38 protein-coding genes are annotated in these 46,715 nt (G+C 60.6%); 15 read left to right on the top strand and 23 right to left on the bottom strand.

Annotated features, from left to right (window positions below; translation table 11 throughout):
• The 3 genes from ahpF to UF78_RS16595 form a co-directional block, all read left to right on the top strand.
• Positions 1-1,533 (top strand): alkyl hydroperoxide reductase subunit F (gene ahpF / locus UF78_RS16605; protein WP_080890648.1); only part of this gene is annotated, 1,533 nt, incomplete at its 5' end.
• Positions 1,534-1,759: 226 nt separating this feature from the next.
• Complete coding sequence (locus UF78_RS16600) at positions 1,760-2,887, top strand: DUF3182 family protein (RefSeq protein WP_045163332.1); 1,128 nt, start codon at positions 1,760-1,762, stop codon at positions 2,885-2,887.
• Positions 2,871-3,644, top strand: a complete 774-nt coding sequence (locus UF78_RS16595; protein ID WP_045163331.1) for an alpha/beta hydrolase family protein — start codon at positions 2,871-2,873, stop codon at positions 3,642-3,644. The genes UF78_RS16600 and UF78_RS16595 overlap by 17 nt, the downstream gene beginning before the upstream one ends.
• A 43-nt stretch (positions 3,645-3,687) precedes the next feature.
• On the opposite strand, the gene UF78_RS16590 is transcribed toward UF78_RS16595, so the two are convergent.
• From UF78_RS16590 to UF78_RS16570, 5 genes are read right to left on the bottom strand one after another with little or no spacing between them, the layout of a single operon-like run.
• Positions 3,688-4,716 (bottom strand): ion transporter, encoded by a 1,029-nt coding sequence (locus UF78_RS16590; RefSeq protein WP_045163330.1) that lies wholly within the window; start codon positions 4,714-4,716, stop codon positions 3,688-3,690.
• Entirely contained in the window at positions 4,709-5,299 is a 591-nt protein-coding gene (locus UF78_RS16585) for a cob(I)yrinic acid a,c-diamide adenosyltransferase (protein ID WP_045163329.1), read from the bottom strand. Before UF78_RS16585 ends, UF78_RS16590 begins: the two co-directional genes overlap by 8 nt.
• A gap of 21 nt (positions 5,300-5,320) precedes the next feature.
• The gene (locus UF78_RS16580) at positions 5,321-7,330 is read right to left on the bottom strand and encodes an ATP-binding protein (RefSeq protein WP_045163328.1); all 2,010 of its coding nucleotides are present in this window, start codon (positions 7,328-7,330) and stop codon (positions 5,321-5,323) included.
• A 42-nt stretch (positions 7,331-7,372) separates the two neighbouring features.
• On the bottom strand, positions 7,373-8,290 hold the full coding sequence (locus tag UF78_RS16575) for a putative 2-dehydropantoate 2-reductase (protein WP_045163327.1): 918 nt from the start codon (positions 8,288-8,290) through the stop codon (positions 7,373-7,375).
• Positions 8,290-9,255 (bottom strand): GGDEF domain-containing response regulator, encoded by a 966-nt coding sequence (locus tag UF78_RS16570; protein ID WP_045163326.1) that lies wholly within the window; start codon positions 9,253-9,255, stop codon positions 8,290-8,292. Before UF78_RS16570 ends, UF78_RS16575 begins: the two co-directional genes overlap by 1 nt.
• A 141-nt stretch (positions 9,256-9,396) precedes the next feature.
• On the opposite strand from UF78_RS16570, the gene UF78_RS16565 reads away from it, so the two are divergent.
• Together UF78_RS16565 and UF78_RS16560 are read left to right on the top strand one after the other, a co-directional pair.
• Entirely contained in the window at positions 9,397-9,876 is a 480-nt protein-coding gene (locus UF78_RS16565; protein WP_045163325.1) for a YajQ family cyclic di-GMP-binding protein, read from the top strand.
• An 84-nt stretch (positions 9,877-9,960) separates the two neighbouring features.
• A complete protein-coding gene (locus tag UF78_RS16560) occupies positions 9,961-10,785 on the top strand; it encodes a mechanosensitive ion channel family protein (protein WP_045163324.1) in 825 nt (274 codons plus the stop codon).
• A 42-nt stretch (positions 10,786-10,827) separates the two neighbouring features.
• Here the strand turns inward: UF78_RS16560 and UF78_RS16555 are convergent, their stop codons facing one another.
• Positions 10,828-12,528, bottom strand: coding sequence for an AmpG family muropeptide MFS transporter (locus UF78_RS16555; RefSeq protein WP_045163323.1), 1,701 nt, complete (start codon positions 12,526-12,528; stop codon positions 10,828-10,830).
• A gap of 34 nt (positions 12,529-12,562) precedes the next feature.
• A complete protein-coding gene (locus UF78_RS16550) occupies positions 12,563-12,922 on the bottom strand; it encodes an MGMT family protein (RefSeq protein WP_045163322.1) in 360 nt (119 codons plus the stop codon).
• A 139-nt stretch (positions 12,923-13,061) separates the two neighbouring features.
• Between UF78_RS16550 and UF78_RS16545 the strand changes: the two genes are divergently transcribed.
• Positions 13,062-14,066, top strand: a complete 1,005-nt coding sequence (locus tag UF78_RS16545; protein ID WP_045163321.1) for a DUF481 domain-containing protein — start codon at positions 13,062-13,064, stop codon at positions 14,064-14,066.
• 59 nt (positions 14,067-14,125) lie between these two features.
• Here the strand turns inward: UF78_RS16545 and UF78_RS16540 are convergent, their stop codons facing one another.
• Entirely contained in the window at positions 14,126-14,884 is a 759-nt protein-coding gene (locus UF78_RS16540) for an SDR family oxidoreductase (protein ID WP_045163320.1), read from the bottom strand.
• Between the two features lie 99 nt (positions 14,885-14,983).
• Between UF78_RS16540 and UF78_RS16535 the strand changes: the two genes are divergently transcribed.
• The 5 genes from UF78_RS16535 (at position 14,984) to UF78_RS16515 (ending at position 18,998) form a co-directional block, all read left to right on the top strand.
• Complete coding sequence (locus tag UF78_RS16535) at positions 14,984-15,688, top strand: HugZ family protein (protein WP_045163319.1); 705 nt, start codon at positions 14,984-14,986, stop codon at positions 15,686-15,688.
• A gap of 126 nt (positions 15,689-15,814) precedes the next feature.
• Complete coding sequence (locus tag UF78_RS16530) at positions 15,815-16,279, top strand: FxsA family protein (protein WP_045163318.1); 465 nt, start codon at positions 15,815-15,817, stop codon at positions 16,277-16,279.
• A gap of 250 nt (positions 16,280-16,529) precedes the next feature.
• Entirely contained in the window at positions 16,530-16,823 is a 294-nt protein-coding gene (locus UF78_RS16525; RefSeq protein ID WP_003294630.1) for a co-chaperone GroES, read from the top strand.
• A gap of 57 nt (positions 16,824-16,880) precedes the next feature.
• Complete coding sequence (gene groL / locus UF78_RS16520) at positions 16,881-18,533, top strand: chaperonin GroEL (RefSeq protein WP_045163317.1); 1,653 nt, start codon at positions 16,881-16,883, stop codon at positions 18,531-18,533.
• Positions 18,534-18,767: 234 nt separating this feature from the next.
• A complete protein-coding gene (locus UF78_RS16515; RefSeq protein ID WP_025242763.1) occupies positions 18,768-18,998 on the top strand; it encodes a hypothetical protein in 231 nt (76 codons plus the stop codon).
• Between the two features lie 56 nt (positions 18,999-19,054).
• Here the strand turns inward: UF78_RS16515 and UF78_RS16510 are convergent, their stop codons facing one another.
• The 7 genes from UF78_RS16510 to UF78_RS16480 all read right to left on the bottom strand — a co-directional run bounded on the left by UF78_RS16510 (position 19,055) and on the right by UF78_RS16480 (position 30,482).
• A complete protein-coding gene (locus tag UF78_RS16510; protein WP_045163316.1) occupies positions 19,055-22,105 on the bottom strand; it encodes a multidrug efflux RND transporter permease subunit in 3,051 nt (1,016 codons plus the stop codon).
• 28 nt (positions 22,106-22,133) lie between these two features.
• Positions 22,134-23,288, bottom strand: coding sequence for an efflux RND transporter periplasmic adaptor subunit (locus tag UF78_RS16505; RefSeq protein ID WP_045163315.1), 1,155 nt, complete (start codon positions 23,286-23,288; stop codon positions 22,134-22,136).
• A 302-nt stretch (positions 23,289-23,590) separates the two neighbouring features.
• Complete coding sequence (locus tag UF78_RS16500; RefSeq protein ID WP_045163314.1) at positions 23,591-25,216, bottom strand: methyl-accepting chemotaxis protein; 1,626 nt, start codon at positions 25,214-25,216, stop codon at positions 23,591-23,593.
• Between the two features lie 122 nt (positions 25,217-25,338).
• Positions 25,339-26,433 carry a DUF1513 domain-containing protein gene (locus UF78_RS16495; RefSeq protein WP_045163313.1) on the bottom strand — a complete coding sequence of 365 codons (1,095 nt, stop codon included), beginning with the start codon at positions 26,431-26,433 and terminating at the stop codon, positions 25,339-25,341.
• 2 nt (positions 26,434-26,435) lie between these two features.
• Positions 26,436-27,509 carry an imelysin family protein gene (locus tag UF78_RS16490; RefSeq protein ID WP_080890647.1) on the bottom strand — a complete coding sequence of 358 codons (1,074 nt, stop codon included), beginning with the start codon at positions 27,507-27,509 and terminating at the stop codon, positions 26,436-26,438.
• 42 nt (positions 27,510-27,551) lie between these two features.
• Entirely contained in the window at positions 27,552-28,967 is a 1,416-nt protein-coding gene (locus UF78_RS16485; RefSeq protein WP_045163311.1) for a di-heme oxidoredictase family protein, read from the bottom strand.
• A 171-nt stretch (positions 28,968-29,138) separates the two neighbouring features.
• Complete coding sequence (locus UF78_RS16480) at positions 29,139-30,482, bottom strand: imelysin family protein (protein WP_045163310.1); 1,344 nt, start codon at positions 30,480-30,482, stop codon at positions 29,139-29,141.
• Between the two features lie 184 nt (positions 30,483-30,666).
• On the opposite strand from UF78_RS16480, the gene UF78_RS16475 reads away from it, so the two are divergent.
• Entirely contained in the window at positions 30,667-31,239 is a 573-nt protein-coding gene (locus tag UF78_RS16475; protein WP_045163309.1) for a LemA family protein, read from the top strand.
• Between the two features lie 14 nt (positions 31,240-31,253).
• Entirely contained in the window at positions 31,254-32,126 is an 873-nt protein-coding gene (locus UF78_RS16470; protein WP_045163308.1) for a GIDE domain-containing protein, read from the top strand.
• Between the two features lie 45 nt (positions 32,127-32,171).
• Here UF78_RS16470 and UF78_RS16465 read toward each other — a convergent pair whose 3' ends face one another.
• The 4 genes from UF78_RS16465 to UF78_RS16450 form a co-directional block, all read right to left on the bottom strand.
• Positions 32,172-33,575 (bottom strand): diguanylate cyclase domain-containing protein, encoded by a 1,404-nt coding sequence (locus UF78_RS16465; protein ID WP_080890646.1) that lies wholly within the window; start codon positions 33,573-33,575, stop codon positions 32,172-32,174.
• A 124-nt stretch (positions 33,576-33,699) separates the two neighbouring features.
• Positions 33,700-34,383 carry a spermidine synthase gene (locus UF78_RS16460; RefSeq protein WP_045163307.1) on the bottom strand — a complete coding sequence of 228 codons (684 nt, stop codon included), beginning with the start codon at positions 34,381-34,383 and terminating at the stop codon, positions 33,700-33,702.
• A 65-nt stretch (positions 34,384-34,448) separates the two neighbouring features.
• A complete protein-coding gene (locus UF78_RS16455; protein ID WP_045163306.1) occupies positions 34,449-36,509 on the bottom strand; it encodes a putative bifunctional diguanylate cyclase/phosphodiesterase in 2,061 nt (686 codons plus the stop codon).
• Positions 36,510-36,709: 200 nt separating this feature from the next.
• A complete protein-coding gene (locus tag UF78_RS16450) occupies positions 36,710-37,333 on the bottom strand; it encodes a TetR/AcrR family transcriptional regulator (RefSeq protein WP_045163305.1) in 624 nt (207 codons plus the stop codon).
• 250 nt (positions 37,334-37,583) lie between these two features.
• Between UF78_RS16450 and UF78_RS16445 the strand changes: the two genes are divergently transcribed.
• Together UF78_RS16445 and UF78_RS16440 are read left to right on the top strand one after the other, a co-directional pair.
• Positions 37,584-38,402 carry a substrate-binding periplasmic protein gene (locus tag UF78_RS16445; protein WP_045163304.1) on the top strand — a complete coding sequence of 273 codons (819 nt, stop codon included), beginning with the start codon at positions 37,584-37,586 and terminating at the stop codon, positions 38,400-38,402.
• A gap of 277 nt (positions 38,403-38,679) precedes the next feature.
• Positions 38,680-40,611: a methyl-accepting chemotaxis protein gene (locus UF78_RS16440; protein ID WP_045163303.1), complete on the top strand. Its 1,932-nt coding sequence runs from the start codon at positions 38,680-38,682 to the stop codon at positions 40,609-40,611.
• Positions 40,612-40,886: 275 nt separating this feature from the next.
• Here UF78_RS16440 and UF78_RS16435 read toward each other — a convergent pair whose 3' ends face one another.
• From UF78_RS16435 to UF78_RS16420, 4 genes are all read right to left on the bottom strand, one after another.
• A complete protein-coding gene (locus UF78_RS16435; protein ID WP_045163302.1) occupies positions 40,887-41,711 on the bottom strand; it encodes a DUF5020 family protein in 825 nt (274 codons plus the stop codon).
• A 78-nt stretch (positions 41,712-41,789) separates the two neighbouring features.
• Complete coding sequence (locus tag UF78_RS16430) at positions 41,790-43,289, bottom strand: uracil-xanthine permease family protein (protein WP_155397663.1); 1,500 nt, start codon at positions 43,287-43,289, stop codon at positions 41,790-41,792.
• A gap of 237 nt (positions 43,290-43,526) precedes the next feature.
• A complete protein-coding gene (locus UF78_RS16425) occupies positions 43,527-45,077 on the bottom strand; it encodes a cation:proton antiporter family protein (RefSeq protein WP_045163300.1) in 1,551 nt (516 codons plus the stop codon).
• A 167-nt stretch (positions 45,078-45,244) separates the two neighbouring features.
• Positions 45,245-46,591: a nucleobase:cation symporter-2 family protein gene (locus UF78_RS16420; protein WP_045163299.1), complete on the bottom strand. Its 1,347-nt coding sequence runs from the start codon at positions 46,589-46,591 to the stop codon at positions 45,245-45,247.
• Positions 46,592-46,715: the final 124 nt, after the last annotated feature.

Here is a 46,715-nt window from a genome sequence, read left to right as displayed (position 1 = left end):
ACCTATCTGGAAAAGGTCACCCAGCCGTTCGAGATCGTCGCGTCCCTCGGTGACGGCGAGAAGTCCCAGGAAATGCTCGAGCTGCTGGAAGAGATCACCAGCCTGAGCGACAAGATCACCCTGCGTACTGACGGCGATGACGTGCGTCGCCCCTCGTTCGCGCTCAACCGTATCGGCGGCAATATCAGCCTGCGCTTCGCTGGCATCCCGATGGGACATGAATTCACCTCCTTGGTCCTCGCCCTGCTGCAAGTCGGCGGTCATCCGTCCAAGACTGCGCCGGAGATCATCGAACAGATCAAGAACCTCGACGGCGAGTACCGTTTCGAAACCTACTTCTCGCTGTCCTGCCAGAACTGCCCGGACGTGGTCCAGGCGCTGAACCTGATGGCGGTGCTCAACCCCAACATCCATCATGTCGCCATTGATGGTGCACTGTTCCAGGAAGAGGTCACGGTGCGCCAGGTCATGTCCGTGCCGAGCATCTATCTCAACGGTGAGCTGTTCGGCCAGGGGCGCATGGGTGAGGAAGAAATCCTCGCCAAGCTCGACACCGGCGCTTCGGCGCGTGATGCCGAGAAGCTCAGCGCCAAGGAACCGTTTGACGTACTCGTCGTTGGTGGTGGACCAGCCGGTGCCGCAGCGGCCATATATGCCGCGCGCAAGGGCATCCGTACCGGTGTCGCGGCCGAGCGTTTCGGTGGTCAGGTGCTCGATACCATGGCCATCGAGAACTTCATCTCGGTGAACGAGACCGAAGGCCCGAAACTGGCCCGTGCGCTGGAAAACCATGTGCGCGAATACGACGTCGACATCATGAACCTGCAGCGCGCAGCCCAGCTGATCCCGGCCTCGAACCAAGGCGGCCTGCATGAGATCAAACTGGAGAATGGCGGCTCGCTGAAGGCCAAGACCCTGATCCTGGCCACCGGTGCGCGGTGGCGCGAGATGAACGTGCCCGGTGAACAGGAATACCGTGGGCGCGGTGTCGCCTACTGTCCGCACTGCGACGGCCCGCTGTTCAAGGGCAAGCGCGTGGCGGTGATCGGTGGCGGCAACTCGGGTGTCGAAGCGGCCATCGACCTGGCCGGCATCGTCGCTCAGGTGACCCTGCTCGAGTTCGACAGCCAACTGCGCGCCGATGCCGTGCTGCAGAAGAAGCTCTACAGCCTGCCGAACGTCAGCGTGATCACCAGCGCGCTGACCAGCGAAGTCACCGGCGACGGCCAGAAGGTCAACGGGTTGATCTACAAGGACCGCAACTCCAGCGAGTTTCATGAGCTGGAGCTGGAAGGCATCTTCGTACAGATCGGCCTGTTGCCCAACTCCGACTGGCTGAAAGGCACCGTGGAGCTGACTTCACGTGGCGAGATCATCGTCGATGCGCGTGGCGAGACCTCCTTGCCGGGCATCTTTGCCGCCGGCGACGTCACCACCGTGCCGTACAAGCAGATCGTCATCGCCGTCGGCGAAGGCGCCAAGGCCTCGCTGAGTGCCTTCGACCACCTGATCCGCAGCTCCGTCGACGACTGAGCACAGCGCTAACGAAAAAGGGGAAGCAGACGTCCGTCTACTTCCCCTTTTTTATTTTTGCGGACTGGAGGCCGGTCGCGGCTGGCTGGGCTGCAGGATAGATAGCGTAAAACAGGGGTCTACTCGATACACCGGATCCGCTTTGGTCGGGTGGAAACGAGCGAAGGAAGCGGCGATCGGTCGCTTCGTCGCGCATGTACCTGTAGTCCATGGAGCGAATCCACCTATGAAGAGTGCGGATACCCCGCAAGACACTCGAGGGGCTGTCGTAACCCTGACCAATCGACCCAACGAACCCGAGCACGAAAAGGTCGTGCACGAGCAGCTCGCCAAGCGCCTGGCAGCGCTGCAAGGGCTTGCCTTTCTCGGTGAGTACGACGCAGAGGCCAGCTATCCGTGTCCGCTCTATTTCGTGCCTTCTTCCACTGTGGTCGGTACGGATCTGGCGCGCAAACTGGGACTGGAGGGCGAGCGGGATCTGTTTGGTGGTGTCGTACCGCATGCCTTTATCGAGACCAAGGCGATCACCCATCCTCTGGTACGCCCGGATGCCGACTCCCCCCTTGGCTGGTCGCGAGAGTTCTCCCGTCGTGTCACGGGCGGCGTTTTGCCCGGCTACAGTGTGTTTTCCCTGCACGATGCGCGTGAGGCTGGGCGGCGTCTGCTGAACGAAGGGGCGTTGAGAATCAAGCCAGTACGGGCCACCGGTGGCCGAGGACAGGAACGGGTGAGCACTGTTCAGGCACTCGATCACGCCCTGGAAAACGTGGATGAAGCCGAATTGGCCCAATTCGGGCTGGTTCTTGAGGCGAATCTGGAGCACGTGACCACGTTCAGCGTGGGGCAGATACGCGTTGCGGGACGAATTCTGAGCTATTACGGGACCCAGCGCCTGACTCCCGACAACGCGGGTGACACCGTGTATGGCGGCTCGGATCTGCTGGTCGTCGATGGCGACTTCGATACGTTATTGGACTTGGATCTGCCGGAAAGGACTCGTCTTGCCATCTCTCAGGCTCAGGTCTATGACGCGGCCGCGTCGGATTGCTTTCGTAACTTCTATGCCTCTCGACGCAACTACGATATCGCCCAGGGCATCGATGACCGAGGGCGGGCCTGTTCCGGTGTGCTGGAGCAGTCCTGGCGAATCGGCGGTGCCAGCAGTGCGGAGGTCGCGGCGCTGGAGGCATTCGCGCAGGGCCGGGGCGGCAAGGTCGTTCATGCCTCATCGGTCGAGCTGTACGGCGAATCGACCGTGCCTGAAGGTGCGACCGTGCTGTTTCGTGGTGACGACGCCGAAGTCGGATTCATAACCAAATACGCATTGGTGGAGGACTATGGCAACCCAGAGTGAATGCGTGGATATCCTTGTGGATGACGAACACATTGCCGGCACTTTCCTGTCGCCGCCGACAAAATTACCGGGCGTGCTTTTCGTGCATGGCTGGGGCGGCAGTCAGGAACGCGATTTGACACGCGCGCGCGGTATCGCTGGGCTAGGCTGCATATGCCTGTCGTTCGATTTGCGGGGGCATGCCCTGACCTTGGCTCAACAGCAGACCGTTACGCGCGAGCAGAATCTGCGCGACCTGCTGGCGGCTTACGATTTGCTGGCGCAGCACCCGAACATCGATCCTGCCGCGATCGCTGTGGTGGGTACCAGTTATGGCGGCTACCTGGCCGCCTTGCTCACATCCTTGCGGCCGGTCAGGTGGCTGGCGATGCGTGTGCCGGCCCTATACGGTGATGATGACTGGGCCATGCCCAAGCGACAGCTGGATCGCGATACGCTCAATCAGCTGCGTGGCCGCCGGGTTGCTCCAGAGGAAAATCGGGCACTGGCCGCTTGCGCCGAGTTTCGCGGCGATGTGCTGATTGTCGAGTCGGAACACGATCATCTGGTTCCGCACAGCACGATCATGAGTTATCGCGCGGCCTTTCAGCAGACGCACTCGCTGACGCACCGCATCATTCTCGGTGCCGATCATGCTCTGGCCAATGAGAGCTGCCAAAAGGCCTACACGGATATTTTGGTCAACTGGGCCACCGAGATGGTCGTCGGTTCGCGTATCGATCAACAGCACGGCGCCGCCGCCGCGAGATCATATTAGGCCGCGTTGATGTTTCGCTGCGACTCGCAGCCGGTAACAGGCCCTAGCTCGGTGGGGTTGGCGGCTCGATAGGTCCGACAAAGCGGCTCCAGCGCCGGTCGAGCACCTGCTGCTTGAGCACTTCTATGACATCGACCAGCAGTTCTTCCAGGGCGAGATCCGTGTTCTCGTCCTGGTAAACCCAGGCCTCGAAACATTCGTCAGCCAGGTTGCGGGCCAAACGTTGAAACTGAGCGCCCTGCAGACCGTCGACCGCGCCTTGTAGCAACCGTGCGGCGATGTCGGTGAGGGCTTCGTCCAGCGTCTCGGCGACTCGGTCACCCAACGGTAGGCGGCGCAGGCGGCTCACCTCGGGATTATTTGCCAGCGCCTGGTGGATCAGGCCGCCGACGTAGCCTTCGATGGCGCCACGGTTGTCTCGATAGCCGCTCTCCAACATGCTGTGCAGGCGTCGCGACAGGTCATCGAGCAGCCGCTCTTTGCGCGGCTTCACCACTTCCTCCAGCAGCCTTCGGGATAGGTCGTCGCTGGCGCCTATTTCTTGTTGCATGCGGCTGAACAGCCGGACCATGACGCGATCGGACAGCTCTTCGAGCAGAAGTGAATAGTAGCGATAGACCAGGCCGAAAATCGCCCATTGGCGGACATCGATCAGGCCCAGGCGTTGCAGTCGAAGTAGCAGGCTGCCGACTCGCAGCACGCGTAGCCAGCGGAAACCGCTCAGCGGGATACAGCCGAGCACGTCGTACCAGTGGGCGAAGGGGTAGTAGTACCAGCGTGCGTACCGTCGTTCGAACAACGCAACGGTCCAACCGAGGAGCACGTCGAGAACGAATATGGCGACGAAACCGAGATCGATCAGTTGGAAGTTGCGGTGAATCAACGCGTCGTAACGCTGATGCAGCGTAGGCAACCATTCGGCGAATGCCTGATTGAGCGGTGCTACGGTGAACAGGCTGTCGAACAGGATCAACCCGAGGTTGATGCATACCAGCAGAACGATGAATGCTTCCCAGGCTGCGTGCAGCCCGTTACGGAAGCGTTCGTGTCGGTCTGCGCTTTGCTCAGGCATCGGCGTTGGCGGGTGCGCTGGCGGCATGCCAGAGGATTTCGGCGCAGCCTTGGCGACGCGCGATCAGCCGAGCAACGACGAAGAACAGGTCCGAGAGGCGATTGAGATAGGCCAGGCCGACTGGGCGCAGCGGCTCGAGAGCGTTGAGCTGCTGACAGCGCCGTTCGCTCGTTCGCGCCATGCTGCGGCACAGGTGAGCGAGCGCGATCAATCGTGTGCCACCCGGCATGATGAAATCCTCGAGCGGCCCGAGTTCGACGTTCCAGTGATCGATTGCGGCCTCGAGGCGAGCCACCTCTGCGTCGTTCAACGCTTGATAATCCGGCATCGCCAACTCACCGCCCAGGTCGAACAGGCGGTGCTGACAGGGGCTCAGGACTTCGATCAGTTCAGCCAGATCCGGCCAGCGTGCCTGGGCTTCGGCCAGTTCGGCGAGCAGCAGGCCCAACTGGCTATTGAGTGTATCGATCTCACCCATGGCTTCGATTCGCGGATGATTCTTGGGGACCCGGCGACCATCGGCCAGGCCGGTTTCCCCGGCATCGCCGGTACGGGTGTAGATCTTGGAGAGTCGGTTGCCCATCGGTAAGTCCCAGGTTCAGCTTCAGTTGGTATCTGAGGGCGATGTCAGTGGCAGGCGCAGGGTGAAAACGGTGCCCTGATCCGGCCTGCTCTGCACTTCCATCTGACCCTTGTGATTGTTGGTGATGATGAAATACGAAACGGAAAGACCCAGCCCGGTTCCCTGGCCCACCTCTTTGGTGGTGAAAAAAGGCTCGAAGATTCGTTTGCGAATATGCTCGGGAATGCCGACACCGTTGTCTTCCACCTGGATCTCGGCCCACGGCGGATTCAGGCGTGTGCGCAGCGTGATCTGCCCGCGGCGTCGGTCTGGTTTCTGATGGATGGCTTGCGCGGCGTTTTTCAGCAGGTTCAGTAACACCTGTTCGAGTTCGTTGCCAATGCAGGGCACACGGTCTACTTGCGGATCGAAATCGCGAATGATCTCGATGGAACGGAAATCGAAGCCGTCCAGCAGCGCGAAGTCACCGCCCGCGATCTCCAGCGCCTGATCGATCAGCACGGTCAGCTGGCAATCGGCCAGCTGCCGGTTGCTCAGGCGACTGAAGCTCAGCATATGGCTGACGATCTTGGCTGCCCGGGAGCCTGCCTGCTGTATCCCGTCGAGCAGTTGCGGGATTTCCCGCCGCTGCAGGTACTGATTCACCGCCTCCAGCAGTACGCCGGTTTCGGCGGCAGCCTCACGATTGCGTTCCAGATCTGGCGACAGGCGTCGGCGAATGTTTTGCGCGTTATGCAGAATGGCGCCCAGGGGATTGTTGATTTCATGCGCCATGCCTGCGGCGAGGCCGCCCACCGACAGCATCTTTTCCGATTGCACCATGATTTCCTCCATGTTGATGCGCTCGGTGATGTCGTCGATACGAATTACCACCCCGCGACCACCGCCGCCCATCAATGGATAAAACGTCAGCGCGTAGTGGCGGGGCTCGTCGTTGAACATCCAGGTGACTCGCTCGATCTTTTCCACCTGGTGACGTTCGGAAGTTCGGCGGATCTGGGTCAGGAAGGGTTTCAGCGGCTCGAAGGCGATGAATACCGGCTGATTCAGTGCGTCATCGATAGAGGTACCGGAAAGCGCGCTGGCCTGCTGATTCCACTGGGTCACATAAAGTTGTTCGTCCAGTGCAATGAGCACCGAGGGCATCGAATCGATGATGCTGTTCAGGTAGTTCTGAAAGCCGGTGAGCTTTTTCTCGATCTTGCTGCGAACCTGAACTTCCAGCTCTAGCTTGCGGTTGGAATGACGGGTTTCCTCCGCTAGGCCCTGGGCGTGGTCGAATGCGTCCTGGGCATCGTCGCGGGCACGCTTGAGCTGCTGTTCGCGTGCTTCCATGCGCGACAGCATCGTATTGAAGGCGTCGGCCAGATGGCCAATTTCATCCTGGTTTTTCGCCGTCGCCCGCAGGGAATAGTTTTCTTCGCGCGTGACCTGGCGGGATAGCGCCTCGAGGTCGCGGATCGGACGGGTAATCGCCTGGCGGATCTGCCGGGCCACCAACGCCCAGAGCAGCAGACTGGCCAGCAGAATGACGAGACTGGCAGTCAGGGTGCCGGTATAGAAGGCTCCGGGCAGTTCGCTGCTGGCAATGATCAGCAGATAACCCGGAGGCCCTGCGGTTTGCGGCAGCTCCACCAGCAGGTTGGCCCGCATCTCGGTCTTTTGCCAGGTCGGCAGTTCGCTGATCTGCTGCGGCAGGTCGAGCGGATCGCCGCGATACAACTGTGCCAGGCGCCGACCAGCGCTGTCGTAGACCACTGCTGCACGTAGCGGGGCGTAGTCGTTCAGCTTCTGCAGTAACTCGTCGGCAGCTGTTGCGGATTCCAGCGCGCGATCGCTCAATTCGGGTGTCGCGAGCAGCGCGCCAAGCGTGTGCATCGCCTGAGGCGCGACGCTCTGGCGGGAAATCCAATAGGCCGCACTGATGAACGCCAGGTTGGACACCAGCAGCACTGCGGCAAGCAGTACGAGCAGGGCGACCAGCAACTTGCGGCCGACCGGGAGATTTTCAAGGCGCTGGCGCAGGGTCATGGTAAGGACAGCTGAAGGGTGTTTCAGCAGGGTAGCGGTGCCTCAGTCCGCGGGCAATCCGTGATGACGTAGGAAGGTCTGGAGCCGCTCGAGCAACGTGCACAGCTCTGGCGTCTTCAAACCGTGCTGCTGCGCGGTGTGGCAGGCGTGACCGAGCAAGAAGCTGACTTCGGTCCGGCGTCCGCTTCGTACGTCCTGCTGCATCGATGAGAAGTTGTTGGCTGTCGCTTCTATGACGCGCAGCACGTCGTCTTCGAGCCCATCGGCGGCGTCAGGCTGGTTGCACGTCCGAAGCAATTCACCGAGCTCGGTGCAGAGTCCATGCAGCGGTATGCGGTGGGTCAGCAACTCGCCGTTGCGACAATCATGCAGCACGGTCAGCGGGTTGATCGCGCAGTTGATCGCCAGTTTGCGCCATAGCTTGCCCAGAATATCGTCGGCCCAGGCATAGGGGATGCCGGCGGCGTCCAGATCGGCCAGCCATGACGGAGGGGAGCAAGGGTCAGGTTCGCCCAGCCAGTTCTGGCCGTGGCCGGCATAGACGATGCGGAAATCAGCCTGTCGATAAGCCCCTTCGGTGCTGGAGACGAATACGCAGCGGCTTTCCGGCCAGCGCTCGGCAATGGCTTGCTGGCTTCCCAGGCCATTCTGTAGCAGGAGGATCTCCGCGCCCTTGATCAGTCGCGGCGCCACTGCGGCGATGGCGGCTTCGGCATCGTAGGCCTTGCAGGCGACCAGCAGTCGGCCTATCGGTGCGCTCGCATCAGGCAGTTCCGCCGGCACGGGATAGACATGCAGACTCTCATCTTCGATCAGACCCAAGCCACCCGCGGCTTGGTAGTCGGCGAGTCGTTCCGGCGAGCGCAGGATAATCCGCAGTGGTATGCCAGCGCGAAACAGGCGCGTTGCCCAGAGCCCCCCGAGGCTGCCGGCACCAAGCACATGCCAGGAGCTGCTCATCAGGCAGGCTGCGTATAACGCAGGGGCACGATACGTCCCGTGGCGTATGCGTTGGGTAACAGGGCCTCGGCGCGCGAGGTGATCGTCTGGGGCTCGGCGGGCAGCGTGCTCGCATCAAGGCTGACCAGACCGATGCCGGCCCTGATGGAAATAAAGCCCTCGCTGGTCTTGAACGCCTTGAGGTTAAGACCATCGTGCAATCGTTTGAAACTGCTCGGTGAGCAGCCGCGCAGATCGTCGACCAGAGTGAGCAGGCCGAAATGTCCCTCATCCAGGCAGCTGAGCACATCCAGTGGGCGTACCAATTGCTGTAAGCGCCTGGCCACACCTCGAAGCAGCTCCTGATGAAAATGCTCGCCGTAGCGTTCCCGTTGGCTATGAATCTCCGGCAGGCCGATTACCAGATAACACAGCGCGCCGCCGCGGCTTTCGATCTGGCGCAGGCTGTCGCCGAGCCGCTGATGAAGGTAGCGGGCATTCCCAAGGCCGGTAACTGGATCGATCAGGTTGCGCTGTTCCAGCCTGGCGATATTTTCGGTCAGCAAACGGTTTTCCCGTATCAGGCGTTGCAGCGAGCCACAGAGGCGATCGGCGGCGTATACCCGAGGTACCAGTTGATCGTTCATAGCCGATTTGCCGATGAAATCATCCACACCGTGATCGAAGGCCTTGCTCAGCACGTCCTGACCGTCGCGCCCGGTCAGCAGGATGATGTAGGTGTAATGATCGGACATTTCATCCTGCTGACGTACCTGTGCGGTCAGCTCCAGCCCGTCCATTTCTGGCATCAGCCAGTCGGCTAGCAGAACGTTCGCAGGGCGCTGCTCGATCAATTCCAGTGCAGCGCTGGCGCTATTGGCGAAGCGAACGTCTTCGTAACCGGCCTTGGACAGGACACGACCGATCATCACGCTGGAGAATTTGGCGTCGTCCACCACCAGGATGCTGAGTTGAGGGTTGGGCATGCATGGGCTCGGAGAAAGGGGAAGTGCCGTAACACCGGTAGCGGGGCCATTGGCCTGAACAGTTATAATGATGGCCCATTTGAACCGTCAAGCTAAGCGCGCTGGGTCACACCCTTGCGCCGTTCTTAAAGGAGGAAGCCCATGCCCTCGTTCGACGTGGTGTCCGAATTGGACAAGCACGAAGTTACCAACGCCATCGACAATGCCCTCAAAGAGCTGGACCGGCGTTACGATTTGCGCGGTAAAGGCACTTTTGAGCTGAAGGACCTGACGGTCCACTTGACCGCAGATGCCGATTTCCAGCTGGAACAGATGCTTGAAATTTTGAAGCTGAGCCTGGTCAAGCGCAAGATCGACATCCAATGCCTGGAATTCAAAGATCCCTACCCATCGGGCAAATCGGTCAAGCAGGAAGTCGTGCTGCGCGAAGGCATCGACAAAGAGCTGGCCAAGAAAATCGTTGCCCATATCAAGGACGCCAAACTCAAGGTGCAGGCGGCGATCCTGGGCGAGCAGGTTCGGGTGACTGGCAAGAAGCGCGATGATCTGCAGGAAGCCATTGCTTTACTGCGGGCCAAGGATTTCGGTATGCCGTTACAGTTCAATAACTTCCGCGATTGATCCGCTGGGCGCGCAGGCGCGCCCTTTTCACTGCCGAGCGGCCTGTCGGCCGACTCGCTCCGCACCCCAAGGAGACTTTTACTGATGGATTTCAGTGTCGATTATCTGGTTGATCTATCCGAGGCATGGTTGCCGATCGTTCTGCAGTACGGCGCCCAGGTGCTACTGGCGTTGGCAACCTTCCTGGTTGGCTGGTGGCTGATCAACAAGCTCGTCAGCAAAATCGGCGGTTTGCTGCAGCGCCGTCAAGTGGATCCTTCGCTGCACGGTTTCATCGAAAGCCTGTCGAGCGTCATCCTGAAGGTGCTGTTGCTGGTCAGCGTGGCGTCGATGATCGGGGTGGAAACGACATCGTTCATCGCTGTGATCGGTGCTGCCGGTCTGGCCATTGGCCTGGCGTTGCAGGGCAGTCTGGCCAATTTTGCCGGCGGCGTCTTGATCCTGCTGTTCCGACCGATTCGCGTTGGCGAGTGGATCGAGGCACAGGGTGTTGCCGGTACCGTGCATGCGATTCAGATTTTCCACACGGTGCTCAAGTCTGCCGATAACAAGACCATCGTCGTGCCCAACGGAAGCTTGTCCAACGGGCATATCACCAACTATTCGCGCGAGCCGCGTCGTCGCGCCGACATCAACGTTGGCATCGACTACGGTGCGGATATCAAGTTGGCGCGCCAGATTCTGCTGGAAATCGCGCAGGATGAGCGGGTACTACGTGATCCCGAGCCGGTGGTCTTCGTGACAGGACTGGGCGATAGTTCGGTCAATCTGTCGTTGCGGGTTTGGGTGGCGACCGGTGATTTCTGGCCGGTGACCTTCGATTTCACCGAGCGGTTGAAAGAGCGCTTCGACGAGGCGGGCATCGGCATTCCGTTTCCCCAGCGTGTGGTGCATCTGGTTCAGAGCTGAGGTTCAGCATGGAAAAGGAAAGCCGGCGATTGCCGGCTTTTTTTAGCTCCGCTCAGTGCTGGCCAACGGATCGGCCGGCTCCGGTTGCCTGCGGCTGCGTGACCACTGCCAGGCGATCAGTACCAGGGTCGGTACACCGAGCAGTGCGGTGGCCAGGAAGAAATCGCTGTAACCGAGATGTTCGACCATGACACCGGAGTAGCCGCCCAGTAGCCGCGGCAGCAGCAGCATCAACGAGCTCAGCAGCGCGTACTGTGTGGCGGAGAATTTCAGGTTGGTGAGGCTCGACAAGTAGGCAACGAAGGCGGTGGAAGCCAGGCCTCCGCTGAAATTGTCGCAGGAAATGGTGACGATCAGCATGTTCAGATTGGCGCCCATTTCCACCAACAGCATGAACAAGAGATTGGTCGCGGCGGATGCAAGGCCGCCGATGAACAGGATCGGCAAGATGCTGAAGCGCACGATCAAGAGGCCACCGAAAGCAGCGCCGAGCAGGGTCATGATCAGCCCGAACAGCTTGCTGACACTTGCAATCTGGTCCTTGCTGAAACCCTGGTCGATGTAGAAGACATTGGCCATGACGCCCATCACGGTGTCGGACATCCGGTACGTGGCGATTAGCCCCAGCAGCAGCAGCGCCTGCCAGCGATAGCGCAGGATGAAATCGGTGATGGGTGTCAGGACCGGTCCCATCAGTATCCGTCCGGGGCCGGAGAGACAACCCCAGCAGATCAACAGATACATGGTGCCACGCGGCCAGTAACCGCCCCAGTAGGACTGGAACATGCCGGTGGTCGACACCATCAGGATGATCAGCACGATCACCGAGACCGCCTGGTGGACGAAATCGAACCGTGCCGGACGCTGGCGCTGGCCGGCCTGGTGCAGCATCTGGCGAACCGGCACCAGCAGCGCGCGCCCCCAGGGCGACAGCGAACCGATGATGAACAAGAGATACAAGATCGCCCGTGGCCAGGCCTGTGCGATCAGCGCGTTGATCATCGCCGGCAGGGATACCAGCAGCACCAGCAGCAAGCCGACACCCGCCAACTGATGATTGAAACTGTACTTCGAGGGCTCGTTGGGAAGCGGCGCGGCACCCTCTGGCTCAGGGATCAGCAGGCTAGTGACCAGACCCGGCAGAATCAGCAGCGCAAAGGCAACGTAGGTGGTAGCCCATGCGCTCTGGCTGTATTCGACATTGGTGGAGCCCAGCCATTCGGCAAGAAACAGCGCGCCGGCGCTCGCCAACAGCATGGCGATCCGGTAGCCCGTCATATAGCTAGCCGCCAGCGTGGCCTGCAGTTTGTCCTCGGCAATCTCCAAGCGATAGGCGTCGATGGCGATGTCCTGGGTCGCCGAGGCGAAGGCCACCGCGACGGCGAGTGCAATCAGCATGGTCAAGTTGTATTGCGGGTTGCACAGCGCCATGCCAACCAAACCAATGGCAATCACCGACTGCGACAGCACCAACCAGGAACGGCGCCGGCCCAGCGCGCCTATCCACGGCAGACGCCATTGGTCGAGCATTGGCGACCAGACCCATTTAAAGGCATAAGCCAGGCTGATCCAGCTGGCGAAGCCAATCGTTTCGCGCGAGACGCCCGCTTCGCGGAGCCATACCGAAAGTGTGGAAAACACCAGAATAGCGGGTAGGCCTGCGGCGAAGCCGAGCACCAGCAGCGTCAGCGAGGCGGGGCTGGCATAGGCGGCGAGGGCGGCACGCCAGGTTTCACGGGACATATGACAAGACGGTTATAAACATGAAGCGCGCACTCTACCCGCTGTGCTCCGCCGAATGCCAGCCATGTCGACGTATGTCCACGCGGTCATTGACGATGGTTATCCCCTCGGCACGCAGGCGCATGCGCTGCTCATGTCCGGCGGCGCTTCCCGCGGGTAGGCTGAGTCGTCCGCCGGCTGCGATTACCCTATGCCAAGGTAGGCGGGTGCCCTCGGGCAATTGCGACATCAGCCGACCAACCCAACGCGCCGCGCGACCCAGCCCGGCCATGCTGGCCAGTTCGCCATAGCTCACCACTTTGCCCTCAGGGATTTGCGCCATGACCAGATAAACAGCCGCGCGGCGCGATTCGGCGTCGGCCGCAGGCGGTAGCAGAGGGGGTTGTTCGATCATGGAATGTCCTGTGCGTATGGGGCTTGGAGCTCTCTTGGCTGAACTCGGTTGCTATTCGGCGGTCAGTGCTTGCTGTGATTCAACGCATAAGGATAATGCCAGCCTTTCTATCCCCATCTGTCCAGAAATTCAGCCTTCTATGTTTTCCAGAACCTTGCTTTGCGTATCACTTTCGCTCTTCTCCTTGCCATCGCTCGCCGATACCGTCTGGCTTAAGAATGGCGATCGCCTGACCGGCAAGATCAGCGTGCTCGATGGTGGAAAATTGCTGATCGAAACCGACTATGGCGGCTCGATTCCGGTGAAATGGAGCCAGGTCGCGACACTGGAAAGCAACCAGCAACTGCTGGTCAAACAGGACGATGTGACCGGGGAACTAGCCAAGTCGCTCCAGGCCGCCGACGATGGCAAGGTCACACTTAGCAACGGCGGGGTACCGCGTACGGTCCCGCTTTCCAGCATCACCCAGATCATTCATCCGAAACCGCTGATCCAGGATCTGACCTGGAAGGGCAACATCGATGTGGCGATGGATTACAAGCGCGCCGAAACCGATACCGACGACTACGACGTCTCCTTCGATACTTCCGCACGCCATGGCCTCTGGCGGCACAACGCGACGGCCAATTACAACCGCGAATATCGCGACGGCGTTACTGCGACGGACAATTGGGACGCCGAATATGCGCTCGATCGATTCCTCGATGAGCACTGGTTCTGGCAGGGGCGTCTGGAGTACAAGCGCGACAAGGTGGAAGACGTCCGTCGCCAGCGCACACTGGGTACCGGCCCGGGTTATCAATTCTGGGATAACGATCTGGGCGCCTTCTCCCTGGCCTCGCTGATCAACCGCAGTGATTATGAATTCGCCGATGGTGGCACGGAAAATTTCTACTCGCTGGCAATGAAGTGGAAGTACAACCGTTATCTGGTGGGTAAGACGTTTGAGCTGTTCAGCAACGGGGAGATTGGCAAACCGCTGGAAAACGTCGCCGATTACGAACTCGATGCAGAGGTGGGATTGCGTTACAAGGTCACCGACTGGGCCTCGTTGAACATGAAAGCCGAAAAGGACATCGTCAGCGGTGCTGAAAGCGACATGGATGAAACGCGTTACAGCATCGGCTTTGGGGTGGGCTGGTAAATCAGCTGCAAGAAGAGCGACGAGCGCTTCGACTTGCAGCTTGGCCTGGTGTCGCCGCGTTACATCCGCAAGCCGCCGTCCAGCTCAAGAATGCGTCCGGTGTAATAGTCGTTCTCGAAGATGTAGGCGACCGAATGAGCGATCTCCATCGGTTTGCCGAGTCGCTTGAGCGGAATACCGGCAGTCATCTTTTCGAGTGCTTCGGGCTTCATACTGGCGACCATCTCAGTCTCGATGAATCCGGGTGCGACGCCAGCCACCCGTATGCCATAGCGCGCCAGTTCCTTGGCCCAGACAACCGTATCCGCTGCAACGCCAGCCTTGGCGGCCGAATAGTTCGCCTGGCCCATGTTGCCGGCGCGTGAGATCGAAGAGATGTTGACGATCGCACCTTGGCGCTTCAGTTCGATCATTTTCGCGGCCACTTCGCGGGTGCAGAGGAACACGCCGGTCAGGTTGACGTCGATTACCGCCTGCCACTGTGCCAGGCTCATCTTCGACAGTTCGCCATCCTTGAGTTTGATGGTCAGGGCGTCGCGCAGGATGCCGGCATTGTTGACCAAGCCATCCAGTCCGCCGAAATCTTCGCTGACTTGGGCAACCATATGGCTGACCTGTTCTTCGTTGGCGACGTTGCATAGATAGGCCCGCGCATCGCCGCCGGCGCTCTTGCACGCTGCCACGGCCTCATCCAGACGCTCCTGGTTGAGGTCCACCAGCGCAAGGCGGGCGCCCTTGCCGGCGAGGTATTCACCCATCGCACGTCCCAGCCCCTGACCGCCGCCCGTGATGATGATGATCTTGTCTTTTAACTGCATGGACCATTCCTTCTTGATGAGGATGCCGGTAAACGACGCCCGCCGACGAAACCGTTATGCTGGTGGCCCGTTGAATCAGATAAGCCTTCGAGGAACACCGTGAGCGCTGAAGCCGCCAAGCATGCCCGACAACTCCTGCTCAAGGAATACCGCGGCGTGCTCTCGACGCACTCCAAGAGCATGCCCGGATTTCCTTTCGGCTCCGCAGTCCCCTACTGCCTGAGCGAGCAAGGCTGGCCGCTGATCCTGATCAGTCGAATCGCTCAGCACACCAAGAACCTCCAGGCTGACCCGCGCTGCTCGTTGTTGATCGCCGAGCGCGGTGTAGAAGATGTGCAGGCCAACGGTCGTCTTACCGTACTGGCGGAGGCTAGGGTGCTCACCGGGGCACAGGCCGTAGACGCTGCGGCGCAGCGCTACTACCGCTATTTCCCGGAGTCGCGTGACTACCATCGCGCGCATGATTTCGACTTCTGGGTGCTGCAACCGGTGCGCTGGCGCTACATCGGGGGCTTCGGCGCGATTCACTGGTTGGACGACGTGGCGCAGGCCAATCCATTTGCGCAGACGGACGGTGGCGAGGGCGAGATGCTCGATCACATGAACAGCGACCATGCCGCGGCGATAGCCCATTACGTCGTACGGGCAGGCCTGCCATCAGCGCCTGAAGCCAGCATGGTCGGTATCGACAGCGAAGGCTTTCACCTGCGCATCGGTCAGGCCATACACTGGCTGGCATTTCCAGATCCGTGCCACAACGCGGGCGCGGTGCGGCAGGCGTTAGTCGCGATGGCGCGGCGCTGATTCAGCCTGGCGTAAGCGCAGGGGTGAATAATCCGGTTACAGCCTGTTCTCTCGATGGGTTGAATTCGGTTCAGGCTGCCGTCATCTACACGAAATCGGAAGCCGTTCTTCCGTCAAGGACTATCGATGCGTATTTTCTTACTGCTGTTTCTTCTGTTTCCGCTGGCTGAGTTGGCGTTGTTGATCAAGGTCGGCAGCTCGATTGGCGTATTGCCGACCATACTGTTGCTGATTATCAGCGGCATGGCCGGCATCCTGCTTTTGCGTCTGGCAGGCTTTGCCACCGCCTGGCGTGCACGTGAGCGGTTGGCTCGTGGCGAGCTGCCGGAGCAGGAGATGCTTCAGGGACTGATGATGGCCGTCGCTGGCGGCTTGTTGTTCCTGCCGGGCTTTCTCAGCGACATCGTCGCGCTGCTGGTGCTGTTTCCGCCGTCGCGCAAGCTGTTTCTCCGTTTCGTCGGCCGTCGTGTCGAGGCTCAGGCCCAACGCCGTCGTGCTTTTGCCGATGATCTGCGTCAGCAACAGGAGCGTCACGCCGGACCCCAGCGACCGAATGTGATCGAGGGCGAGTGGGAGCGTCGCGACAAGTGATGCTGACCGTTCGAGAAAAGGCATGCACAGGCATGCCTTTTTCATTTCTCAATTCAAAAAAAATCAGCCATGCGCCCTTGAAATCATTTTTCCGCGCCCGCATGTAGCGGTCACCGCAAGGTCGCTGTCGTGTTCGACAGTCCGTCTTCTGCGGCTCGCATTGCGGGCCGCAACCGGCACCGCCGGATTTGCCCAACCCGCCGATGAGTATGCATCGGCATGGAAACCACTGTACTAGGAGAGATCGACAATGAAGCTTCGTCCTCTGCATGACCGCGTCGTGATTCGCCGCAGCGAAGAAGAAACCAAAACCGCAGGCGGTATCGTTCTGCCGGGCTCCGCTGCCGAGAAGCCGAACCGTGGCGAAGTCGTCGCCGTCGGCACTGGCCGCGTTCTGGACAACGGCGAAGTACGCGCCCTGGCCGTCAAGGTCGGTGACAAGGTCGTCTTCGGCCCTTACTCCGGCAGCAACACCGTCAAGGTCGACGGTGAAGACCTGCTGGTGATGAGCGAGAACGAGATTCTCGCCGTCGTCGAAGCCTGATCAGCGCTCGCTTTAAGCGAACTGCGTTCCATCAACAGAATTTGAGGAAGAATCAACATGGCTGCTAAAGAAGTTAAGTTCGGCGACTCCGCTCGCAAGAAAATGTTGGTAGGCGTTAACGTCCTGGCTGACGCGGTGAAAGCGACCCTCGGCCCGAAAGGCCGTAACGTCGTCATCGAGAAAAGCTTCGGCGCTCCGACCATCACCAAGGATGGCGTTTCCGTTGCCAAGGAAATCGAGCTGAAGGACCGTTTCGAGAACATGGGTGCGCAGCTGGTCAAGGACGTTGCTTCCCGTGCCAACGATGACGCGGGCGACGGCACCACCACTGCCACCGTTCTGGCTCAGTCGATCGTCAACGAAGGCCTGAAGGCCGTCGCTGCTGGCATGAACCCGATGGATCTGAAGCGCGGCATCGACAAGGCGACCATCGCCATCGTCGCTGAGCTGAAGAATCAGTCCAAGCCATGTGCCGATTTCAAGGCCATCGCTCAGGTCGGCACCATTTCCGCCAACTCCGACAGCTCCATCGGCGCCATCATCGCCGAAGCCATGGAAAAAGTTGGTAAAGAAGGCGTGATCACCGTTGAAGAAGGCTCGGGCCTGGAAAACGAACTGTCCGTCGTGGAAGGCATGCAGTTCGACCGTGGTTACCTGTCCCCTTACTTCATCAACAAGCCGGACACCATGGTGGCCGAGCTCGACAGCCCGATGCTGCTGCTGGTCGACAAGAAGATCTCCAACATCCGCGAACTGCTGCCGGTGCTGGAAGGTGTTGCCAAGGCCGGTCGTCCGCTGCTGATCGTTGCTGAAGACGTTGAAGGCGAAGCCCTGGCTACCCTCGTCGTCAACAACATGCGTGGCATCGTCAAGGTTGCTGCCGTCAAGGCGCCTGGCTTCGGCGATCGTCGTAAGGCCATGCTGCAGGATATCGCCATCCTGACTGGCGGTACCGTGATTTCCGAAGAAGTCGGCCTGAGCCTGGAAACCGCTACCCTGGAGCACCTGGGTAACGCCAAGCGCGTCGTGCTGAACAAGGAAAACACCACCATCATCGACGGTGCTGGTCAGCAGGGCGACATCGAAGCCCGCGTTGCGCAGATTCGCAAGCAGGTCGAAGACACCACTTCCGACTACGACAAAGAGAAGCTGCAAGAGCGTCTGGCCAAGCTGGCTGGCGGTGTTGCCGTAATCAAGGTTGGCGCCGGTACCGAAGTCGAGATGAAAGAGAAGAAGGCCCGCGTTGAAGACGCCCTGCATGCTACTCGTGCAGCCGTCGAAGAAGGCGTGGTTCCCGGCGGTGGCGTTGCCCTGGTGCGCGCTCTGCAGGCCATCTCCGAGCTCAAGGGCGACAACGAAGACCAGAACGTCGGTATCACCTTGCTGCGCCGCGCCGTTGAAGCGCCGCTGCGTCAGATCGTATCCAACGCCGGTGGCGAGCCGAGCGTTGTGGTCGACAAAGTCAAGCAGGGTTCGGGCAACTACGGCTTCAACGCTGCGACTGACGAGTACGGCGACATGATCGAGATGGGTATTCTCGACCCGGCCAAGGTTACCCGCTCTGCTCTGCAGGCCGCGGCTTCCATCGCCAGCCTGATGATCACCACCGAAGCGATGATCGCTGAAGTGGTTGAAGACAAGGCTGCTGGCGGCGGCATGCCGGACATGGGCGGCATGGGCGGTATGGGTGGCATGGGCGGCATGATGTAAGCCAGCCGGTCCCGCTACATGAAGAGCCCCGCCTAGTGCGGGGCTTTTTTATGCGTGGTTTTCCGCGCAGAAGGTTCTAGCGGTTACTGCCTGTGAGCGTCCTGTCTCGCCAATTGATACGGCGTTAGCGGAGCGCTCTGCTCAAAAATTGACCATTTATCATTTTCTTCAACGCACAGCTCGATTGTGGACTATGGTGAGCATTCGAATCACCTAATAACAAAGGCTTGCGCGATGAAGCTTGAATTTGCACGAGGATTGTTTCTAGCCGGCTCACTGGGTGTCGCCTCCCTGTGTGCCGCCGCATGGAGCGAACCGGACGCCAGGGTAGTGGCGCGTAGCGAAGTCAGTGATCACTGCCCGATTCCGCGCATGGCCCAAACCTCGATTTGGGAAGCGCGTCCCGATAAGGATCTATTGTTATTCATGTACGGCATGTCGCAAAGCTTGGTGGGCCGAGGCTAGCCGCGCCTGATACAAGCCATCCGCCCGGCGCGAGCGGATGGGATATCCGATTTGCCTCAGGCTGCTGTTTGAGCTGCCGTCGTGGCGCGCTCGGGGCTTGCCAGCATCGTATAAACGGCAGGCAGGACGAACAGCGTGAACACCGTGCCGACCGTCATGCCGGTTGCGATTACCATTCCGATATCGAAGCGACTGACCGCGCCCGCACCGCTGGCTAGAATCAATGGCACCATGCCGAATACCGTCGCCGCCGTCGTCATCAATACCGGGCGCAAGCGGATCGCCGCCGCTTCTTCCACGGCCTCGCGACGGCTCAATCCGCGTTCCTGGCGCAGCTGGTTGGCGAACTCGACGATCATGATGCCGTGCTTGCTGATCAGACCGATCAGCGTCACCAGCCCGACCTGGGTGTAGATGTTCATACTCGACAGGCCCAGGAACAATGGCACCAGCGCGCCACAGATGGACAGCGGTACGGTGACAAGAATCACCAGCGGATCGCGGAAGCTCTCGAACTGCGCCGCCAGCACCAGGAAGATGACAGCCAGGGCGAGGGCGAAGGTCGTGTACAGGGCGGTACCTTCCTGGATGTACTGGCGCGATGCGCCGGCATAGTCGAACGTGAAGCCCTGTGGTGCTTCTTCTTGAGCGATGCTGCGCAGCGTGTCGATGGCTTCGCCCATGCTGACGATCGGGAAGCCCTGAATCGTCGCCGCGTTGAGTTGTTGGAACTGTGCCAACTGGGTCGGCCGTGCGCGGTCATGAACCGTGATCAGGGTGGACAGCGGTAACATCTCGTCCCGGTCGTTTTTCACGTAGTAATTGCTCAACCAGCCCGGGTTATCCCTATAGGCCTGTTCGACCTGGGCGATCACCTTGTAGCTGCGGCCCTCGATGGTGAAACGATTGATCTCGCTTTCGCCGAGCAGGGTGGCCAGGGTCATGCCGAGGTCTTCCATCGTCACGCCCATCTGTGCAGCTTTTTCACGGTCGATATCGACGACGATCTCTGGCTTGTCGAACGCCAGATCGATATCGAGAAAAGCGAACTTGCCGGACGCCTCGGCTTTTTCCTTGATACGCTCGGCGACCTGCAGCAGGGATTCGTAGTCGTTAGCCGTGTTGATCACGAATTGGAACGGCAGCCCCTCGCCGGTGCCGGGCAGGGAGGGCAGGTTGAAGCCGAAGACTTGCAGCCCGGGGATCTGATCGATCTTTGCCTGGACCAGCGGAAGTACTTCCATCTGGGTTCGTTCCCGTTCGTCCCAAGGCGTCATCAGGAACCCGCCAATGCCGCTCTGCACGCCGTTGAAGCCGTTGATCTGGAACCAGGAGTAGTACTCTGGGAACGACTTGAAAATCTCCAGGAACTGATCGGTATAGGTGTTCAGGTAATTGAGGTTGGCCGTTTGCGGCGAGCTGGCCATCATGAAGATGATGCCCTGGTCTTCCTCAGGTGCCAGTTCGCTTTCGGTGAACTTGAGCAGTACCGGAATCAGCCCGAGCACGATCAGGGCGAAAACCAGCACCACCGGACGCGTGTTCAGCGTGCCATGCAGCGCGCGCTGGTAGCGCACTTTCAATCGATCGAAGACCAGATCCAGGCGGTGTGCCAGGCCCGTCGGGTTTTCTTCATGACGTAGCAAGCGCGAGCACATCATCGGCGACAGCGTCAGTGCGACCACGCCGGATATCAACACTGCACCGGCCAATGTCAGCGCGAATTCTTGGAATAGCGCACCGGTCAGACCCTGCAGAAAGCCGATCGGCGCGTAGACGGCCGCCAGGGTAATGGTCATCGTGACCACTGGCATGGCGATCTCACGTGCTCCATCAATGGCCGCCTGGAACGGCGTTTTGCCTTCCTCGATGTGCCGATGGATGTTTTCCACCACTACGATCGCATCGTCCACTACCAGCCCGATTGCCAGCACCATGGCCAGCAGCGTCAGCAGATTGATCGAGTAGCCCATGGCTTGCATGAAGAACATTACGCCGATCATTGAAAGCGGAATGGTGACCACCGGAATCAGCACCGAGCGCAGCGATCCCAGAAACAGGAACACCACAACGATCACGATGACCACTGCTTCGGCGAGCGTTTTCACTACTTCGTCAATGGAGGCCTGGATGAAGCGTGTCGCATCATAGGCGATGGTGACTTTCAAGCTTGGCGGCAGTTGCGATTCGATCTCCGGCATGATCGCGCGCACTTCCCTGATGACGTCCAGCGGGTTTGCGCTGGGGGTCCCCTTGACACCGATGTAGACCGAGGGAATGCCATCGAAAGAGCTGATTGCGTTGTAACTTTCGGCGCCCATCTCCACCCGCGCCACGTCGCCGAGCAGCACGCGGCTATCGCCCTGGGTCTTCAACGGTATGGCGGCGAAGGCCTCAGGCGTTTTCAGTTCCGTGTCAGCGTTGATACTGGTGACGACGTATTGCCCCTTCACCTCACCGGCGGCAGCTAGAAAGTTGTACTTGCGCACCGCCTCGTTCACATCGCTTGCGGAGAGGCCGTAGGCGGCGAGTTTCACCGGATCCAGCCAGAGGCGCATGGCGAACACCTGATTGCCAAGGATCTCCGCCTCAGCCATCCCGGGCAGGGTAGCCAACTTCGGCTGGATGACCCGAGACAGGTAATCGGTGATCTGCGGATTGGTCAGCTGTTCGCTATAGAAGCTGATGTACATGAGCGCCGTGGAATCGGCGGCCTGCTTGTTCAGAACCGGGTCCTCGGCATCTTGCGGCAACTGGTTCTTCACCGAGTTGGCCTGGCTCAACAGCTCGGTGTAGAGCCGGTCGGTATCGGCTCCGATCCGCGCGTAAACCGAGATGACCGAGAGGTTCTGCTGGCTCACCGAAGTCATGTAATCCACGCCTTCGGCGCTGGCCAGACTCTGTTGCAGGGGCTGGGTGATATAGCCCTGGATGGTTTCGGCGTTGGCCCCGGGGTAGGCGGTGGTCACCGTGATCAGCGCGCTCTCCATCTGCGGATATTGGCGAATCACCAGGCTGTTGAACGCCTGAAAGCCGAGCAGCACGATCAACAGGCTGATCACGCTGGCCAGCACCGGACGGCGAATGAATGGATCGGTAAAAGCCATGACGATCTATGTCCCTGTAGTCGACGCCTCAGTGAGCGTCGGACCCGCTGTTTGGCTTGAGTTCGAGCGTGCGCTTCTTGGCGATCGCGACGTGGGCACCGGTATCCAGTTTGAGCTGGCCGGCGACAACCACCTGCTCACCAGCCTCGAGCCCTTCGAGGATCACCACACGGCCGTCGCGACGCTCCCCGGTCTCGACAAAGCGCCGTTCCACCACCAGATAGGGTTCGCTGCGCTCGGGCGCTTCGGTGCCTTCCTCGGGCTCGGGCGCCTGACCTTCCTTCACCACCAACACCGAGTTGCCATATAGCGTGTAGGTGATCGCGGTTTCCGGCACGACGACTTGGGGTTCTTCGCTGGGCAATAGCACCTGCAGATCGGCGAACATGCCGGGCAGCAGACGCTCGCCGGGGTTGGCCAACTCCGCGCGGACCTGCACGTTGCGGGTGGTGGTTTCCACCTTGGGATTCAGAGCGACGATCTTGCCCTCGAAACGCTCACCGGGAAACGCGGCGACCTGAACCCGCACGGATTGGCCGATGGCAAGCAAGGGAACCTGCTGTTCGGCCAGGTAGAAGTCGACGAATAGAGTCGACAGATCCTGCAGCGTGGCGATCGGTGTGCCGGCAGCAACGAAGTCACCGACATCCACCTGACGGATCCCGATCGTTCCAGAGAAGGGCGCAAGAATGCGTTTTTTCGCCAGGCTGGCCTTCAACTGTGCAACGGTGGCCGCTGCCTTCTGCGACTCGGCATTCAGCCGGTCGAACTCGCTGCGTGAGATGGCCTGGCGATCAATCAAACTGCGTGCGCGCTGAAATTCCACTTTCGCTAGATGCAGGTCGGCTTCGGCGGCAGCCAGGCTTGCCTGCTCGATTTCACTGTCGAGCAGAACGATCGGTTGGCCCTTGCTCACCTTTTCACCTGAGCGGAACTGTACGTCACTGATGGTGCCGGCAATCTCTACCGACAGATCAATGCCCTGAGATGCGGTGAGTGTACCGATCGCCGGGATCCGGCTCTGCCAGGGCTGACGGCTGGACTCGACGGCCTCGACATCGATTGGCGGCTTCGGTGCATTGAATTGCTGGATTTGCGAGTAGATCGAATTGAACTTCAGGGCAGCGAGGATCAGTACGACGACGATCACCGCGCCAAGCATGAGCAGCATGCGGCGCAACATTTTCCATATTCCTTGGAGAGATGAGCCGGCTGACTACTGCCAATTAATGAGGCAGCCGTTCGAGTACACACAAGTGACCGATTGCCGGCCTGACCGGGGTATCGATCTAAGGTAGTTCCGGCAATGCGCCGGGAAACAGCGAAAGTAGCCTCGAATAAGACGCGTGTAAAGGGATAGGTAGTGAAGTCCGCAGCACGCTGTAACAAGGTGTGGAATTGGCGAGGTAGAGCCCCTGAAGGACAAGGGCGAGAATCATGCAACGACCCCTGCCTAAGAAGCCGTTGCGTCGATTGCGAGCTGCGTCAGCCCGCGAGGCGGTGCGTCACTTCGCTGAGCTGGGCCGATAGGCTGTGCAGGTTCTGGCTGGCCTTTTCGGTGCGCTCGACATTGTCCTGGTTGGTCGTGGCGATGGCCGTTATCTCGGTCAGGTTCCGCGAAATGTCCTCCGCCACGGAGGTTTGTTCCTCGGCGGCGGTGGCGATCTGTCGGTTCATGTCGCGGATCGCTTCGACTTCACGAGTGATGCGCTGGAGCATCGAACCGGCTTCCGTCACCTGTTCGACGCCTTCGTCGCTGCGGTTCTGACCGCTTTCGATCGCACGCACCGCGTCCACTGCACCGGTTTGCACCGTGTCGATAATCTGATGAATTTCGGCAGTCGAATCAGCGGTGCGTCTGGCCAGCGTGCGCACCTCATCGGCAACCACGGCGAACCCGCGGCCAGCATCGCCAGCACGGGCGGCCTCGATGGCTGCGTTCAGGGCTAGCAGGTTGGTTTGATCCGCGATGCCTCGAATGACGTCCAGTACCTTGCCAATGCGCCCGCTGTCGGCCTCGAGGCGTCGGATGACGTCGGCGGTGTTAACGATCTCGCCGCGCATGTGGGCGATTGTCTGGATGGTCGAACGCATCATGTTCTCGCCCTGCTGCGCCGAATGATCGGCTGCATCCGCTGCGTGTGCGGCCACGGCTGCGTGGCGTGCAACCTCCTGCGCGGTAGCCGACATTTCGTGCATGGCGGTGGCCACCTGGTCCGTGCGCGAGAATTGCTCGCGTGTGCCTTGGCCCATCAGCGTGGCGATGGCGTTCAACTCGCCACTTGCATTATCCAGGTCCGAGGTGCTGCGTTGCAGGCGGGTAAAGGTATCGGCGAGGAAGTCGCGGAGCACGTTCGCCGCGACGGCCAGACGCCCTAGTTCGTCGGTACGGGACGCATCGACGCGCTCGCCGAAGTTACCCTGGCTGAGCTTGGCGATATGGTCGATCAGATGGCGAATAGGGGCGATCAGGTTGCGATTGACCAGCCACAGGCTGAGCAGACTGATCAGCGCACCAGCGGCAAGCATGATCAGCGAGCCGGTGATGATCGCTCGTTCGGCGTCACGGCTGATTTCTTCCGAGCTGCGCTGCGCAGCGTCACGCAGATGAGCGACCAGTTCGCTGAGCTGTTCACTGGTGGCGCGGTCGATACCTTTGACCGCGGCGTCACCAGCGATTGGGTCGGCGTCCGCGGCCAGGAACGCTTCGCGGCCGCTGCGATAGGCTGCGCCCAGCTTTCGATGTTCATCGCGCAATCCCTGGATCTGGCTCGCCAGCGTTTGGTCATGCTGGCTCGCCTGCATGAGTGTATCGAGCAGCGTTTGGACCTTGCGTTCCTGTTCTTCGAAGCTCTGCCAGTACTTGCTCAGGTGCTCGGGTGACTTGCCGCGCAGCAGCACGTTCTTCCATTCCTGGACTTGGATCTTGAATTCAAGGTTGGCTTCATTGATAAGGCGCGAGGTTTCGATCGGACCTTTGAGCAACCTTTGGAAGGCAGAAATATCCTCGGAGAGGAACGAAAAGCTGGCCAGAGCGATGACCAAGGTCATCAACAAGCTGCCGCCAATCAGCGCCAGCAGCTGAGCACGCAGGGAGTTTTTCAGGAGCATCGTGAGCGTCTCGCATCGTATGGAAAGCACTTGCGACGAGCGCAAGGGGCGTCGGGCGGCTATCGGAATAACCGCTCGGGTCGGCCAATCTTTCGGCGCGCCGCTTCGATACTTGAATGCTTTCAGACCAGGCGCAGGTGGTTATCCCATAACCCCGCGGGCAGTTGCAGCGCGGTGCTGACGAAGCGCTTTGCGCTGCAGTCGACCAACCGGCAACGGCCTTGCCCGGAGCTCACCACGAATCCTTGCGCGACGGCCGCGACCCCGGCGCAATCCGGCAGGTGGATTTCCTCGCGCAGTGCGGCGCTGTCCAGGTCCCAGAAGAACACCTTGTTGCCGCGCGGTGCCGTTACGGCCAGCAGACGCAGGTCGTCGTGAATTGCCAGACTGGCGGTGTATTGGTTCATCGTCTGGCGCTGCGCTTCTCCCAGCGGGAAGGCCTGGAAGGCTTGGCCGGGGCGTTTGATCGCCAGCAGTGGGACCGAATCCATGGGGTCGCCTTCGTACTGCTGCCCGGAAACCACCGTGCCATCGGCCGCAACCGCCAGATGGCGCACACTGTTCATCTGCTCAGGCAGTTGCTCCTTGCTGATCAGCGTGCCATCGCGACGCAGCAGTACCAGGCTCGGTTCCATCGCTTCGAGGTTCATCATCTTGCGACTGTCGGCTTCGGTGCGTATGCCGCCGTTGGCGATTACCAGCGTCTCGCCGTCCGGCATCCAGAGCAACTGATGCGGGCCTATGCCATGGGTCGTATGCTCGCCGGTGCGAACCAGCCGGCGTTCTTCTACACGATAAATGCCGAGCACGCCGCGGCCGGCGTCGGTCGTGTCGTTCTCAGTGGTATAGAACCAATCGCCGCTGGAATGGAACACACCGTGGCCGTAGAAATGTCGATCGGAAGGCGAGGCCAGCACCTGCAGCAGCGTCCCGTCACGGCTGTCGATCAGATAGCTCTCACGGCTGGGCCGGCGCCCGACGAATACCGCCAGAGGCAGGTGCGGGTGGGCGTAGACGTCATGGCAGCGCTCGTTGACCGGGGTGACGAACGCTCGAGTGCCGTCGAGCCGATAGCCGACTGCATAGTGGCGGCCGTCGGCATCGTCGCGCGCGGAGAGCAGCAGCGGTTGCTCGGTGTACCGTGTGAGTGTCCAACCGCCGACAGCGGAGGCTGCAACCAGGGCGCTGCCCAGACCGAGGAAGGCGCGGCGTCTCATGGTCAGTCTCCGTCGTGGGCGTTGAAGCCGATCTGTACGCCCAGCGCTCGGGCCAGTTCGTTCTGGTGCAGGCGATGCAGGGCGTCGATGTCCTGGTACAACTCGTTCAGTCGCTCGCGTCCGGCGTCGTCGGCAACCAGCTCGCTGAACGGCAGCATGATGTCGGCCAGCTGCTTACGGGTTGTGGCGTAGGCGACGTCTATACGCTTAATCAGATCCGCTTGTTCGGCTGGGACCAGATGCTTAAGGCCATTATCGTCGCCGCCTTGCCATAGTCGTTGCGCGCCGGCGAGGGCCGCATCGATACTTCCGAGCGTGGCATCGCTGCGCCAGGCCTCGGCCTGGAAAGGTTGTGGGAAGCCCTTGCTCTGACGGCCCAGCGGCGCGCCCAACTTCTTCTTCAAGCCATCCAGCGCCGTGACCTGCACGCGCAGCAGATCGGCGATCGCTTCCTGCGATTCGCTGTAGCGCTCGTTGGGAAACTCGCTTAGTTGAGCGGCCATGCCGTTTTCGCCTTCCCACTCCTGGAGGGTGTCGGCGGCGAGTTGCTGCTGGTGCTCGCCAATCGCTTCCAGCAATCGGCAGTAACGCGTTTTGGTCTGGCTGTCGTTCAGGTCGACCGCCTTGTCGTAGAGCACGTATTCGTATGCAGAAAGGCCCTGCAGGACGACACTGCCGTTCTCCAGGTCGGCCTGCGTCAGCTCGGGTTTGTTTTTCAGCAGGGCGGTGATCTGCCGCCCAACCAGGTTCTTCTTGTCGGGCCAGAACTGCACCTGCCAGGCGCGGTTACCTTCGCCCATTGGCCCGATCAGCATCGGTTGCAGACCTGCCCAGGCGAACTGGGCCTTCAGGAAGGCTTCGCGCGCATTCTCCAATTCCTCGTTACCGGCGCAGAAGGCGATGCTACTGGCGGCCATGCGCCGGTTGGTTTCGGCCCACTGGGTGTAGCTAGGAAGCAAAACGTCCGCGGCCAGGGTTTTGCTGGTCTCGGCAAATGGATCGGATGGCGCGCAGGCACTGAGCAGCAGGCCCAGTGCGGTGGCGGTGAACCCTGAAAGATAACGGTTGGCGTACATGTTGCTCCTCGGCAAGGCCGGACAGCTCTGGCTGGTCCGACGCTAGAGTGATTCGAGAAAAGCCAGCAGGGCGCTGCGCTCGTCTTCGTCGAAGTCGAGCACCGACTGCTTGGCCTGTTCTGCTTCGCCGCCGTGCCAGAGTACGGCTTCGAGCAGATTGCGGGCGCGTCCGTCATGTAGGAACTGGGTGTGCCCGCTAATCGTTTCGGTCAGACCGATGCCCCACAGCGGCGGCGTTCGCCATTCGCTGCCGCCGGCTTCGAACTCGGGACGGTGGTCGGCAAGCCCTTCGCCCATGTCATGCAGCAGCAGATCGGTGTAGGGGCGGATCGTTTGGTTCGCTAGCTCGGGCTCGGCGGCATCGCCGGTGGTGAACTGCGGAACATGGCAACTCTGGCAACCGGCTCGGTGGAACAGCGTCTTGCCTGCCAGTACCTGGGGATCGTCGACGTTGCGCCGCGCTGGTACGCCGAGATTGCGAGTGTAGAACAAGACCAATCCGAGAATGTGATCGCTGACTTCGAGCTCGCCGCCATCGGGCATCGCCAGACAGTCCAGCTGCCTATCGGTGCAGCTGCTGCCCGTGAAGAGACTGGTCGTCAGGCCCATGTCATTGAAGAAAGCGTCGGCGTTCTGCTGATTCAGGTTCGGTTGTCCGGCCTTCCAGCCGAAGCGGCCCATCACCGTCTTGCGCGTGACCTGGTCGAAGACCCGGTTGGGCCGACCGGAGATACCATCGCCATCGCGGTCGTCCGGATCGGCGTGGGCCAGCAGCGCGGACTCGGGAATGGCTTCCAGCAATCCGAGACCGATCATGGCCGGTGCCACACGGACGGAGAATTGAGTGTGGGGATGCATCGGGCCGTAACCCAGCTCGACGATTTCCAGCTGTGGGATTCTCAGCTCGACCTCGAAACCGTCGGAGAAACGTTCATACCGGGTGCCATAGCTCAGCCGGACCTTGCCTTCGGGCGCCACACCGGGGATTGCCATGTCCTGCAGCTGACCACCATAGGTGGGTTCTGGTGCGATGCCCCGTTGCGCGACGACTTCGGTGTGTTCAGCGCTGGCAGGAATCGACAGCCGTACCAGCATCGACACGGCATTGCCGCGCTCGGTTTCTGCCGGGCGGCCGCGGCCATCCTTGATATGGCAGTTCTGGCAGGCGTTGGTGTTCATCAACGGGCCGAGCCCGTCGCGAGCGGTGGTTGATGACGGGGCGATTACCCAGGGATTGCGGAAAAAGCTGTTGCCGACGCTGAAATCCAGGCGGCGTAGCGGGCTCAGATTGGCCGAGGGCAGCGAAAAAGCGTTCTGATCGAACTTCATCACCGTGGCGCTACCCGCGGAAAGAGCCTCCCCAGGCTCTGCTTGTGTAAAACGCGGTGTCTGCTCTTCGCAACCGATCAGGCCAAAGGCCAGCAGCAATGCGACGGCAGCACGAAAAAGCGGGTGCATCGGTGATACCAGGGTCGTGACAGGGCAGCAATCTTAGCAGGCTAATAGAGTCTGAATAAGAGCAATTTGCATTTGCCGATTTCTCGTGTGGCCAAACGAACGCTGGTCGCGTTCGCGGGAAGCAGGGAAGAGGGCGACAGCGCGCCGCCCTCTATTTTCACGAGCGCCGGATCAGAACTGATGATCAGCCGTGTCCGGGTTGAGGTCGCTGATGCCCAGTGCGGCAGCGGCTTTCTCGATGGATGCGGTCTGTTGCACCAGCGCAGCGATCGCGGCCCGTACCTTTTCCTGGCCTTCTTTATTGTCGGGCGCGATCAGTTGATCGAAGGCTTCGCCGCCTTCGGCGCTGGTGACCAGCACTTGCAGTTTGGCTTCAGTGGTTTCCAGATCGGACTTCAGCGTAGTGTCGGTCTGCGGATCGACGCCTTCGACCAGCGATGCCAGGCTCGCACCGTTGAGTGTGGTGCCGTCCACGCGCTTATATTCACCGAGGTAGACGTTACGGATGCCCTTGGCGTTATAAAAGTGCGAGTTATGCGTGTTGTCGCTGAAGCAATCGTGCTCGTCTTCCGGCGAGTTGGCTTCCAGCGCGACCTTCATGCGTTCGCCGGCCAGCTCGCCGAGCGACAGGCTGCCCATGCCGAAGAACATCTTGCGCAGACCATTTTCCGCGGACTCGCTTTCCAGACTGGCGCGGTAGTTGTCAGCGACGCCGGCTCGCCACTCGCCGACCATCTCTTCGAGATCGCTGACTACCAGTTGGGTTACGGCTTTGAGGTAGGCGCGGCGGCGATCGCAGTTACCACCGGTGCAGCCGTCACCCTCGATGAAATCGCTGACGGGGCGTTGACCCGCGCCGGCCTCGGTGCCATTCAGATCTTGGCCCCAGAGCAGAAATTCGATGGCGTGGTAGCCCGTAGCGACGTTGGCTTCGGCCCCGGCCAGTTCGTTCAGGCTGGCAAGCTTCTCGCCAGTGATTTCGCTGACGTCGATCTTGTCTTCACCAACTTGCAGTTCCTTGTTGGCGATGATGTTGGCGGTAGCGCCCGGATTGCCAAGGGCGTGTTGATAGTCGCCTTGGACGTAGTCGATCATGCCTTCGTCCAGCGGCCACGCGTTGAGCTGGCCTTCCCACTCATCCACTACCGGATTGCCGAAGCGGAACACTTCGCTCTGCATGTACGGCACGCGGGCCGCCAGCCAGGCGTCCTTGGCAGCCTGCAGGGTTTCCTCGGTCGGATTGGCGAGCAGGGCGTTTACCGCATCCTGCAATTTCACGGCAGTGCTATGTGCATCGCTGAAGACGGCATGCGCGATATCTGCGTAATGCTTGACTACTGCCTGCGCAGCCTCGTCGTTCAGGGTCTCTTTTGCTGGTGCGCTCGTGGCCGGTTCACTTTGAGTGGCCTGCGGAGCGGCAGGCTGTTCGGCGGGCGCCTTGTCTTCGCCGCAACCAGCGAGTGAAATAGCGACAGCCAACAGGCTGGCGGTGGCCCAGACGGGGGTGCGTAGCATGGCGGGTTCCTTTGCTTGCAGAGGGTATTTGCGAATGTCGATAGCGAGTACCAGACGATCCGATGCGGGTCATAATGCGAAAGATTTGCATTTTGTGCAAAGGAATTGCGTGGAACAGATCGCGCTTCGCTGAATGCGGTGCCGTTAGAATGCCATCCCGATAGTTGGATTCTGGAGAAGCCCGATGAGCCTGAGCGCTGTGGTTGCATTGGTTGTGCTGTTTCTTGTCGCTGCCTATGCGGTGGTTCTCTACAACGGTCTGGTGCGCCTCAAGCACGGCGTCAGCAAGGCCTGGTCTAACATCGACGTACTGCTTCGCCAGCGCCACGAGGAACTGCCGAAACTGGTCGAGACCTGCAAGCAATACATGCAGCACGAGCGCATTACCTTGGAGCAGGTCGTCACTGCGCGCAATGCCGTGGCCAATGCGCGCGAACAGGGTGATGTCGGTGCCTTAGGACAGGCTGAAACCGGACTGCGCGCCGGTCTGGGGCGGCTGTTCGCACTGGCCGAGAATTATCCCGAGCTGCGTGCCAGCGAGAGCTTTCGGCATCTGCAGCAGCGCATCAGTGGATTGGAGAGCGGCATCGCCGATCGCCGAGAGCTGTATAACGAATCGGTCAACCTGAACAACGTACGCATCGAGCAGTTTCCCGATGTGTTGCTGGCGCGCGCCTTCGGCTTCCGAGAGGCCGAATTGCTGCAGTTCAGCGAGGCGGAGAAGGCCGATGTCGACCTCAAACCCCTGTTCGGCTGAGCGGGGTCGGGCCGATGCTGTTCATTGGTGTGGCGATCGGCATGTGCCTGATGGGTGGCTGGCTATGGATCAGTCGCTGGTCGAAGCTGCGCCATCTGCTGGACACACCTACCTCGAAGATTCGCTCGGCAGCGCAGGGCTACGTCGAACTTACCGGGGTGCTGCGAGACTTGCCTGACGTGCCGTCCTTGCAGGCGCCACTAACGGCCAAACCCTGTCTCTGGTGGCGCTACCGTATCGAGGAATATCGCGCCAGTGGCAAGCGCAGCAGTTGGCGGATCGTCGAGCAGGGCAGCAGCGAGAGCCTGTTGCGTTTGTGCGATACGACCGGGGACTGCTTGATTGATCCGCGCGGCGCCGAAGTGCTGCCGGCACGACGCGATAGATGGACTGGTGATCGGCGTCATCCCTGGGGACTGCCGATTCGCGGTGTGCTCGATTGGCTGACCGGTAGCCGCCAATATCGCTACACCGAGGAGCGACTCCACGCCGATGAGCCGCTTTATGCGATCGGCGATTTCCGCACCGAAGGCGGCGGCCGGCAAGGGCTCGACCTTCATACCGCCCAAGGGCAAGTAGTGCGGGAATGGAAAGAAAACTATGCCGGGCTGCTGCAGCGCTTCGACAACAATCGTGACGGCCAACTCGATCAGGCTGAGTGGGGCCGTGTGCGTCTCGCGGCGGGCCTCGAAGCAGAACGACGTCATCGTCTTGCCAGCACGCAGCGGGCTCAGCACCGCCTCGTGCGCCCCAATGAGCCTTTGCCGTTCGTGTTATCGAGCCACGGTGAGGAGGTTCTCGCGCGGCGCTATCGCTGGCATGCCGCGGGCGGCGCTGCGTTATGCCTTTTGGGTGCGGTGATGCTGGCGTCCCGGTTGGGCGGATGAGCCGTTGAAGCGCAACGGATGCCCCCAGGCCTGGAGAAAGACGTCTTACGCGTCTTTCTTCCTGACAGTCGGATCGATCGATGCATCGTCTTGCTTTGCAGGCTGCGGGGTCTTGTCGTGTATCGTCGGGCCTAGCTTCTCCTGATACATGGCCTCGTCGGCATGCTTGAGCAACGAGGCTTCATCGGCGCCGTCCTCCGGGAAATAGGCCACGCCGATACTTGGTTGAGCCACCAGGCTCAGGCCCGCAAGCTCCACAGGTGCTTGCATGGCGCTCCGGATGTTGTCGACGACCACCATCGCATCGGCTCTTGATGGGCTGTTCTCCAGCAGTACGACGAACTCGTCGCCGCCCATCCGCGCAACCGTATCCACTTCCCGGGTGTGCTGCGCTAGCCGCCTGGCGAAGGCTTGCAAAAGTAGATCGCCGACGCTGTGACCGTGATGGTCGTTGACCTGCTTGAACCGGTTCAGATCCAGATAAAGCAGCGAAAACGGCTGACCGTTGCGACGTGCACGTGCCAGTGCGGTTTTCAGCCGGTCGAACAGGAAGGCGCGATTGGGTAAACCGGTGAGCTCATCGTATTGAGCCATCCTCTCCAGGCGGGCATGCAGCTGTTTACGTTCGATGGCCGTGGCGACCTGATTGGCGACGAATTGCAACAGCTCCCGGTCCTGCTCGCGATACGTCGCGTTCTGCGCCGCATCGCTGAGCAAGAGGGCGCCGAGACTGCCCTGGCGCGTCGATAACGGCGCAGCCAGCCAGCAGAACCGGTTCGTGTCGGCGGCCGTCTTGAGATTGCTACAAACCTGGTCATTCTGGGCGGTCAGCAGCAGGGCCTGTCCGGTACGTGTTACCTCCGTGCAGAGCGCCGCGGCCGACTCGAAAGGGAGCTGCGTCGGATCGCCATTGGTTTTGTGATAAGGAAAAATCGGCGAGCCTATGCCCAATGTGTTCAAGGCTACGAAAAAATTGGGTGCCGGGATGAGACTTCCGATGATCAGATGAATCTGCTCGAACAGGGCGGCGAGATCGGCGGTGTTGTGGGCCGCCTCGGATATGGCGTACACCGCCGCTTGCAGCGATTCGAAATGCTTGCGCTGGGTAATGTCACGCGCAACGCCGACGCGCAGCTGGTCGTCCTCGGACCAGCGGGCCGACCACATGATATCCACCCGCTGACCATCCTTGCGGATGTAGCGATTCTCGAAATGCAGGCTGAGCTGGCCTGACATCACTTGCTTGGCCGCTTCCAGAGTGCGCTCACGGTCTTCGGGGGCCACCATGTCTATCATCGCGCGACCGATCATTTCGTCCTGCGTATACCCGAAGATGCGTTCGCACGCAGCGCTGACGTAGACGAAGTGCCCAGTGGCATCAACGACGCAGACGGCGTCGAGCATAAGATCAAGAACGGTAGCCAGGGAGGGGGGATTCTCTGTCGTCATCGCGCGTACTGCTAATCTGCCGACCACGATGGAGCGGGTCAGTCGGGTCTGAGTGTAGCGGAGGCGATCCACAGCTGCTCACAAGTTTGATGGCTATAGGCTATCAATCGTTGCCCGTCCGATATCAGCTTCGTTTGTCGGCGATCCAAATGGTGTGGCGGGTGCCACGGTTACCGTGGGCAAACACTTGGACCTCCTCGGCCTTGAACCCCGACTGGGCCAGGCGCTGAGAAAACGCGCGGTCGGCGCTGGCCGACCATACGGCGAGCACGCCCTTGGAGCGCAGTGCCCGGGCGCAGGTTTCGAGTCCGGCTGATGAATACAGCCAGCTGTTGCCCTTGCGGGTCAGCCCTTCAGGTCCGTTGTCCACATCGAGCATGATCGCGTCGAAGCCCTGCGGCTCGTCCCGTAGGATGGCGGCGACATCGCCCAAGCGTATGCGGGTTCGTGGGTCGTTGATCGGCATGCCAGACTTTTCGCCCAGAGGGCCGCGATTCCATTCGATCACTCCGGGTACCAGTTCAGCGACATGAACCTCGGCGTCGTTGCCTAGATGCTTGAGCGCCGATGCCAGGGTAAAGCCCATGCCCAGCCCGCCGATCAGCACGCGAGGTTGGGTGCGCTGGGCGATTCTTTTGCAGGGAATCTCCGCCAAGGCATCTTCGGAACCGTGCATGCGGGTGTTCATCAGTTGATTGCCGTTGCCGCCCTGGATCTTGATGACAAAATCATCACCGTAGCTAAACAGGCAAAGTGCACCAAGGTCGTCAGGGATGTCTGCGGTGTCGATCAATTCAAAACGCTTCATGCGCGTCGCTCATGGGTAGGCAGAAGAGGAGAGGGCCGTGCTACGAGCACGGCGGACAGATGGCGTTACAGCGGTTCCGAGTTGAACCTGTGTTCGAAACGCAGGGATTGGCGCAACAGTATGGCCAGCTCGGATGCCGGCAGCGGCTTGCTGTAGTAATAACCCTGGCCTTCGTTGCAGCCTTCGTCGATGAGGTAGCGTTCCTGCTCGGCGGTTTCCACACCTTCGGCGATCACCAGCATGCCGAGGCTCTTACCCAACTGAATGATGGCCCGGACGATGGTCGTGTCGCCTTGGTCGGCGGACATGTCGCGGACGAAACTCTTGTCTATCTTGATCTTGTCCAGCGGCAGGCTTTTCAGGTAGCTGAGCGAGGAATAGCCAGTGCCGAAGTCGTCGATCGCAATCAGCGCACCGGAGCGGCGCAGGCTATGCAGATTGCGGGTGGCGGCGGCGATGTCTTCCATCAATCCCGTTTCGGTAACCTCGAGCTCCAGCGTCTCGGGCGGCAGCTGGTGGGTCTCGAGCAGCTTGCTGATCATGTCCGGCAGTTCGGCATGGTGCAATTGCACCGTGGATAGATTGACCGCCATACGCAGGTCGCTGAAACCCTGCTGATGCCATTCGCTCAATTGCCGACAGGCCTGATCCAGCACCCATTCGCCAATGCCGATGATGCTACCGTTCTGTTCGGCGAGGGGAATGAAAATGTCCGGCGGAATCATCTTGCCGCTCGGGTGTGACCAGCGCAGCAATGCCTCGACCCCGGTGATGCGTTTCAGGCGATAGTCGATCTGCGGCTGGTAGACCAGGTGGAACTCGCCGCGCTGAAGGGCTTCTGCCAGGTCGTTCTGTAATTCCCGGCGCGCTCGCATCTGGCTATCGATGCTCGCGACATAAAACTGGTAGCGGTTGCGCGAGCGGTTCTTGGCCAGAGTCATGGTCTGCTCGGCTTTCTGCAGGAGCTTTTCCGTACTGTCGCCGTCTTCGGGATACAGGGTGATCCCGATGGTCGCGCGTAACCGTATGTTCTGCTGATCGAGGATGACGGGGCGTTCCAGATCATCAAGTATTTTTTGCGCCAGCTCCGCCGCTTCGTAGGGTTGCTCGAAGCCGAACAGTACCAGGACGAACTGATCGCCACCCAGGCGTGCGAGAGCACCGACACGCCCGCTCAAGCTGCGTAGACGTTCGGCCAGCGCGACCAGCATGCGGTCCCCGTGCTGATAGCTGAACTGCTCGTTCACACCCTTGAAGTCGTCCAGTCCGAGGCAGAGTACGGCTACGCGGCGCTGCAACCGCGCGGCCTCGCCAAGGATATTGTCGAGCTGCTGTTGCAGTTGTTGGCGATTGGGCAGGCCGGTCAGCGAGTCATACTGGGTCATGCGTTGCAGGCTGCTTTCTGCCGCGTGGCGCAACTGCATGTTGTGTTCGATGGCGGCGAGCAGGCCATTGGCGGTCTCGACCCAAAGCCCTAGCTCATTACGCTCGTGCCCCTTCGGCATCGGCAGCGAGCGTTCGCCCGGGCGGTTCGGGTTGATATGCGACAGGTGCTCGATGAGCTTGGTCAGCGGTCGTGTCAGCAGCCATTCATAGATCAGATAGAGCAGTAGGCCCAAGACCAGTGCCCGAAGAATACCTACGACAAAAATCACTCCCGAGTTGCTGACGAAATCCTCGCCATAAGGGGCAGTATCGAGCGTGATGCGTAGATCGCCATAGTACTCGTTGTAGGGCGGGCGGCCGATCAGTGGGATGGTGAACTCCTGGTCTCGGCCGAGTATCGGATCGGTCAGCCAGCGTGAAGGCGATGACATGAGCGGGCGGGATTTGTAAGCCAGAGGCTTTTCTCCCGGATGGCCGATTGACGCCTCGTGAATCGACTCGTGCTGGAACAGTCCCTCCATGACCTGCGCACCCATTTCCCGGTCCAGGCTGTAGATCGCCTGGGTGGAGGGGTCGCGCGTCATGCGTAGGATTCGCTGCGCCTCCGTATTGATCAGATGGCGGGTCTTGTAAGCATCGAAGACGATTTGCGCGCAGCTCAATACCAGCCCAACGGCAAGCGCTGACAGCAGAACGATACGGAGCAGTTTCCTCGACAGGCTGTTGCGCAATGCGGTCAAAAGGATTTCCTTGTTCCAAGCCGGTGCCCAGCGCAAGTATTAGTCGTCATAGATGAAGCGTCAAAGGTAGGAAGTGCTTATAAGGCAGAACGTTATCAGAACGGCCGGCGTCCTGCAGAACCTTCCGTCGACCGTGCCGTTGCGACCATTTGCAGGTCTAGAACCATGATGCTAGACACTCTGAACGCTAAAAAGCGACTTCAGCTGACGGTGGCTGCTTCCTTTACCTCGCAGCCTTTGATGACCATACGAATGATCGTTTCGGCGGCGGCTTCATAGTCCGCATCGTCGAGCTTCGCCTTGCCTGTCACGGTGGTGATCTGCCAGTCGAAATCGGCGTAGGTCTGGGTTGCTGCCCAGATGCTGAACATCAGATGATTGGGGTCGACCGCAGCCATCAAACCCTGATCGATCCAGCCCTGAATGCAGGCGACGTTGTGGCTGGCCTGGGCGTTCAATTGTGCGGCCCGCTCGGCCGGGAGATGCGGTGCGCCATGCATGATCTCGCTGGCGAACACCTTGGAGGCGCAGGCATGCTCACGTGAAATGCGGATCTTGGTGCGAATGTAGGCGCGCAGTACGTCGGCCGGTTCGCCGGGCTGATTGAACGGAGCGGACGCCTGCAGCAGAGGCTCGACGATGCTGTCGAGCACCTCTCGATAGAGGTTTTCCTTGCTTTTGAAATAGTAGTAAACGTTGGGCTTGGGTAGCCCGGCGCGGTTGGCGATGTCACTGGTTTTACTGGCGGCGAAGCCCTTTTCGGCAAACTCTTCGCTGGCAGCGCGCAGGATCAGTTCTTTGTTGCGCTCGCGGATACTGGACATAAGACCTGTTCGATTCACAACCACCAGCCTGGTGGCCTGCCGCGGCATGCTAGCACTGGCTTCCGAATGGCCTCAAGTCGCTGCGCTGGCGGGATTTTATGTGAACAAATTCCATGATGTTTTGTATACATATATAAAAGGCTTCTGATACTGTCGTGCCATCAGTTCGACTCGTCATGTCCTGCGTTTAATCGATTACAGGACAGCTGCCGGCTGCCGAGCGGGTCGTCCAACACAACAAGGAGCTCCCATGAAAACGATTCTTGCGATCGCCTTGCTGGCGCTGTCGGCACCCGTGCTCGCCGAGCAGACTTATGTAGTCGGTGTCGAGCAGGCGGCTTTCATGCCGCACTATGACGGCGATGCGCACGGCAATTATCGGGGCTTCGCTCGCGAGCTTCTGGACAGCTTTGCCGCGCACAGCGGAGTGCGACTGGTCTACAAGGTTCTACCGGTCGAGGAATTACTACCCGCGCTGCTCGCCGGTCGCATCGATGCCAAGTATCCGGATAACCCCAACTGGTCCGCAGCCGCCAAGCGCGGCTACCGGCTGCATTACAGCCAGGCAGTGGTCAAGTATATCGATGGGGTGATGGTGGCCCCTCGACGCGCAGGGCTTGGGGTCGACGAGCTCAAGCGCCTGGCGGTGGTCGACGGTTGGACACCCTGGGGCTACGAAGATCGGGTCGCGGCCGGGCAGATCCTCCTGGTCAGCAGCCCGGATCTGCCGCGCATGGTGCGCCAGGCCCTGCTCAAGGACAGCGACGGCGCCTACTACAATGTGGTGGTCGCGGCGCACTACCTGAACAATGTGCGTGCGAAGCCGGGCGCTCTGGTATTCGAACCCGCGCTACCGCATACCCGCAGCACCTTCAATCTCTCCACGCTCGATCATCCTGAACTGGTCGAGCGCTTCGACCGCTACCTCGCTGATCAGTCGTCTGCCGTCGCCGCGCTCAAGACACGGCATCAGGTCGAGGCGAACCTGTCTTCGGAATACATCGGCATGGAGCAATGGAAAGTCGATTTTCTCGAGCGGCAGAAGCTCAAGCACGCGAGCGGTGATTGATAGAGGTTCGTCGGCAGCCGTAGGCAGGTCGCGCGTATGCATTAGCCTGTGGTTGCTGGGGCTACGCAAGGTTGGCGAGCCATCACGCCATGAGGCGCGATAGCGAACGGGATAGCGATGTCGACCGCCAGGAGCGGTGCTTCCGGCCAATCAACGCCGCCGCCGAACGGTTATCAAGTTTGTCATGGCCGTACCGATAGACGAATGACGCCATGCATAAATGGCGTATACGAAAAGACGAATAAATGTATACGTAGTTCCCGCCAGAGGTCGTCACATGTCTTTCATGAAACGCAGTATCCAGTGGCAGTTGATTGTCAGCATGGGGGCTGCGTTACTCACCAGCCTCCTGATCGTCATCCTGATTTATTCATCCGCACTGAATGGTTTGGCCGAACGCTATCTGGTTGGTCAGGCCCTGCCTGCCAACATCACCGCGATTCGCAACGATATCGAGCGCACGTTGATGGCGCCGATAACCGCCACCGCCGGGATCGCGGGTAACAGCCTGGTGCAGGAGTGGCTTCGCGATGGCGAGAGCCCGGATCAGGCGGCGGCGATGGGGCGCTACCTGCAGGGCGTGAAAACCCAGGAGCAAGCGTTGACGGCCTCCATCGCGGTGCTGGAAAGCGGCAACTATTATTCCGAGACCGGTCTTTCACGCACCTTGCAACGCAGTGCGCCGGGCGATGGCTGGTTCTACAGCCTGCTCGACAGCGACATAAACCGCCGCTTCGAGATCGACATCGACAAGACCTCGCGGCTACCCACGCTGTTCATCAACCAGCGCATCACGGCCGGCGGCAAGACCCTGGGCGTTGCCGGGCTGGGCTACAGCCTGAAAAGCATGTCCGAGCTGATCAGCAACTTTCGCTTCGGTGAGCGAGGCGAGGTGTACCTGATCGATGCGAGCGGACGGGTCAAGGTTCATCCCCGTACCGAGCATAACGATCGCACCGAACTGAAGGCGCTGACCGGAGATGATGCGGCGCGTCGACTGCTGGCGGGCGAGCAAACGACGGTGAGATTCGAGCATGAGGGCGAAGCTTTTCTGGCACTGGCGCAACCGCTGGACAGCCTGAACTGGATCCTGGTCAGCACGGTGCCGGAAGCCGAAATCTTCGCTGAAGCACGACGCACCTTGTGGACCATCAGCCTGATCGCGGCCTGTATCGCGTTGTTCTTCCTGGGGCTCGTGGTGTTGCTGGCCCGTGGGCTGGTTCGACCGATCCGCCAGGTGACCTCGGCGCTGGTGGAAATCGGCGGTGGCGGCGGCGACCTGACTCGCCGCCTCGACGAGAGCCGGGCTGACGAGCTGGGTGATCTGGCGCGCGGCTTCAATCGCTTCATCGGCAGCCTGCGGGGCCTCATCGGTGACATACTGAATACCAGCCAACAGTTGCGCGTTGCGGTCGGGCAGGTGGCGGAAGTGGTCGATAACACCGCCACCCGCGCCGGGCGCCAGCACGAGATGACGGATATGGTGGCAACCGCGGTGCATGAGATGGGCTTGACGGTCCAGGAGATCGCCCGCAACGCCAGCAGCGCCGCGCAGGCCTCCAAGGACGCGCGTGACGAAGCGGTGCAGGCGGGCCAGGTGGTGGGGGACTCCATCGCACACATCGAGAAAATGTCCGGAGAGATCGGTCACGCCGCCGAATCGGTGACCGACCTCGCGCAGCAGGTCGCGTCTATCGACAAGGTGCTCGCGGTGATCCGCAGCATTTCCGAACAGACCAATCTGCTCGCCCTCAATGCCGCCATCGAGGCCGCACGTGCCGGAGAGATGGGCCGGGGCTTCGCGGTGGTCGCCGATGAGGTGAGAACCCTGGCTAGCCGTACCCAGGCGTCGACCGACGAGATCCAGCAGATGATTCTGGGGCTCAAGAGCGGCGCGGAGACCGCGGTCAATTCGATGCACGCAGGACAGGCTGCCACTGGTACCGGTGTTCAAGCCAGCCAGCGTACCGGCCAGTCGCTGAATGCCATCACGGAGCAGGTCGAAGCGATCAGCGGCATGAATGCTCAGGTCGCCGCGGCGACCGAAGAGCAGAGCAGCGTCACCGAAGAAATCACCCACAACGTCCAGGGCATCGCCGATCTCGCCCAGGCGACCGCCAGCGACGTGCGGGGCTGCCGCGAGGACTGTCAGGCACTGAGCCGCCTGGCGGACGATCTGAGCCGGCAGATGGGCAGCTTCAAGTTGTGATGAAGGGCGCGGGTAAACGAGGCGATTGATCTCAAGGGCAGGTGCAAGATCCGCCGGGAGCGAGGCGGGCTCACCTGTTCTGGAGCGAGCGAGGCTAGTCACCATCAGATGGTTGTATCGGGGCTTCCGGATTCGATGGCGGACCGATCTCTGCTCAGGTTTGCCGAGTACGGGACCGTCCAAGGCGACCCACGCATGAAACGTCGTCCGAAGAAGGAATGAGACAGAGACAAAAAAGGCAGCCCCAGGGCTGCCTTTCGTTCGTCTGCACTCGGTCAGAAGTGCGCTTTGACCAGCAGGCTGGCGGTGTTCTGATTCGTCGAGCCGACGAAGTTGCGGCTGACGAAACCGCCGTCCTCGATACCGTATTTGTCGGACCAGTAGTCGTACTCGATGCCCACGTAAAGCTTGCCCGCCTCACCGTCCAGCGCTTTGCCGAGGTCGTACTTGATCTGTGGGTTGATGTGCAGGTTCTTCGAGACGAAGTCGCCGCGGCGCTCGGAGCCGGCATCGTTGACCACCCAATCGATGAAGCCATCGAAGAGGATGTCGGACTTGCCGACCGGGAAGGTCATGGCCCAGGTCGGTGTCACCTGCCATTGGCCGCCAGGCTTGCCGGTGGTGCCATCGGGCTTGCGGTAGTAGACATTGATGGCCAGGCGATCGAAGCCGGGTACGTCGAGATCCACGGCGGGGCCGAGCAGATAGTTTTGGTTCGGCACGCCATTGGTGCTTTCACCGCGCTCGTAGGTGGCCGCGAGCAACACATCCTTGATCGGGCCGAAACTCATGTCCTGGCCGCTGACTTTGCTCAGCGACAGGCGCGGGCTGAACTCGCCGTAGTAGGTATGGCCGTCGTTGCCGGACAGGCCGTTGTACCACTTGCTATCGACGAACAAAAACATGTCGCCCCAGCTCCAGCCGCTGGCGTGTTCGAAGGTCACGGTCTGTTGAATCTCGCCCGCATCGACCTTGAAATTCTTGCCATATAGATAGGTAAGGCTGTTGTTCTGCCAATGCAGCATGCCGTCGGCGAAGGCCGGTGCGGCGAGCATGCTGCCGGCCAGCGCCAGCGAAAGGGGAGAGAGTCTGAAGTTCATGTGTATACCCTTTGGTTTTGTTGTTGTGATGGATGCGGGTGTTGCGCCTGGCGCCGCAGCGGCCAGGCGCGAGGCGGGTCAGCCGGTTGGGGTGAGGTGCTCTCTGGTGTCGTCGCTGGTCGCCTTCGAGGCAGGCTCGGCGTAGTTCGGGATGTTGACTGCCAGGGTGTTGGTACCCACCGAATCCTCGATCAGATTGTCGGGGTCGTAGTCGTCCAGCTCACCTGGTTCGCGTGGCAGGAAGAAGTTGAGCAGGATCGCGCTGAAGGCACCGATGGTGATCGGTGAGCCGAAGATGTTCTTCAGTACCTCGGGCAGGTTGGTCAGCACTTCCGGCACGGCCGCGACCCCCAGGCCCAGGCCCAGCGAGATGGCCACGATCAGCATGTTGCGGCGGTTCAGCCCCGCTTCGGCGAGGATCTTGATACCGGCGATGGCGACGGTGCCGAACATGATCAGCGTGGCGCCACCGAGTACCGGTTTGGGCATCAGTTGCAGAACACCGCCGACCACGGGAAACAGCGCCAAGAGAATCAGAATGCCAGCGATGTACAACCCTACGTGGCGGCTGGCCACGCCGGTCAGTTGGATCACGCCGTTGTTCTGGCTGAAGGTCGTCATCGGCAGGCTGTTGAAGGTGGCGGCCAGCAGCGAGCTGCAGCCGTCGCCGAGAATGCCGCCCTTGATCCGCTTCATGTACAGCGGACCCTTCACCGGCTGGCGCGAGATCATCGAGTTGGCGGTCAGATCGCCTGCGGTTTCCAGCGGGGTGATCAGGAAGATCACCGCAATCGGAATGAACGCCATCCAGTCGAAGGCGAAGCCGAACTTGAACGGCTGCGGCACACTGATTGCCGGGAGGGTGGCGAGGCTGGAAAAATCCACCATGCCCATCATCCAGGCCGCAAAGTAGCCGACCATCAGTGCGACGATCACCGCTGACAATCGCAGCAGCGGAATCCCGAAGCGGTTGAGCACGATGATGGTACCCAGCACCAGACCCGCCAATGCGAGGTTGGGCAGCGCACCGGGGTTCTCGACCCCGTAGCCGCCGGCGATATCGGTCATCGAAACCTTGATCAACGACAGACCCATCAGACAGATGATGGTGCCGGTGACCACCGGTGTGATGATCCTGCGCAGTCGATCGATGCAGCGGCTGACGGCAATCTCGACGAAAGCGGCGCAGAAGCTGACGCCGAACAGGGTGGAAAGGATTTCTTCCGGACTGCCACCGCGCCCCTTGACGATAAAGCCCGCCGCCAGGATCACGCTGAGAAAGCCGAAACTGGTGCCCTGCAGGCAGAGCATGCCGGCGCCGATAGGGCCGACCCGTTTGGCCTGGATGAAAGTGCCGAGACCTGAGACGAACAAGGCCATGCTGACCAGATAGGGCACGTAGTCGCCCAGGCCAAGCACGCTGCCGATGATCAGGGTAGGGGTAATGACACCGACGAAGCTGGCCAGCACATGCTGTATCGCGGCAAAGGTAGCGGGGAGCGGACCCGGGCGATCCTCGAGCTGATAGATCAGGTCCTGGTTGGGAGCGTCACCGCTCCTGGATTCGGTTGCGGTCATGGTCAAGCCTGCCATTAGTTATTGTTCGGTCATGGGCTTCGGGGCTGCACGGACCCCCATACGCTGATCGTCGGAAAAGCTGTTCGATCGGTCAGGATGTGCCCGACTATAGCAACCTGTGAACACACCTTTAAACAATTAATTTAAAAATTGTGCACAATTCAGATGGCCGCAATCGGCAGGTGAATGATGGGTGATGGGCGATGCTGATAGCGGATGTAGGGCGAGGCAGCCGGCTCAGCGCTTGGCCAGCAACTCCAGGGCCACGTTTTCGGCGAGCCCTGCACCGGCTTCGGTCATGGTGAGGTAGGTGCGGTCGGCGCCGGCTTCCTCGATCTGTTGGGCGATGTCTTCGTACATCGCATGGGAGACGATCAATCCGTCGAAGCCTTTGCTACGCAGCTTGCGGGTAGAAATGATCTTGGCCTCCGCATCGTTCATCGCCAGGATCACCGCCTCCACCTTGTTCATTTCCAGACACGCCCAGAACATCTGGTCTTCGGCATCGGCGAATAGAACATGGCGGCCACTTTCGCTGCTTTTTTCGATGGTAACCGGGTCGGAATCGAGGCTGATCAGGCGCCAGCCCTTTTCGCGCAGATGATCGTAGGCGGCGCGGCCGGTGCGGCCCATGCCCATGATCAGTATTTGTGCGTCACCCAGTGATACCGGTTGCTCGTCGGGGTGCCGGGTGTTGCGTTCGAATGGAATCAGGCGCTTGGCCAGCCGATCGTAGAGCGGGTGGGAGATGCGATTGAGCTGAGCGGAAATGACGAACGACAGCGCCACGGTGATGGCCAGCGGTGTCAGCCACTGGGGCAACACCACGCTGGCGACGATCAAGCCGAACTCACTGTAGTTGGTCAGGCTCGAGGCGCTGAGAAAGGCGCTGCGCGCGCGCAGGCGAAAGAGCAGGAAAAGAAAGAAGAACAGCGCACCCTTGAGTGGCAACAGCACAGCCAGCGCCGCTGCGAAGAGCATGGCGCTCGTATCCGGCAGCCCGCCGATGCCAATCTGCAGAAAAAAACCGACAAGGAAGACTTCCTTGATCGCCCACAACGAGTTCGACAGTTCGGTGGCACGCTTGTGCTTGGCCAGCATGGCGCCGAAGGCCAACGCGCCCAGCTCCGAGCTGAGCCCGACATGCTCGAATCCGAGCCCGCCGACTACAAGCGCCAGGGTGAGGCCCAGCAATACCATCAGCTCCTCGTGACCGCTGTAGTCGAGCAGGCGGAACAGCAACGGACGCAACAGCGGGATGCCGAACACCAGTAATGCCCAGGCCGACGGAACCTTGCCGCTGGCGATGCTCATCACCACCAGGGCGATCAGGTCCTGGATGATTAGTACGCCGATCGCGACCCGGCCATGGAAGGCGCGCAGCTCGCGCTTGCCCTCCAGCACCTTGGCGGCCAATACCGTGCTGGAGAACGACAGCGCGATAGCCAGCAGCAGGCTCTCGCGCCAGCCCGTATCGAGAAACAGCACAATGGCAGGCATGACCAGGAGACTGGAAATGGCGAAATGCAGCAGGCCGCCGCCGATGACCTCGCGACGCAGCAGGTTGCTCAGCTTGAGCTTGAGGCCGACGGTGAACAGCAGCAGCAACACCCCTAGATGGGCGAGGTGGGCAAGAATTTCGCTGTCCTGCGGGCCGACACCGAAATGGTCGCCGAAGCCCGCCAGGGTGAAGCCGGCCCCCAGGTAACCGATCAGCGGCGGCAGGCCCACAGAGCGTGCGGCGAGACCCAGGACGAAGGCGAACGCAATCCAGCTGGCTTCAATCATCTCTAGGTGCTCGGGGCGGGCGGGACTGCATTTTAGCGAGGGCGAACGGCTTGTCGAGGTCCCGCCTGCTGTATACGACGAAACCCGCGCGCGGGCGGGTTTCGTTGCGAGGTGTCGCGGATGACCGGCAAATCCTCGCCGGCTTCAGCGCGACCTGTTTAGCACGCTCAATGCTGAACCGCGCCGGTCAGCGCGTTGCGCTCCGGTCCGCCGAGCACGTTGAACAGGAGGTTCAAGGTCACCGCGCTGAGTGTTGCTACCGCAATCCCGCTATGGGTGATCGGCTCCATCCAGTGCGGCAGGTGCGCAAAGAACTCCGGACGCACCACCGGCACCATGCCCAGACCAATGCTCACCGCGACCAACAGCTGGTTGCGCCGGTCACCGATGTCGGCTTCCTGCAGAATCTTGATGCCGGTGGCGGCGACCATGCCGAACATGGCGATGCCGGCGCCGCCCAGCACGGCGGCAGGAATCGAGGCGACCATGAACGCCGCTTTCGGCAGCAGGCTCAGACTGATCAGGAACAGTCCTGCAATCGCGGTGACATAGCGGCTGCGCACGCCGGTCATCTGCACCAGCCCAATGTTCTGCGCGAACGAGGAGTGGGTGAAGGTGTTCATGAAGCCGGCCAGAAAGGTAGCGCCCGCGTCACACAGCAGGCCACGGCGCAGCTGCTTCGGATCGACATCCTGGCCGGTGATCTTGCCCAAAGCGAGAAACATGCCGGCGGATTCGACGAAGATGATCACCACCACCAGGCACATGGACAGAATCGGTGCGAGCAGGAACTGCGGTGTGCCAAAGTGATTGGGAGTGACGACCTGGAACGCCGGTGCCGTATTGATGCCGGACAGGTCGACCATGCCCAGGCTGCCCGCCAGTACATAACCCAGGGCCATGCCGATCAGCACCGAGACATTGACCCAGAAACCACGCATGAACTGGTTGATCAGCAGAATCACCGCCAGTACCGCTGCTGCCACGCCGAGGTAGGGCAGGGCGCCGAACTGGCCGGTGCCGCTGCCGCCGCCCGCCCAGTTCACCGCGACCGGGAACAGCGACAGGCCGATCGCAGTGATCACCGTGCCGGTCACCAACGGTGGAAACAGCCGCACGATCTTGCACACGAAGGGCGCGATCAACAGGCCGAAGAAACCTGCAGCGATGGTCGCGCCGAAAATCCCGGGCATGCCGACGCCGGGCATGCCTGCCATCACCACCATGCTGCTGACCGCGGCGAAGCTGGCGCCCATCATCACCGGCATGCGGATGCCCACCGGCCCGATGCCCATCGACTGCACGACCGTGGCGATACCTGCCACCAGTAAATCGGCGTTAATCAGGAAGGCGATTTCCTCACGAGACAGCCCGGCTGCCTGGCCCACGATCAGTGGGACGGCTACCGCGCCGCCATACATCAGCAGCACGTGCTGGAAACTCACCAACAGCATCTGCAGCAAAGGCAGTCGCTTCTCCGCTGGGGCGGTTTCCCGCTCGGTCACTTCGTTCATGCAAACACCTCGGACGCTTTTGTTATTGGATGGTCGCGGTGACCCCGCTGAACGTGCGGGGCCGGATATAGGGTGCACGGGGCCGTCGTCAGACCCGCTGATGGTTATCGGACTGTACGTAATC

This window comes from Stutzerimonas stutzeri (assembly GCF_000952685.1).
In the GTDB taxonomy this organism is placed as follows: domain Bacteria; phylum Pseudomonadota; class Gammaproteobacteria; order Pseudomonadales; family Pseudomonadaceae; genus Stutzerimonas; species Stutzerimonas stutzeri_E.
Note: the sequence above shows the minus strand (reverse complement) of the source record. Positions and strands in the feature narration are given on the sequence as shown.

Excerpts from the sequence above, each read along its gene's own strand:
- UF78_RS16600 (WP_045163332.1), top strand. The coding sequence starts at position 1,760 with ATGAAGAGTGCGGATACCCCGCAAGACACTCGAGGGGCTGTCGTAACC.
- UF78_RS16595 (WP_045163331.1), top strand. The coding sequence starts at position 2,871 with ATGGCAACCCAGAGTGAATGCGTGGATATCCTTGTGGATGACGAACAC.
- UF78_RS16590 (WP_045163330.1), bottom strand. The coding sequence starts at position 4,716 with ATGCCTGAGCAAAGCGCAGACCGACACGAACGCTTCCGTAACGGGCTG.
- UF78_RS16585 (WP_045163329.1), bottom strand. The coding sequence starts at position 5,299 with ATGGGCAACCGACTCTCCAAGATCTACACCCGTACCGGCGATGCCGGG.
- UF78_RS16580 (WP_045163328.1), bottom strand. The coding sequence starts at position 7,330 with ATGACCCTGCGCCAGCGCCTTGAAAATCTCCCGGTCGGCCGCAAGTTG.
- UF78_RS16575 (WP_045163327.1), bottom strand. The coding sequence starts at position 8,290 with ATGAGCAGCTCCTGGCATGTGCTTGGTGCCGGCAGCCTCGGGGGGCTC.
- UF78_RS16570 (WP_045163326.1), bottom strand. The coding sequence starts at position 9,255 with ATGCCCAACCCTCAACTCAGCATCCTGGTGGTGGACGACGCCAAATTC.
- UF78_RS16565 (WP_045163325.1), top strand. The coding sequence starts at position 9,397 with ATGCCCTCGTTCGACGTGGTGTCCGAATTGGACAAGCACGAAGTTACC.
- UF78_RS16560 (WP_045163324.1), top strand. The coding sequence starts at position 9,961 with ATGGATTTCAGTGTCGATTATCTGGTTGATCTATCCGAGGCATGGTTG.
- UF78_RS16555 (WP_045163323.1), bottom strand. The coding sequence starts at position 12,528 with ATGTCCCGTGAAACCTGGCGTGCCGCCCTCGCCGCCTATGCCAGCCCC.
- UF78_RS16550 (WP_045163322.1), bottom strand. The coding sequence starts at position 12,922 with ATGATCGAACAACCCCCTCTGCTACCGCCTGCGGCCGACGCCGAATCG.
- UF78_RS16545 (WP_045163321.1), top strand. The coding sequence starts at position 13,062 with ATGTTTTCCAGAACCTTGCTTTGCGTATCACTTTCGCTCTTCTCCTTG.
- UF78_RS16540 (WP_045163320.1), bottom strand. The coding sequence starts at position 14,884 with ATGCAGTTAAAAGACAAGATCATCATCATCACGGGCGGCGGTCAGGGG.
- UF78_RS16530 (WP_045163318.1), top strand. The coding sequence starts at position 15,815 with ATGCGTATTTTCTTACTGCTGTTTCTTCTGTTTCCGCTGGCTGAGTTG.
- UF78_RS16525 (WP_003294630.1), top strand. The coding sequence starts at position 16,530 with ATGAAGCTTCGTCCTCTGCATGACCGCGTCGTGATTCGCCGCAGCGAA.
- groL (WP_045163317.1), top strand. The coding sequence starts at position 16,881 with ATGGCTGCTAAAGAAGTTAAGTTCGGCGACTCCGCTCGCAAGAAAATG.
- UF78_RS16515 (WP_025242763.1), top strand. The coding sequence starts at position 18,768 with ATGAAGCTTGAATTTGCACGAGGATTGTTTCTAGCCGGCTCACTGGGT.
- UF78_RS16510 (WP_045163316.1), bottom strand. The coding sequence starts at position 22,105 with ATGGCTTTTACCGATCCATTCATTCGCCGTCCGGTGCTGGCCAGCGTG.
- UF78_RS16505 (WP_045163315.1), bottom strand. The coding sequence starts at position 23,288 with ATGTTGCGCCGCATGCTGCTCATGCTTGGCGCGGTGATCGTCGTCGTA.
- UF78_RS16500 (WP_045163314.1), bottom strand. The coding sequence starts at position 25,216 with ATGCTCCTGAAAAACTCCCTGCGTGCTCAGCTGCTGGCGCTGATTGGC.
- UF78_RS16495 (WP_045163313.1), bottom strand. The coding sequence starts at position 26,433 with ATGAGACGCCGCGCCTTCCTCGGTCTGGGCAGCGCCCTGGTTGCAGCC.
- UF78_RS16490 (WP_080890647.1), bottom strand. The coding sequence starts at position 27,509 with ATGTACGCCAACCGTTATCTTTCAGGGTTCACCGCCACCGCACTGGGC.
- UF78_RS16485 (WP_045163311.1), bottom strand. The coding sequence starts at position 28,967 with ATGCACCCGCTTTTTCGTGCTGCCGTCGCATTGCTGCTGGCCTTTGGC.
- UF78_RS16480 (WP_045163310.1), bottom strand. The coding sequence starts at position 30,482 with ATGCTACGCACCCCCGTCTGGGCCACCGCCAGCCTGTTGGCTGTCGCT.
- UF78_RS16475 (WP_045163309.1), top strand. The coding sequence starts at position 30,667 with ATGAGCCTGAGCGCTGTGGTTGCATTGGTTGTGCTGTTTCTTGTCGCT.
- UF78_RS16470 (WP_045163308.1), top strand. The coding sequence starts at position 31,254 with ATGCTGTTCATTGGTGTGGCGATCGGCATGTGCCTGATGGGTGGCTGG.
- UF78_RS16465 (WP_080890646.1), bottom strand. The coding sequence starts at position 33,575 with ATGACGACAGAGAATCCCCCCTCCCTGGCTACCGTTCTTGATCTTATG.
- UF78_RS16460 (WP_045163307.1), bottom strand. The coding sequence starts at position 34,383 with ATGAAGCGTTTTGAATTGATCGACACCGCAGACATCCCTGACGACCTT.
- UF78_RS16450 (WP_045163305.1), bottom strand. The coding sequence starts at position 37,333 with ATGTCCAGTATCCGCGAGCGCAACAAAGAACTGATCCTGCGCGCTGCC.
- UF78_RS16445 (WP_045163304.1), top strand. The coding sequence starts at position 37,584 with ATGAAAACGATTCTTGCGATCGCCTTGCTGGCGCTGTCGGCACCCGTG.
- UF78_RS16440 (WP_045163303.1), top strand. The coding sequence starts at position 38,680 with ATGTCTTTCATGAAACGCAGTATCCAGTGGCAGTTGATTGTCAGCATG.
- UF78_RS16435 (WP_045163302.1), bottom strand. The coding sequence starts at position 41,711 with ATGAACTTCAGACTCTCTCCCCTTTCGCTGGCGCTGGCCGGCAGCATG.
- UF78_RS16430 (WP_155397663.1), bottom strand. The coding sequence starts at position 43,289 with ATGACCGCAACCGAATCCAGGAGCGGTGACGCTCCCAACCAGGACCTG.
- UF78_RS16425 (WP_045163300.1), bottom strand. The coding sequence starts at position 45,077 with ATGATTGAAGCCAGCTGGATTGCGTTCGCCTTCGTCCTGGGTCTCGCC.
- UF78_RS16420 (WP_045163299.1), bottom strand. The coding sequence starts at position 46,591 with ATGAACGAAGTGACCGAGCGGGAAACCGCCCCAGCGGAGAAGCGACTG.